We start from the raw sequence: 57,671 nt of genomic DNA, 5'->3' as shown, positions 1-57,671 counted from the left end.
TGACTTGCCTACAGCCTCTTCCAACGAGCGAACAAAACCAAGCCCATCTGTATTGTATCCTTTTAACTTACCATCTTTTGTACGTACAACAGTATTTACCGCACCCATTTTTTCTGCTAGCTCATCTAACTCATCTAAATAAGGAATGATTGCTGTCTTATGGGGGATAGTAACATTCCAACCACTTGCACCTAATGTTTTAAAACCAGCAACCGCCGCTTCTAACTGATTTGGTGTCACATGTACTGGAATATATGTTGCATCGATCGCCATTTCTTCAAACCAAACATTATGCATGGCTGGTGATTTTGAATGCTCGATCGGATCACCAATTACTGCAAACCACTTCTTCATGTCCTAGTTCCTCTTCTCTTCTTTACTAATGACTAAATGAGTGATGGACGAATTGAAACTTGTACACCTTTTGGGGCATAAGCAGCAATAACTACGTTAGCATGCTGTACCGTAATCCAACCAAGCCCAGAAAAGACGACATCTGTTTTTGCTTCTTTTATTGAAAACTCATGACGGATTAATTCAGGTAGCTTGTCAATAAAGTTTGCAGTCGGTGGTGCAAGTAATTCGCCCTTATGTTCAGCGTATAAAGCATCTGCCTTTTCTAATTTCGTACGGTGGATTGGCAGATCATTTGCCACATGAATTGTAAATGCCGAACGTTCACCTTGAATAAAATCAAAACGCGCTAGTGCACCAATGAATAACGATTGACCTGCATTTTGCTGATACACTTTCGGCTTAATTTCTTTTTTGGGCATAATATATTTTAATTCACTCGCATCAATGTAATGCGCCATTTGGTGGTGATTAATAATCCCAGGGGTATCATATAATGCACTACCATCATCGAGTGGAATTTCAATCATATCCAATGTAGTTCCTGGGAAATGAGAAGTTGTAATGACTTCGCCTTCACCTGTAGCTTGCTTAATAACGCGGTTAATAAACGTGGATTTCCCAACATTTGTACAACCTACTACGTAAACGTTTTGGCCTTTGCGATACTCGTCAATCGCTTCCATCGCCTCAGTCATCCCTTGTCCTTTATGCGCACTAACTAAAAGCACATCAATTGGTTGTAGGCCAAGTGCCTTTGCTTCACGTTTGAGCCAGTTGATAACCTTTTTAGGCTTCACTGATTTTGGAAGCAAGTCAGCTTTATTCGCTACTAATAGCACTGGATTTTTGCCAACAAAGCGATGAAGCCCTGGCAACCAGCTACCATTGAAGTCAAAAATATCAACGATTTTCACGATTAAGCCTTGCTGTGTTCCAAGACCATTTAAAATACGTAGAAAGTCGTCATCTGTTAATGACACAGGTTGAATTTCATTGTAATTTTTCAAACGGAAGCAACGTTGGCAAATAACCACGTCTTTTTCTAATGATGATGGGGGTGCGTACCCTACTGCTGTTTTATCTTCTGTTTGAATTGTCGTACCGCAGCCAATACAATTTGGCATTTCGTTCATTCTTTTTCCTCCCAAGTAATTATTCCTTTTCGTTTTAAATCATTGAACACACGACGCTCAACGAAACGATTAAATTTTGTTACGAGCCCATCAGATTGTGCAACTGGTTTTACTAAAATAGTATGCAGTCCTAAACGATTGGCACCCATTACATCTGTTAGTAGCTGGTCTCCTACCATTACTACTTCATTTGGACGTAATCCTAATTGAATTACGGCACTATAAAAGGCATTTCGAAGTGGCTTTTTTGCTTTATGAATATATGGAATATTAAGCGGATCAGCAAAATGCTTTACACGCGCCTCTTTATTATTCGACGCGATAATAACGCGAATACCCGATTCCTTCATAATACGTAGCCAAATAATAAGCTCTTCCGTTGCATCTGCACGGTCCCATTCCACAAGCGTATTATCTAAATCTGTAATAATCCCTTTAATGCCTAATTCTTGAAGCTTTTCTGGTGTAATTTCAAAAATGCTTGTCACAAATTCATCTGGTAATAAAAAATTATACAAAATAGCGACCCCTAATCTAAACGTATTATTCGACCATTATAGCATATTTGCAAAGGCTTCACCCATGCGAATTGGACTTCCTTGCACAACATTGTCCGTAAATGTAATCGTATCTTTTTCAAATAGCATGACCACTGTCGAACCAAATGAAAAATAACCGACTTCCTCACCTTTTTCCCAATGTGCTGTTGTATTTGTCAGCACAATGGAGTTGACAAAGGTAGCACCAACTTTAATAAATGCTACATGCTGGTCATTTGCTACTTTTAACTCCGTTACAAGACGATAGTTATGAGAAATTGGTTTTTTGCCATATGTGAGGCCAAGCTGATTGACAGGGAAAGATGTTTGTCCAAGTGTATATTGTCTTAATACTGTGCCATCAATTGGGCTATGGATTCGATGATAATCAGCAGGACTTAAATAAAATACTATATAATGTCCATCGGCATATTGTGCAGCGCGATCTTTATTACCTAGTAAATCCTGAAGGGAATAAGGCTTGCCTTTCACAAGAAAAGTCATATCCCATTCAATGCGCCCAAATGATTCCACTTTTGCATCTACTGGACTTGTATAAACGAAAGGATTTTGATCGATTGGTCGTGCATCCGTTAAAAGTTCCCTTGTAAAAAAATCATGTAAACTTGAAAATTGTTGTTGTTTTTTTGAAACCTCTTTAAGGTTTATATCGTATATTTTCATATAGCTTGGAATTATTCGCTTACTCCACTTCGCTTTAGCAATAGTTTGTAAAAGCTGGGAAGATTGTTTGCCATTCGTTAATTCTATTAAGCGTTGGTAAAGTTTTTCTTTCATAAAGCAAAACCCCTATCGATTAAATTAGACTGTCAATTTTTTCGCATCCGAAGTATAATGGTACAATATCTTAAGTGCAAAGGAGTGATCCGCCTTGTTTTTTTATCACAAGTTGGTGGATACGACGGTTAAGAAAATGAAATCGCACGCAGCAAACTTCATAACAATTAGTAATATGTCCTTTGGTGGCGCGGCCATAATGGCCACTTTACATGAATATTATAGCTATAGTGTCTTGTTTATCTTTATTGCTGCTCTTCTCGATCGCTATGATGGGAAAGTGGCACGTGCACTCGGACAGGTATCCGAGTTAGGTAAGCAATTAGATTCTATGAGTGATATTATATCATTTGGTGTAGCCCCTGCATTATTAATGTATGAAGTTGTCCTAGTTGATTTTGGTTTCGCGGGCATGATGATGACCGTTCTTTATATCGTCTGCGGTGCGATGCGATTAGCTCGCTTCAATATTAGTGAAGCAAACGGTTATTTCACAGGACTACCGATTACAGCTGCTGGTACGCTATTAACATTAACGTATTTTGCGTCTAATACGTTCCACCCAGCTTTTTATCTTTTCCTACTTCCCATTTTAGCTTTACTAATGATTAGTACATTCACGTTAAAAAAAGTGTAACAGCGCATTTGCTGTTGCACTTTTTTTCATTGAACGCCTTTTCTTAACATATACTGTCGAAAAATGGGGAAAGGATGAAATCATTCAATGAGCGGAATTTTTACTTCTATGTTGCAGTTATGGTTTGAAATTCCTGCGTTATTCGGTTATTTAAAAGGGCAAACATTCCATAAACCCTTTTCTAAAGAAGAGGAAGCTGCTTGTATTGAACGATTTTTAGGTGGTGACGAGCAAGCGCGTCTTGATTTAATCGAGCGCAATATGCGACTTGTTGCACATGTCGTAAAAAAATTCCATCCAAAGCACGAGCAACTCGATGACTATATTTCCATCGGTACAATCGGTCTAATGAAAGCCGTTGAAAGCTATACCCCTGATAAAAAGACGCGCCTTGCTACGTACGCAGCGCGCTGTATTGAAAATGAAATTTTAATGCACTTACGGACACAGAAAAAGGTACAAAAGGATGTATCACTATTTGAACCAATCGGTACAGACAAAGATGGAAATGCGCTGCAAATTCGGGATCTGCTACAATGTGATGAAGAAAGTGCAACAGAAAAGTTAGAGCATAAAGAACATGTTGCTCAGTTGTATCATTATTTGCATATGCTTGATGAACGAGAGCTTGAAATTGTCACACTCCGCTATGGATTAAATCAGCACGACGCACTTACCCAAAAAGAAATTGCTGCCCGCTTGAGCATTTCTCGTAGTTATGTATCTCGCATAGAAAAGCGAGCACTCATTAAACTCTATCAATTTTATAAAAGAGATCAAAAGTCTATTGAGTAATTTATTGTAATGTGTTATTCATAAAAATTCAATCAAGAATATTCCTCACTTGTTTGCGAAAATTACATCGAAGAGCTTATTTTGATTAGCAGTTACTTGTTCCATATAAAAAGCTCCTTTAGGCTTTAACAGCCGCAAAGGAGCTTTCTATACAGTATTAATGAGTCGTTTCAGTAAGGTCCGCCGAAATAAGCGTGCCGATTAACATCGTAATAATGACGACACCTGCTGTCAAAAATAGCATAATGAATACCTCCCCTCTAACTATGAAGAGAATTAATTAATGCCATTGTAGCATTGAAGATTAATTACGACTGTGATTTTTCTCACTCTTAAACGGTTCATTTTGTCTAATTCGTGTAGATTTATAGAGACGAAATTGCCTTTAATACAATTTGTGTAGAGTGCTTAGCAGCCACTGGTAGGAACTCATCAAAGCTGATGTTCGATTCTTTTCCAGCAATATCCGATAATGCACGAATGACAACGAATGGTGTGCCGAATTGGTAGCACACTTGCGCAACCGCTGCCGCTTCCATTTCAACAGCTTTCATTTGTGGAAAATGCTGGCGAACTGCTTCTACACGTACAGGATCATTCATAAAAGCATCACCTGAGCAAATTAGGCCAATACCGTATTGGTGTTCACCTACTGCTTTTACAGCCTCTTCAGCTACTTTCATTAGCTTTGCATCAGATTGGAAAGCAGCAGGCATTCCTGCCATTTGACCAATTTCATAACCGAAGATTGTCACATCGACATCATGATGGCGTACTTCATCAGAAATAACAACTGCTCCTACTTCAAGTGCCTCATCGTAGCCCCCAGCAGAACCTGTATTAATTACTACATCTGGCTTGAATTCATGCAATAAAATTGTTGTAGACATTGCTGCATTGACTTTACCAATACCGCTTTTTAATAAAACTACTTCTTTTCCTTCATATGTCCCTGTTGTATACTCACTGCCAGCAATTGTTGTACTTTTAGCATCCTCTAAAGATGCCCGTAGCAGCTCTACTTCCTCTTCCATTGCACCGATAACTGCGATTTTCATAGAATCCATTACTTCCCTTCTTCTTTCATCTCTAATCATGTCTCTGCCTAGTCTACATCTGCATTTTGATGAGCTTTATCCAATCAAAATCGAAAATATTCATCAGACACTTCTATGACCGATTGTTCCACTTTCATTAAAGCTAGGAACGAATCTGTTATTTCTTTGACCATCTTTAAAAATAATCAAAACAACAACTTTCGTCAATAGGCACCTTCTAATGTATTCAACTGTTCTAGCTTCACTGGTAGCCAGCCTTCGTTATCGATCCATTCCATACTGATCCGATACTTTTCACTCTTATCTTTCGTAGAAACTGTTGCAATTGCTTTATTTGCACCGCCATTATTTTGTAAGCGCCAAACAATCATATTATCATTTGTAATACCTGTAACAGCTGTAATGGTAGCGATTTTTTCTGCCCAATCGACAGATTGATCATCATACGACGATACATGCGCTCCTGTTTGCGTTGTAGGCGTTGGTTTCCAGTTTTTATCTGTTACAACACGGTCAACAATCGGATCGTCTGACGTCGTCTCTTCAGCCGTATTTTGTTCTGGCTGTTGTTCTTCCTCTTTAGGCTGTTCTTCGTCTTTAGACTGTTCATCTTTCCCGGCGACGTCTTCCTCTTTCAGAGGTTCCTTCTCACCCTCATCGTTCTTTTGCTCCTGAACTGGGTCTTCTTTAACAGTTTCTTGTTCGTCATCCTGCCATTTAAACACATACGTTGCCGTTATTACAATCAGTATAATGACAATACCAATTAAAACATTCAACATTTTATCTAGCTTTTTATTGCGAGATGGCTGCAAATGACGACTGCTTCGTGTTTTTCGTTCACTCATGAAGTCTCCCCCTCTCTAGCCAATATTTTATCAATTTCCACAGCGCTTGCAAAATAAAAACAGCTAGCTTCTCTTAGTAAGAAAAGCTAACTGCTTGTACATCAGTGATTATTTAATTGAAAGAATTTTCACTTTCATTTCGCCGCCAGGTGTTTGTACAACTACTTCTTCACCTTCTGCTTTTCCAAGTAAGCCTTTTGCAATTGGTGATTCGTTCGAGATTCTGAATTCCATTGGATCTGCCTCTGCTGAACCTACGATTGTATAAGATTCTTTATCAGAAGATGGTTTACCGTTAATAATTTCAACGAATGTAACCGTTTTCCCAAGTGAAACTACACTGTTGTCTGTTTCATCTTCAGAAATAATAACTGCGTTACGAATCATTGATTTTAATGTAGAAATGCGGCCCTCTAAAAAGGCTTGTTCTTCTTTTGCTGAATCGTACTCAGCGTTTTCAGAAAGGTCCCCGAAGTCGCGTGCGATTTTAATACGCTCTACGATTTCTTTACGTGTTTCTGTTTCTAATTTCACTAATTCTTCTTCTAATTTTCGTTTACCCTCTGCTGTCATTGGGTACTGTTTTTCATTTGACAAAGTACTTCACTCCTTATTTCATCAATATAAAAACATAAAACTCGACCAAATGCTTTAGAAAGTGCATTTAATCGAATTTTATTATTTATAATCTCATTTCAAAATACGCTTTGACCTAATAGTATGCATGCGTTACAAAAATATGCTTTGAAATTCATGTAAATATTGTCAATACCACTCTATCTTATTACAATACGTTGTCAGTTTCAAGAATAGTTTTAATTTTCGTTACCATCAAATCAATTGCTACTCCATTTTCCCCACCTTCGGGAATAATAATATCAGCATAACGTTTAGTTGGTTCAATAAACATATTATGCATTGGACGCACCGCAGATAAATACTGCTCTATAACGGAATCCGTTGTACGTCCACGCTCTTTAATGTCTCGCAGAATACGACGAATGATACGTAAATCTGAATCCGTATCTACAAACAATTTTATGTCCATTAAACTACGTAAGTCCGCATCCTCTAATACTAAAATTCCTTCTAGTATAATAACATCTACTGGCTCAACATGGATAACTTCATTGGCACGTGTATGGTGTACATAATCATATACAGGCTTCTCGATGGACTGACGCTTTAATAATTTTTTAATATGCTCAATTAATAAATCATTATCGAACGCTAGGGGATGATCATAATTCGTTCCTAAACGTTCTTCAAATGTTAAATGACTCTGATCTTTGTAGTAATAATCTTGCTCAATTACAACAACAGAATGCTCACGGAAAACATCATAAATAGCACGTGTCACACTCGTTTTACCTGAGCATGAACCACCAGCGATTCCGATGACAACTGGACGCTTTATTGCCATTAATTATTCTCCTTTCGCATCATGTTATGCGGTTGAAGCAGGGTATCACATTTAAATTTAACAATTTGTAGTGGATGACGTGCCGCATCTAGGCTATTGCCGTCCTCATCCCAAATTTCTCCCATCGTAATGCGGAAGTTTTCGATTTCTGGACCAAAAAATTCAACTTCATCACCGGGTTTAAAATAGTTACGTTGTTGCATTGTAACGATTTTCGTCTCTGGGTCGTGATTTAAAATAAGTCCTGCAAATTCGTATGTTGTTTTACGGCCATGAACGCCAAACATTTGCTCCTCGTGTCCTGGTGCATCATGGAAAAATGCCTCAGCTGTATCACGGTTTGCACATTTATCTAACTCTTCTAGCCATTCACGTTTAATTTTAAAATTCTCTGGATCAGCACAGTAAGCATCAATCACTTTACGATACACAGAAACAACTGTAGCCACATAGTGAATTGACTTCATACGACCTTCAACTTTTAATGAATCAATACCAAGCTCAATCATATGCGGAATTGCTTCGATTAACTTTAAATCTTTCGGACTCATCGCAAATGGTGCATGGTTATCATCGAAAAGTGCCTTTTCCTCACCGTCTTCTAGCTCGTATAGGTCGTAGTCCCAACGACAAGATTGGCAGCAACCACCTCGATTGGAGTCTCTCGCTGTCATATGATTTGATAGTACACAACGACCCGAATATGCGATACACATCGCCCCATGAACGAATGCTTCAATTTCGATATCGACTTTTTCTTTCATTAGCTTCATTTCTTCGCCGCCAACTTCACGCGCTAAAACTACTCGATGTAGGCCTTCTTCTTTCCAGTACTGCACAGCTTTCCAATTGGATAGTGATTGTTGTGTAGAAAGATGAATTTCAAGCTTCGGCGCAGCAGTACGACATGTTTCGATAATTAGTGGGTCCGCTACAATAATGCCGGTAACTCCTGCAGATTCAATATCCTTCAAGTACTGCTCTAAACCATCCATATTTTCATTATGAGCGAAAATATTCGTTGTTACGTAAATTTTTGCTCCGTATTTATTAGCGAAATCTACACCTTCACGCATATCATCGATAGAGAAATTATCTGCGTTTGAACGAAGACCGAATTCACGACCGCCAATAAATACTGCGTCTGCACCATAATGGACAGCTACTTTTAGTTTTTCTAAGCTACCTGCAGGGGCAAGTAGTTCAGGTTTTTTTGTAATGACGCGCTTGCCGTCAACAACTTCGCGAATTTTGTCATTTTGTTCTAATGCCAATGCCATATTCTTGCCACCTCCTAGTACACTGTTTCTTTGAAGATAAAGCCAGTATCGAGTGGTCGAATAGCAGGCTGGATATCTTCGATTTTAGCCAGTAAATCATCTTTAATATCGTCATATGCGTCTTCAGATTCGTCAAAATATGTGTCAATTGCTTGACGATATGCTTCCGTTACTGTGACAACATATTCAGGCGAGTGTAAAACACCTTCGATTTTTAATGCGTCGATGCCTGCTTCAAATAACTCGCCAAGCTCATCGATAATGCACATATCATTTGGACTGAAAATATGCGTACCGTTGTTATCCTCATAAATTGGATATTTATTGTTACGTTCATCATCGTGGATGAACATATTACGGTTTTCCTGACGATTTTCAATTGCCATTACTTTATCCTGGTATAGGAAATAATGACCTAGTAAAGGACGTTTTGATTGGAACATACAAGTCATACCATGCACCTGTACTTCAACTTCTACTTCTGCATTTTCTTTAATTTCTAGTACTTCATCTAGCGAAAGCTCACGTGCAAGAACAGCTCTTGTTGCGCCACGTTTACCCCAATAATTTGCAGTAAACCAGTTTGTCGCTGTTGTCTCAGGATTCCAGTGTAACGGAATGGTAACACCTTGCTCACGACGCACAATAATAACAGCAGGGTCGCCGTAAATTAAGCGATCTACACCTATACGTTGCATTTCTTTTAAGTATTCACCTAGTGCATCTAGTTTTTCGTTATGAAATAGCGCATTCACTGCAACATAAACCTTTTTGCCTGCTTCGTGAATTAGCTTCGTTGCTTCTTCTACTTCGCTCACAGAGAATTCTCCTGCAAGGCGAAGACCAAATTGTTGTTCTCCAATGACAAAAGCATCCGCTCCAGCTGTTAAAAGTGCTTTTACATGGTCCACTGATTGCGGTGTGACAAGCAATTCAGGTTTTTTCATAGTCGTCACCTCTTCAAACATAATAATAAGCCGTCCCCGACTGGTAAAAATGCACTTGTATATTCAGGATGGTGCATAATCCAATCGGTAAAATTTTTTAAATTTCGAATCATTGTCCGCTTGCGACGTGGCACGTCCTTTAAGTCCAAATCCGACAATCCGTGCATATACATATTATCGATATACAAGACTCCTCCTGATTTTACAAGTGGGGCATATTTTTCGAAAAATCGTTGATATTGTCCCTTCGCTGCATCAATAAAAATCGCATCGAAAGTTGTATGAATTGCCTCATCGTCTACCTCTAAGGCATCTCCCTCAATTACCGTAATACGGTTTGAAACAGACGAACGTGTAATATAAGCTCTCGCTCGAGCTACACGCTCTTCATCGCGTTCAATCGTCACAATATGCACATTTGGCAAAGCGTCTGCCATACGAATTGCTGAGTAACCAATTGCCGTGCCAATTTCTAATATTTTTGACGGATTTTGAATACGAAGTAACTGATTTAGCGCATCTATCCCAGCTAGTTGCATAATCGGTACATGATTTTCTTCCGCATATGCTTCCATTTCTAAAAGCAACTCATTACGTGGTTGAATAAATGATTGTATATATGCATCCGATAATTCCATTGTAAAATTCACCCTCATTTAAAAGGAAACGAGCACATTCCCGTGTCCAAACTTCATCATCACTTTGCTACAAAAAGAAAAAGACCAAACGTGATGTCTTGGTACTTTGCCATACAAAAATGAGCAATTGTTTGTCTATATGCACGAAACAATTGCCACCACGTATTAATTGATTAAAAATCACAATTTATAATAGCACGAAAATAGAAGGAAAGCTATTTTTCTTTCCTTCTATTCAATTTATTGCGCTATATTCGTTTTTATTTACTAGAAACTACTCTGCTTGGCGTAAATATTTTTCTACCTTTTGCAAATGCTCATCATATGTTTTTGAGAAGTGGTTGACACCTTCTTTATCTGCTAGGAAATAGAAATAATCTGTTTTGCTCGGATTTAACGCTGCTTCAATCGAAGTTTTTCCAGCACCAGCAATTGGACCTGGCGGCAACCCTTTATTTTTGTAAGTATTATAAGCGTTTTCTACTTCTAAATCTTCATATAAAACGCGGTCTTTATGTGAGCCAAGTGCATATAAAACAGTTGGGTCAGTTTGTAGAGGCATGCCTTCCTCAATACGATTATAGAAGACACTTGCAATCGTTTCACGATCTGTTTGCGCTGTTGCTTCTTCCTCTAATAATGAAGCAAAAGTAAGTAGTTGATGTACTGACATTTGTTTTTCTACTAGAACTTCACTGTAATTTTTCACAACATTATTCATAGCAGCGATCATTTCTTCAGCGATTGCTTCTAACGAAGGTTTCTCTTCAAAATATGAATATGTTGCAGGGTATAAATAACCTTCTAAATCATAGCGAATATTGTCTGCTAATACCGCATCAGTAATAAGCTCTGGATAGTTGGTCATCATTTTTTGAACAAATGCTTCGCTTGTCACTAAATCCATAAACTCTTTTTGTGTATAAGGCGTTTTCTTTTCAACGATTTTTCCAATCTGATCAAGTGTTAAACCTTCGGGAATCGTCATCGTAAAGACAGGCTCACGATACACCTTCCCTGTTTTTAAGCTCTCAATTAGCTCGTCCAATGTCATGGATTGTGTTAAATCATAATTTCCTGCTTGGAATTGGGATTCATTTTTAAATTTTGCATAGTATTTAAAAACTTTTGCATCTTTAATAATGCCCTTTTTCTCTAGTAAAGCCGAAATCGAGCTTAAACTTGAGCCAATTGGTACTTCAACAGCAATTGTTTTTGTTGCCTCTGGATCAACCGGTTTTAAAGCACTTTTTACGTAGTTGTAACCCATTAAACCGATAATCCCAAATACTAATACAAATGTAATGGCTATAATAGCTACTATTTTTCTCACAACTTTTACCTCAGTCTTTTTTTCCTGCATTTTTGAAAACATTTCTTGTTTTTTAGAACCGTTATCCACGGGTTTCCCCCCTATCACTATTCAATATCATACTAGAAATCAACTTTTACGACAAACAGAAATGGACAATTCAGGTGAAATTGCACACATAAAAAAATCTGCTAACATATTCTTTAGCAGATTTGATACTTTATAATTGCAAGACTCCTTGCTTTTTTTCTACTACCAAGCCTTGTGCTAACTGGGAAATGACCACATCATCAGCTGGTGGATTAAAGCGGCTACATTGGACGTCTCGGAATAGACGTTGCAATTTATTAGATTTCGACAAACTGCGTCCACCAACGATTTGCATCGCCTTTGTCACAATGTCAATGGCATGATGACAAATAACATACTTAGCTATACTGACATCATTCGCTAGTTGCTCCTTCAATGCAGGCTGCTGTTCTACTTGTGCGGCAATGCTATATAGTGTACGGCGTGCTGTTTGATACAACACCTCTATTTCCCCAATCTTTTGTTGCACATGACTAGCATGGGCAATCGTATTTTCCAAACTATAGGAATACGTATTTTTTGCAAATTCGATTACATAATCTCGAGCTGCTCCTGCGATCCCTAAGTATACAGCAGGAATTTCTAACGAATAAACCCGCCCATCTGCTAAAAACCGATTTACTTCATTCGGACGATGACGATATAATAATGCTTCATCCTGTACAAAGGTGTCATGAAAGATAATATCATGACTGCCTGTCGCGCGCATGCCCATGGCATCCCATGTATTTACAACTTCTACTTGTTCATTTTTCTCAATGAGAAATTCAGCAGTTATATTTTCATCTTCTACATAGGCGATAATTGTAAATTGCTTTAAAATTGGAGCTAATGAAGCAAACGCCTTTTCACCAGAAATAATATACCCACCTGAAACCTTTTTAGCTGTCGTTCCTGGCAAACTTCCACGTGAAATATTGCCCTTTCCTCGTTCACTATTAATAATATTTAATAAAGATCCTTCCTCTACTGCCTTACGACTCAGTTCTGCAAATACATGCTCTGGCCACACTTTCGCCTCTCGGACATTTAAAAAGGTTAACAAATGCCAACCAACAGCTAAAGCAGTTGACCCATCTCCTTTAGCAAGCTGTTCTTGCACTAATAGCATTTCATAGAGAGAGATTTCATCACCACCGTATTTCTCAGGTACAGTCAATCGGAAATAACCGGCATCCTCTAAAATTTTAAAATGTTCGAACGGAAACGAACCACTTTCATCATAAACGGCAGCCGTTTCTTCAATTTGTTCAGCAAGTTTGCGCGCATATTGTACAAGCTGTTGCTCCCGCTCATTGCGAATAAATACATCACTCATCAATGAATCACCTTACTTTTGACATATCGATTTTGTGGTTTTTTCAACCCTAAATGCTCACGTAATGTTGACCCCGTATAATCTTCACGATATATTCCACGTTCCTGCAAAATTGGTACCACTTTTTCCACAAAGCTTTCTAAATCACGCGGTAATAACGGGAATTGGAGCATAAATCCATCCGCTGCCTTTTCTGTTAACCAACGTTCCATCTCATCAGCAATTTGCACGGCAGTTCCAACAAAAGCATCACGTCTTGCTGGACCAAAAAGACGGGCATATAAATCGCCAACTTTTAAATTTTCTTTTTTGATAATTTCTAAATGCTCATAAAAATGACTTTGAATACTGTTAACAGTGGGAAAATCAACTTCAATCGCAGGTGTATCAAGTGAATACTTCGAAAAATCAACATTGCCCATGTAACCTGAAACAAACTTCAAGCTTTCATACGGATCTACCAAGGATTGTAACTCATTATATTTACGAATGGCCTCTTCTTCTGTATCGCCAACAATTGGAGATATGCCTTGTAAAACAAGCAGTTCGTCTTCAGTGCGACCAAATGGTATAAGCTGTGCCTTTAAATCACGATAATGCGCCTTTGATTTTTCTATATCATCCCAGTGCACAAAAACAACTTCAGCTGTCCGTGCAGCTAATTTTTGCCCTGGCTTAGATGCTCCTGCCTCAACAATGACAGGCTGTCCTTGTATTGAACGCGCTATGTTTAATGGACCCTTAACAGATAAATATTTACCTTTGAATGCTGTTTCATGTACTTTTTGTTGATCAAAAAAAATATTATTTTTGCGATCATAGACAAATGCGTCATCCTCCCACGAATCCCATAACGACTGTACGACGTCAATAAATTCTTCCGCACGCTCGTAGCGATGATCGTGCTCCCAATGTTTATCACGACTAAAGTTTAGAGCTGTTTCACCTGTTGCATCTGCCGTTGTTACTAAGTTCCATGCGACACGTCCATTACTTATATGATCGATGGACATTAATTGTCTTGCTAACACATACGGCTCACTATAAGTAGTCGAGGCTGTTGCACCAAGGCCTATTTTTGACGTTGCCGCTGCCAGCGCTGTAATTTGGATTAATGGGTCAAAACGATTTAAAATGTGTGGGTGGGATTCATGATTAATTGCCAAGCTATCAGCAACGAAGGCAATGTCAAACTTACCTTTTTCGGCAAGCTGTGCTGCTTTCTGTAAAGCCTTTATATCGATGCTTGCATCGACCTGCGCTAAAGGATGCTTCCATGCCGCAACATGCATTCCTGCCCCAATTAAATATAAAGCAAGCTTCAATTGTTTTTTCTCTGTCATTTTTCATCATCTCTCCTTTTAATATGAATAAAATGCTTTCCATGTTGCCAATTCATCCAATGACATCTTGACAGGAATATAGTTACCATTGGAAACCTCAGAGACAAAATCTGCCGTTTCTTTACGCTGATATATTTCAACAATATCTTTCAATATGTCCTTGTCCTTGTCTTCCGGCTTTGCCACAATGACATTGATAAAAGGCTTCGCTGTTTCATTTTCATGAATAATAGCGTCTTTTAAAAGTAAGCCTGCTTCGACAGCTACCCCGTTATTAATAACCGCAAAATCAGTGTCTTCCATTACACGAGGAGTCGTCGCTCCATCTACGGGCACAATCGTTAAATTTTTAGGGTTCTCTTTTATTCGGTCTTCTCCACCACTGCCATCAAAATTATCCGTGACCGTTAACAGGTCGTATTCTTGCAGAAGTAACAATGCTCGCCCCCAGTTGGAAGGATCATTTGGCACAGCAATTTTAGCACCATCTTTTATATCTTCTATCCGATTGTATTTATTCGAATAAAGACCGATAGGCGCCATAATCGTTGTACCAATCGCCTGTAAATCTGTACCGTTATTCGTATTAAACAAATTTAAGTAAGCTACATGCTGAAAGGCATTGATATCAACTTCTCCCTCAGCCAATGCTTGATTGGGATCGTATTGTGCCGAAAATGTCACAAGTTCTAATTGTATATCTTCCTTTGCAGCTTGCTCTTTAATATATTCCCACGTCTTTATTTCCGAACTACGAATGCCAACCTTCACAACATCTTTTCCTTCTGATTTTGAACATGCTACAAGTAAAAATAATAATGAAATGAGTCCTATTAGATAATGTATTTTCTTCATGGTCAGCTCTCCTTTATGCTACTCTTCGTAGCTTTCTTTCTATGGTATTGCCGATACTTTGGATAATTTGAACAAGTATTACTAAAATAACAACTGTTACTAAAATGGTAACATTATCAAAGCGTTGATAGCCGTAAGTAATGGCTACATCCCCAAGACCGCCTCCACCTACTGCACCAGCCATTGCCGTTGCACCGATCAGACCAATTGTCGCTGTCGTAACACTTAATATTAATGATGGGAAAGCTTCAGGAAGTAAAAACTTATGAATAATTTGAAATGGAGAAGCCCCCATTGCTTTGGCAGCTTCAATAATGCCTTCATCTACTTCAAGAAGAGAATTTTCAATTAATCTTGAAATATATGGTCCAATATGCAAGACCAGTGGAACGATAGCAGCTGTTGTGCCAATGGCTGTTCCAACAAGTAAACGTGTAAATGGAATGATAGCAACTAATAAAATGATGAACGGAATGGATCGAAATGTATTTACAATCGGATTTACAATTGAGAAGATGATTTTACTTTCAAGAATGTGCCCTTTTCGTGTAACAACTAAAACAACACCTAAAATAAACCCTAAAATAGCGCCAAAAAATAATGAAATACTAACCATGTACAGCGTATCCAGTACTGCGTCGATAATAATTTGCGTGCTCACCTTCATGTGCAACGACCTCCTCTATATGAATATTTTTGCTTTGAATATATAAAAATGCCTTCTGAATTTCAGTTGCGGTACCAACTAGCTCTACAATTAAATGACCGAACGGGATACCTTGAAGCTCCGTAATATTGCCGAATAGAACATTAACATCGACAGCGAATTTTTTAGCTACTTGAGATACAACGGGCTGGCCTACATCCACTCCGATAAACTTGATATTACAAATACGCTTCGTTCCGTCGATTACCTTCAGTTGGTCATAAATAGATTGAGGAATTTCGTTTCGCACTACCGATTGCACAAAGTTTTTCGTCGTTTCTTCCTTGGGTGCGGAAAAAATGTGTAGTACATTGTCTTCTTCTATAATTTTTCCGTTTTCTATTACTGCTACTCGATTACAAATATCACGAATGACTTCCATTTCATGTGTAATCATTAAAATCGTAATGCCATACTCAATATTGACACGCTTTAGTAACGCTAATATTGATTTTGTCGTTTGCGGATCAAGTGCAGAAGTCGCCTCATCACATAATAGAATCGTTGGCTTTGTTATTAGTGCTCTCGCAATACCTACTCGTTGCTTTTGTCCACCTGATAATTCATCAATATAACGGTGCGCCTTATCTTCTAAGCCGACAAAAGTTAAGACCTCTTGAACTTGCGTTGATATTTTCGATTTTTTAGCCCCACTTAACACTAACGGCATCGCCACATTATCGAAAACCGTTTTTGAATGGAGAAGATTGAAGTGTTGAAAAATCATACCGATATTTTTCTTTTCCTCCCGTAACTGTCTTTTACTTAATTTTGTTAAATTTTTCCCATTCACAAGTACTTGGCCAGATGTCGGCTCCTCAAGTAAATTTACTGTCCGAAGTAAAGTACTTTTCCCAGCTCCACTAAACCCAATCACGCCAAAAATATCACCTTTTTGAATAGTTAAATTAATGTGATTTAACGCCCTTACAGTAGATTGCCCAACACGGAATTCCTTCGTCGTATCAATAAATTCAATCATCCACTTACCCCCTATTATTCGACCTTTTAAAATTCACTATAAAAAACTAAAATACCGGAACGACAGCTCCCTTATATTGATCTTCAAAAAACTTACGAGCCTTTTCACTTGTCAGCCATTTCACAACTTTTTGAATAGCAGCATCTTCCTGTTTTTCTTTCGTCGTTGCGATAATATTGACATAAGGAGAATCTGATCCTTCCATAATGAGTGCATCCTCAAGTGGGTTATAGCCACCTTCTAAAGCGTAGTTCGTATTGATAGCAGATGCATCTACATCATCTAATGAGCGAACTAACAGCAATGAATCGACACCGATAAATTGAATGTTCTATTCATTTTTTGTAATATCCTCAACTGTATAATCATTTTTCGTTGCATCGTCTAATTCGATAAGATCATTATTTTTAAACAGTAATAATGCACGCGAAAAATTGACAACATCATTGGGAACAGCTACTTTTGCATTTTGTGGTAAGTCTTTTATATCGTTAATTGTTTTTGAATAAACACCAAATGGCTCTATATGAATTCCTTTGACACTTACTAAATCTAAATTACTTTCTTTGTTCGTCTGTTCTAAAAAAGGGATATGCTGAAAATAATTGAAATCGAGTTCACCGTCTGCTGTTTGTTGATTGGTTTGTACAGCATCTTTTAATATTGAAATATTTAGTTTCACACCATCTTTTGCAAGATCATCTGCTAAATACTCTAAAACTTCCGCATGTGGCACACTCGCTGCTCCTACTCTTAATGTCACTGTTTCGTCTTTTTTTGTCTGCCCTGAATCTGTACAGCCCGCTAATACAATAAATAATGTGCTGATAAGCAATAACCATATTTTTTTCATATCATATCCTCCTTAATTTATTAATTTACTTGGTTTTATAAGCAATAAAAATAGAGAATTTCATGTGCAATTGAATTGTTCTCTTTAAAAATAAAGTATTTGAAATTTTCTATTTTTATTACAACAAATCTTATCTGGTTACTAGTAATTGGTCAATGCCTTTTTTTCTTATTTTTTCCACATATCTTTAAAGACACATTTTTTCGCAAAGCGTTTTCCCCTTTTTACGTACTTAAATAGCTGTTTTTTCTCTAACATACAAAATAGTCATCATCAGATAGAATACTTTTAAGGTTCATATAGAAATTTTCTATTAGACCTATCGTTGTATACTAATCCAGCTTTCTAAATAGTAAAAATCCACTTCGAATTCCGCGGGCGCTTTAAAAGCCGAAACACTAATCGCTGATAAAAGTCCAGAATCGCCGATAGGGCACGACGTAAGCTACAGGAGACTTCGTGTATTTTTATTGTTTGAGTGCCTGGCACTTTGTATAGACAGTAAAAAAAGCATACTCGAAGTCGTACTTCGAGTATGCTTTGTCTTTTAACTATTGTTCGTTCTTTTTATAAATCATTTAAAACATCTTCCACAAATTCCCATTCTTCATCCGTCTCAATCGGTAGTAAATCCTCAATGGTTCCATCTGCTCCAGGTACGTATTGTGCGGCGAAAATATCTCGCTCCTCCATCGGCTCGTCTGAGACAGCTACATAAAGCACGTAAGATTTACCAAATTGCTCTGATGCAAATGTATGAATCACCTCGCACACTTGATCCGTACCATCCTCATTCGTTACCGTAATAAGCTGTGGCTCTTCTTGGAATTCATCAAGAAGCGTTAATACAACTTCATTAATCATTTCCCATTCAGCTTCTGTTTCAACAGGTTGTAAATTGGTCATTTCTCCGCTGTTATCATCATAATCGAATGTCATAGCTGAAATATCACCCGGAATTTCCTGTCCGTTTTCATCGATTAGGGAAAACAGTACATACGATTTTTCCTCTGCATCGAATGTAAAAACAACACGACATGTTTGCTCTTTGCCATTGTCACCTATTATTATGAATTCTTGTGTTTCCTCGTTCATTTTTATTCCCCCTTACAATAATTACCTAGTCTAAATTTCTAGGTGCTTTATTTCCACTTCTTCGGAATACGAAGTTAATGGCGTAAAAAAAGAACAAGGACCGCTTGTGCCATCCTTGTTCCTTACACTCTAAAATGAAAACAATTATTCTTCGTCTTCGTCCTCTAAAGCGTTTAAAACGTCTTCTACCATGTCCCACTCTGCTTCTGTTTCGATCGGTGTTAATTCGCCATCTTCACCGTTTTCAGATGGTACAAATGAAGATACGAAGATTTCTACAGAACCATCTTCATCTTCTTCAGCGCCTACCATTGAGTAAAATACGTAAGATTTGCCGAACTCAGGAGACTCGTGTACGTGAATCACTTCGCAAAGCTGCTCGTTTCCGTTTTCATCAATCACTGTAATGTGTTGTACATGTAATTCTTCTTCATGGTTATGCTCGTGTGCCATGTTTGCCACCTCATTAATTAGTTTTTGCTATCTAAATAGCCTTGTAAAATCATCACAGCCGCCATTTTATCAATGACTTGCTTGCGTTTTTTGCGACTTACGTCCGCTTCGATTAGCATGCGCTCCGCAGCCATCGTCGTTAAACGCTCATCCCAAAGTTTAACCGGAAGTGAAAATGTATCTTCTAATAACTTTTTATAGTTTTCAGAAGCTTCACCACGAGGTCCAACCGTATTATTCATGTTTTTCGGGAATCCTACAACAAATTCAGTAATAGTATATTCCTTCACTAGCTCAGCGATACGGTCGATGCCGAATTCGCCATTTGCTTCATCAATTTTTACGGTTTCAATACCTTGAGCCGTCCAGCCAAGTGCGTCGCTAATTGCAACACCTACTGTTTTCGACCCAACGTCCAATCCCATAATTCTCATTTCTAGCCCTCGTTATTCTTTTTGATATAAAATTTAACAAGCTCTTCTAGAATTTCGTCACGCTCTAGCTTGCGAATTAAATTACGAGCATCCTGATGGCGAGGAATATACGCCGGATCACCAGAAAGTAAGTAACCGACAATCTGATTGATAGGATTATATCCCTTTTCCTCTAATGAAGAATGTACTTTCAACATTACCTGCTTGACTTCCTGTTCCATTGATTCTTCTGGAAAATTAAATTTCATCGTTTGATCAAATGAACTCATGACCAGCACCTCGCTTTCAGAAATAAGGAGATGTGCAAAGAAGCTCATCTCCGATTTCTCTTTATTATAACCGATTTGACGTATTAATTAAATGGATTTAACGTAATCATACACAGAAAGTAGCGCTTCATCAAGTTTTGATGCATCTTTTGCACCCGCCATCGCCATATCTGGACGACCGCCACCTTTACCGCCACAAGCTTCCGCAACCATTTTCACAATATTTCCTGCATGGTAATTGCCACCAACTAAATCTTTCGTGACACCTGCACATAACATAACTTTATCGCCATCAACAGCACCTAATACGACAACGGCTTTCGTCATTTTACCTTTTAAGTCATCCATCATTTGACGCAATTGGTTATTGTCTTTTGCTTCCACCTTAGTTGAAAGTACAGTTACATCACCAAAAGTTTGTGCTGCATCTACGATAGCGCCTGCTTGAGCATTCGCAATTTTTTGTGACAATCCTTCATTTTCACGTTGTAATTCTTTGTAATCTGCTTGTAATGCATGGACTTTTGTCACAATATCTTTCGGATTTGCTTTTAAAAGTGCTGCTGCATCATTTAATAGCGCCTCTTCTTCTTTGACTGCCTCATATGCCACTTTACCAGTTACAGCCTCTATACGACGAGTTCCTGCACCAATACCACCCTCTGAAACAATTTTAAAGAAGCCTATTTCAGAAGAACGTTTTACATGGATACCACCGCAAAGTTCAATAGAATAATCACCAATAGATACTACGCGAACGATATCTCCGTATTTCTCACCGAATAATGCCATTGCACCCATTGCTCTAGCCTCATCAATTGCTTTTTCTTCAATCACGACTTCAATATCTTCCCACACTTTTTCATTAACGATACGTTCAATTTGTTGTAATTCTTCTTTTGTTACTTGACCGAAGTGAGAGAAGTCAAAACGCAAACGATCTGGCCCAACATATGATCCTGCTTGGTTTACATGATCACCTAATATATCTTTTAATGCACGTTGCATAATGTGCGTTGCTGTATGGTTTTTAATGATTAGATTACGTTCCTCACGATTAACAACCGCTTTTACCGCATCTTCAACATGCATTTCGCCTGATTCCACAAGAACCGTGTGTAACGGTTGTCCATTTGGTGCTTTTTGAACATCCTTAACGATTGCTGTAAAGCCATCATTTGCAATTACACCGCTATCTGCAATTTGTCCACCCATTTCAGCATAGAATGGTGTTTTTGCTAATACAACTAACGCTTCTTGACCTTCTGAAGCTACTTTAGTTACTTGTCCATTAACAATCATCGCGGCAATTTCAGTTTCAACTGATAATGTATCATACCCAACAAATTCACTTGCTACTGTTAAGTTTGCTAGTACTTCATTTTGTACTTGCATTGAATCAACGTCCTGGCGAGCAGCACGCGCACGCTCACGTTGCTCGTTCATTGCAACTTCAAATCCTTCGTGATCTACCTTCATGCCTACTTCTTCCGCATATTCTTCTGTTAATTCAATTGGGAAGCCATACGTGTCATAAAGACGGAATGCATCTGCTCCAGGGATATAATCATGGCCTGCTGCTTTTTGAGCTTCCACAACCTCGTTAAAGATTGCAAGACCGCCATCTAATGTTTCATGGAAACGAATTTCTTCGTTTTTAATAACACGTTGGATAAATTCGCATTTCTCCGTAACTTCTGGGTAGAAATCAACCATAATTTCGCCAACTGTCGGTACTAATTCAAACATGAATGGTTTTTCAATACCAATTTGTTTAGCGTAACGCACTGCACGGCGCAGTAAACGACGCAATACGTACCCACGACCTTCATTTGAAGGAAGTGCACCGTCACCGATAGCAAATGCTACAGTACGGATATGGTCTGCAATCACCTTGAAAGGCGTATTAATGTCTTCTTCTGAGCCAAAGATTTCGCTTAACGCAACTTCACCTGGACGTTTGTATTTTCGATTTGCAAACTGTTCAATTTTTTCAATGATTGGCATGAATAAATCAGTATCAAAGTTCGTCGGAACATTTTGTACAACCGAAACAATACGTTCAAGACCCATTCCAGTATCAATATTTTGCTTTGGTAATGGTGTATAAGTACCGTCTGGATTGTGGTTAAATTGAGAGAACACTAAGTTCCAAACTTCTAAATAACGCTCGTTTTCACCGCCAGGATACATTTCTGGATCATTTTGATCTGAACCATATTCTTCTCCTCGGTCGTAGAAAATTTCTGAGTTTGGACCAGATGGACCTTCACCGATATCCCAGAAGTTTCCTTCTAATCGAATTAAGCGCTCTTCAGGAATACCAATTTCGTTATGCCAAACATCATATGCTTCTTGGTCTTCTGGATGTATTGTAATCGATAAAAGTTCAGGGTCAAAGCCCATCCACTTTTTGTCTGTTAAAAATTCCCATGCATAATGAATTGCTTCTTTTTTGAAGTAATCGCCAATAGAAAAGTTCCCTAGCATTTCAAAAAATGTATGGTGACGTGCAGTCTTCCCTACATTTTCAATATCGTTCGTACGAATTGATTTTTGTGCATTTGTAATACGTGGATTGTCAGGAATAATACGACCGTCAAAATAAGGTTTTAATGTTGCAACACCTGAGTTAATCCAAAGTAATGAAGGGTCATTAATTGGCACAAGTGGTGCTGATGGTTCATGATGATGTCCTTTTTCTTTAAAGAATTCTAAATACAAACGGCGAATTTCTGCTGCTTTCATACGAAAAGTTCCTCCTCTAATTGTGTAAAAATTACGATATGAATCCGCTTGTACGCATAAAAAAGCCCTCATCCCAAAAAGGGACGAGGACTTTGTGTATTGTCTCGCGGTACCACCCTAGTTGTAAGCATATTATACATACTTACCTCTTTAGCACTTGTAACGTAAGTGAACGGCAGGGATTAGCTGCACTCTGGAGTAGCTTTCGGCACTTGTTGACGTGAGGATTTTTTCAGCCTAGAAATCCCTTTCTTCACACGTACAAATACGTACTTGTTCCATCATCGTTTTTTCTATTTTCTAACGCACATTATAAAAAAATTATGTTCTTCTGTCAATCATTGCATTTCTATTCTATACAAAATTATCGAATTCTTCAAACATAAGTCGTTTCTTTAATGCTATTTTTTTAAGAAATTTTCTACTCTTTGCATAAATGGCTCGCGATTATAAGTTTGGTAGAGCAAGCCCGATAAGCGAACCGGATCTCCAAAGAAGTATCGCTCATAAAGTGTTTGCCTTGTGCCAAAAGTACTCATCGTTAAATCCCACGCTAGGCGGAATTTTTTTACACGGTCCTCTCCACCATCTCTAAATGACTGTAAATAATGCTCTAAGTCCCCATTATCTGCGGCAAATGCTTTTTCACTTGGAATAGACATTAAACCACTTGCACCAAGCAATTGGATTATTTCCGTAAAGGTTGGATAAACTTTTGGGAAAACTTGAATGGCAACTTGCAATGTTGGTAAATCTGGTCTTATAAAGCCAAAAACGTCCCTTGTTGCCTCTATTTCTGACTTAAGTAATAAAGCCTTCATTGTTTCTAGCGTTACAATAATTTCAACTACTTTTTGTTGCACATGCTGATAACTACCGATATTAATCGTATCAACAATTGATTGTACAACGCCCAAAACAAATTCAGTTTTAGCAATTTGTCGGGACAATACTTGATGTAAAGAATATGCTTGGAAACCACTAACATTCATGAAACTATTCGCAACTTCTGTATTTTCATAATAAAATACCCGATCCCACGGTACTACGACATCGTCAAATACAACAATCGCATCCATTTCCTCAAATCGAGTGCTTAATGGATAATCAAACGTAGATTCCCCGCCTACAAAAGATTGTCTACATAAAAATTTCAATCCTTTTGTATTACTAGGTATAGAGAAACCAAATCCTTTTTCATCATCAAAACCATTTGTTGATAATACAAGGAGCTCATCGGTAATGCCCCCCTGTGTTGCAAGTAATCTTGCACCTTTAATGACCAAACCTTCGTTCGTCTTCCCTACAATTTTAGCAGCAATGATGACCTCATCATTTTCATAATGATAACTATGACGGTTTACTTGAGGCTCAATAAATGTATGTGTCATCGTTAAATCATTTTCACGTGCATATTCATAAAAATTCAGCAGATGATCCGGAAAACAATTCGGCTTATCTTTTAAGTATTCGGCTGCTGAAGCCAATGCCATTACAGTAGTGTTCATATAATCAGGACTTCTTCCCATAAATCCATGATTAGATAAAGCCCACTCTCGAGCAGCTTGACGTCTTTTCACCAAATCTTCGTCCTTTGTCACTTGTAGATAAGACATCCCGACCCGCTGGTTACTTGTAGGTGACACATAAGTCATACTATCATGTAAATTTTCATCATGCTGCAAATCAAAAAGTTTAGCTTGACTTTGTATAACGCCTTTAAAGGCCGGATGTTCTGAAACATTTCCCGTAACAACTTCCCCATCTATCGATATATATGTTTGCAATGCATCAATGCGTTTAATATATTGCTGGCCTGTAATTGCTGGCATACATTCACCCCTAAAATGGACCTATGTTTTTAATTCTCATGTATTATATGACCTAGTAGGCTGAATCGTTCCTCGCCTCTTATCTGTATGATAAACGCCGAACTGTGCTATTTTTGTTTGCATACAATTAATTTAATCGAGTAAACCACTACAAAATAAACCCGCAGCTTCCATGAAGATGCGGGTTTGTTTTGTATAGTCCAAGAAGGCAATTAAGAGCCCTCCTCTGTTATTGTGCATACGGTGAGACCATTTTTTTGAACTGTGTGAAGGACGTTTGTTGATCGCTGTATAAGCGTTTAATTTGGTAAACATCATCATACGGATTGTTGTAGCCAGGCTTTGTTGAAAAGGCCATTGCAAATCCTGCTTCTTTTACTGCATAAATTGTATTGGTAGTATATTGACCAAATGGATAAGCAAATGCTTTTGCCCCAGGAATTATTGTTAAACTGCGCTTTAAATCTTGTACAACTTCATGATATGGAATCAGCAACATTTTCCCTTTATTTCCGATTATATCATGTAAATTGTATGTATGAGACTCATACGTAAAGACATCTTGCATGAGCTCCATATCTTGTCTTGAAAGTGCTTGTAAATCATTATAATTAAATAGTTGCTCTGCAGGAGAATATTCATTTCGATACGTAATTAAAAATTGCGTTGCTTGAAAACCATGTTTTTTTAATATTGGATAAGCATATTCTCTTGTGGATAATAAGCCATCATCAAATGTTAGGACGATCGAATAAGCAGGCAATGTAATTTCATTACGCATAAAACGTAATAAATCATCAGCACTAACCGTTTCAAATTTTTTATCTTTTAAATACTTCATTTCATTAGCGAATTGAGTATCTGTCATTGTAGTACTTACATTTTTAAAGCGCCCAAGCTCATTCACCTTCAATAAATGGTGGTACATCATAACAGGAACACCACGATCTATAGCTACCTTAGAACTGTGAATATAGCCTTCACGACCACCAATTGTCGTGACATACCAATTAGCTTCTTTTCGTAAAATAGGATAACGTCGATTAGTATCAAGCTTTGCAAATGGCAATAGTTTGTTCGTTGTTCGATCATAAATCTCACTATTCCCTGATATCGGAATAAAATATTGATTGATTACTGCATTATCCTTACCACTATTTTTATAAGTTGGTGTATTCACAAACTTCACTTTCGATTTTTCAGCATAGACAAACGTCTTGCCCCACCGAACTTGAACATAGGTTTCATCACCTACACCTGCCACTTCCAATTGCTGACCTTTTAAAAGGGTCGCTATAGACATGGGCTGTTCTCTACGAAGGTCATAAAGCACAGTATTTTCTAATGCTTCAATATAGCCATTTTGCTTACTTGGCGGTGTTGGGGTTGGAGGTGGTGTTGGCTTTCCAATCGGCTTCGTTGATGTATCCGTTGTCTCTTGTCCTTTTTCTTCTTTAACAAAATTACTATGTACATAACCAAGTCGTCCGTTCACAGCAATTCCGTACCAACTGCCCATTCTACTATAAATGGGGAAACGAACACCTTCAGACAATGTTGCAAATTGCACTAACTTATTGCTTGTATTATCATATATAGGCGTTACCTTCGTTGCTACAATATAATCTTTTATCTTGGCAACTGAAGGAACAGTATTTTTATATGTTGTGGATGGAACAACGGTTGTGTAACGTTTATCGACATAACCGTAGCTACCACCCCAACGAATTTGCCACCAATTTGTCCCATAATCTTTTGTCACTTCAAAGGTTTGCCCTCCGGATAATGTTCCTACTTGTTCAAGTGAGCCTGAACGATTATCAAAGACAGTTGCTTCCTCATTCACTAGAATAACGACATTACTGGCATGTACCTTCTGTGCGAACGGTAATAACAGCAGAAATAGAAGCAATAACACGATGCGTTTCACTTTCTTCACCTCATAAAACTTATTTTCAATTTTTACTCATCCATAAAATCATATGGAGATATGCCATCCATTCCAATCATTGGATGTATATATGGTACCGTTTCTACTGTTAGCTGTAGAACAGTCATAGGATCCTCTGGTCGGTCTTCTCCTGCAATTGTCTCCTCTATTGTCTCCTTCACTTCAATAACCGCATTGGAAGATGCATCCATTGGGTTAAGTCGTGCTCGTAGAGACGTGAACCGTTGTAAATCGTCTGTACGCTGTAAGCCATTAGCTAGCACATCTGGCTCACCACATAAAATTAAGAAATTTTTCGCTCGCGTAATTCCAGTATATAGCAAATTACGACGGAGCATTTTAGAATAGCCACGAACAACTGGCATAATCACCGTTTGAAACTCTGAGCCTTGCGATTTATGGATAGAACAACAATACGCAAGGGTTAACTGATTAAGATCGCTCCGTTGGTAAGTTACTTCAATACCATCAAATGACACGACAAGCAAATCCTGCTTTTCAATCGTTTCCTTTGCTTTAATAATACTAATGACTTCCCCCATATCTCCGTTAAAGACATTGCTTTCTGGCTGGTTTACAAGCTGTAACACCTTGTCCTTAATACGATACGTTACATCACCAAAGATAAGCTCTTTTCTTGAGCCTGTATCATTCGGGTTAACAAGGTCTTGAATCATTTTATTTAAATTATCGATTCCAGCAGGCCCTTTATACATCGGCGCTAACACTTGAATATTACGTATTTCTTGACCTTTCGATACAGCACTTTTTACAACTTGCGTTACGACGTTTGCCACTTGATCTGGTGATGCTTTAATAAATGAACGATCAGACGTTTTCATCGTCAAATCATTAGGAATTGTACCTCGCTTAATTTGATGAGCAAGTTCAATAATCGTTGAACCTTCTGCCTGACGATAAACATCAGTCAACTCAACAGTCGGAATTTGTTGCGAGGCAAGTAAATCTTTGAGTACTTGTCCAGGACCTACTGGTGGTAACTGATCTTGGTCACCTACAAAAACAACTTGAACATCCTCATGTAATGATTTTAATAATTGGTGGGCAAGCCATGTATCAACCATTGACATTTCATCAACAATTATAAGTTTTCCAGTAACTTCTCGCTCGGTTTCTTCTTCCTTCTCCTGACCTGTGAAACCTAGCAAACGGTGAATTGTCATAGCAGGTAGCTCTGTAGACTCTGATAATCGTTTAGCAGCACGTCCTGTTGGTGCACATAAAATGATAGGAAATGGCTCTTCTTTTTGCGCATATTCCTTAGGATTTAATGAAAGACCATGAAGCTTTGCATAAACTTCTACAATCCCTCTGACAACAGTCGTTTTCCCTGTGCCAGGACCACCCGTCAAAATCATCACAGCTGAATTAAGAGCCTGTTCAATCGCAAATGCTTGTGTTTCTGCATATGTGACGTTTAAAAAAGCTTCCGTATCCCCGACGGCCTTACGAATTTCATCTTTACTAAAATGCTTAGCCTGACTATTTCGTTCGGTTAACGCGATAATTTTTGACGCAATTCCAATCTCAGAAAAATATAGGGATGGCAAATAAAGCCTTGTTTCTTCTCCATATATTTTATTTTCCTCACGCATATCGATACAAGCCTTAGAGATTGCTTCATACGGAATTTCTTGGCGTTGACTTTGCTCGAGCATATCTTTCACTTGTGGTAGGACGTGCTCCGCATCTAAAAATACATGGCCGTCTGATAATGCAGCTGTATTTAGAGTATGTAAAATCGCAGCCTTAATACGGTCAGGATGATTACCGGTAATGCCTAATTTTGCACCAAGCTCATCTGCCCGAAAAAAGCCGACACCATCCACATCTTCAATGAGTCGATAAGGATTTTCAGTCAAAAAATCAATTGTTTCTGTACGATACGTTTGATAAATTTTCATTCCGAGCTGCGGGCCAAATCCCCATTCATTCAATTGAATCATGACACGCTCTAATCCAAGATTTTGCTCAATTGTGCGATGGATGACTTCCTTTTTTTCAGCCGATAATCGAGGTACAACATCGAGCACATTTGGATCTTCTAATATAAGACGGATTGTATTTGCACCAAGCTTTTCAACAATTGTTTCAGCAGTTTTCTTCCCTATACCAACAAATAAGTCACTTGATAAGTAATGAACAATTCCTTGCTCAGTTGCGGGCACTTCCTTTGTAAACGTCTCAACTTGAAATTGTACACCATATTTTGGATGTTGTCTCATACTTCCTGTAAAACGATATTGTTCATCCATTTGCAATTGCGGGAAATAACCAACTACAATAATTTCCTTATCGTCATATTGCAAATTTGTTTCTTGAATTTTCACACGAACAATAGAATACATATTTTGAGTATTATGGAAAATAGATACAATAGGACGTCCGAGAATAAATAGCTTATTCAACTCAAATAAATCTAGATTTTCTGTCATTATCGATTCGTCCCCTTCTCGTTTATTTCAATTTTATTATTTTACCACAGCACGTTAAGAAATATCGTTTTAACTAGAAAAACCTAAAAATTTTTAACATTATTTTGACAAATGACGAATTACGGCTCATTTATCTCTAACCATGCTATGATAGATACAATGAACTTGTTGTTTGGAAGGATTGTGAAGCTATTGGAATTTAGACCTTGCATCGATTTACATGATGGCAAAGTAAAACAAATTGTTGGAAGTACACTTGGACATACAGATCAAGAAGTTATCGAAAATTTCATTTCAGATTATGACTCTAGCTATTATGCTAACATGTTTGCAGAGGATCAATTAGTAGGTGGTCATGTCATCATGCTTGGCAGGGGAAATGAACAAGCCGCAATAGCAGCATTAGCAGCATATCCAGGAGGCCTACAAGTCGGAGGCGGCATTACTGCAGAAAACGCAAAAAAGTACATAGATGCAGGTGCCTCGCATGTTATCGTGACATCCTATATCTTTCATGATGGGAAACTCGACATTAATCGCTTAGAGCAACTAGTTCATACTATTGGGAAAAAACATCTCGTAATTGACCTAAGCTGTAGAATGCGCGATAACAAATGGTTTGTAGTAACTGATAAATGGACCAAATTTAGTGATTTTGAAGTGAATGCAAAGACCATTGCCTATATTGAGGAATTTTGTGATGAATTACTGATTCACGCCGTCGATGTTGAAGGGAAAAAAGGCGGTATGCAGGAAAGCTTGGTACGGGATTTAGCTGCTTGGACATCCATTCCAACAACCTATGCTGGCGGAGTTCGTTCTTTAGAAGACTTAGAAAAATTCAAAGCAATTTCAGACGGTAAGCTTCATGTCACAATTGGTAGTTCACTTTCTATTTTTGGTGGAGATTTACCTTATGCTGAAGTTGTGAATTATTGTAAAAAAGGCGGGGTACTGTGAAACTAATATATAATGATTTTGTTTTTCCATTTGAAGAGACAAATTTAGAACGCATTATTGATAGAAAATATTTTAAGGTGAATACGTTAGATGATTTGTTATCATTACAGATTCAACTTGATAACGAACAAATGTTACTTGAGTTTTCTAAATCATTAAAAGCAACTTGCGGCTTCCTGCGTGATCAAGAAACCGAGCCATATATCGGTACTTATATTGACTTACAACTATTCGTTGACGAGTTCAATAAGCGTTACAATTTAGATGCTAAAATTATCGTTTAAAATTATAAAAACGCAGACAAAATACTTCGAGGGGCCATACCTTTCGAAGTATTTTTCTTTTTTAGAAGCGGATAGTCTCCTTCAAAACAAAGACACAAAAATTAATTGTAGCCGTGGCTGTGGAATGGGAGCACTTGGAACGAGAATCAACGGTGTCCTACCCTGTGTTGCATACATTCTTTTGTAGAGCACAAATTTCTATTTTCCCCTTCTTTTTGTTAAGCTTGAAAGAAGGAATACTAATTTTGTTGCCCTATCATCCGATAAGGAGCTCAACTTGCATCCTATCACGGATAGAACGATTTTTTCAGAAGAAAGGATTTATTTTATGATGAAAAACGAACTCGAAGCCACAACTTTAAAAACTTTCCAAACAGAGCTTACCCGCTTTTTCCTAGCATATAAATTTGCTTTAAATGAAGTTGAAACGAAAATCAATATTTTACAAGAAGAATTCAAACTTATTCATGAATATAATCCAATTGAACATGTCTCGACCCGAGTGAAATCACCAAAAAGCATATTATTAAAGATGACGAAAAAAGAGCTAACACCCGCCATTGATAGTATTCGCGACAATATTCGTGATATAGCGGGCGTCCGAATTACGTGCTCTTTTGTAGAAGATATTTACAAAGTAAGTGCGATGCTTCAAGCACAAAATGATATTGAAGTCGTCGATGTAAAAGATTATATTGCTTATCCAAAAGACAATGGCTACCAAAGCCTACACCTTATTATTAAAATTCCAATCTTTATGTCCGATCGAATGGAAAAAGTATATACTGAAATTCAAATCCGTACGATTGCAATGGATTTTTGGGCAAGTCTCGAACATAAAATTTATTATAAATATAATAAAGAAGTACCTGCACACATTCGTAATGAACTTAAAGATGCGGCATTACAAGCTGCAGAATTAGATCGTAAAATGGAGCGGCTCAATAAAGAAATCAATATTTTAAAAGAAAACGACACAGAACACTCCCTTTTAGAGTCAACTCCGATTGCACATTTAGCGCAATACTTATCGCAGCTCACATTTGACAGTAAAGATAGTAAATAATTGAGCGAAAGATCAAGCTGGGACAACTTAATAGAAGGGAGAGCATTAGTTGTTGGTAGCGAAGGCGGCGACTAATGCGGGAACGCACGCAGCGTAAGACGTGGGCATTCCAAGCGTTAGCGAGGGTTGAGGCTTACGTTGTCCGAGGAAAGTGTCCGTAGTAGCGGACAACAACGGTTACAGCAAAAAAGTGTTAGATTGATTACAGTCAATCTAACACTTTTTCACTTTTGTCCCAACCTCTTTAGTTAAATCGTTGGGCAATCATATCGTAAATATAGCGCGCTTGGTCATATTCTGGTTGAATCGTAAATGCCTGCTTCAAATGATACATAGCATCCTCTGTTTGTTCAGTAGATACCGCATACAGAACACCTAAATTATAATGAGCATCTGCATTATTCCAATCCAGTTCGATTATATAATCTAATTCCTTCTTACCTTCTTCGAACATTTCTAATGCACATAACACGATAGCATACGCAAGTCGAATTTGTGTATCTTCAGGCGCAATCTCTGCCGCACGTTGTAAATATGGCAATGCCAGCTTTGGATTTTCCATTCGTTCAAAGCATTTCCCCATCATATAATAAACATCTGCACCTGCAATTTTATGCTGTACCGCTTGCTCATAAAGTTTTAATGCTTCTGCATAGCGTTCCGCATTATAATATAAATTGGCTAAGCCGTAATATGCAGTAGCTGCCGTTTCATCTACAGTAATTGCCTTTTGAAAAAAGCGTTCTGCTCGTTCTGTATCTTCTAGTACAGCCAATAAATTCCCAAAATTCACATAGCCAATTGCATTACCAGGCTCTGTTTCAATTGCTTGGGTAAATAGTTGTGCAGCATCCTCATAACGTTTCTCTTGGAATGCTACGATGCCCTGCTCGTTAAAATCCAAATCATTTCACCTCTATGTAGCGAAAAGACTGCAAATCCTATCGCTTATTCGTTTACACCGAGTGACTACATTAACTCAATGTATTTCCTTATTTCCTAAGAAAATCAACTGAAATAAGTTTGTTTTGCAGCCCTTTTGCAAGTTATCCAACATATGTTAGTTTTTCATTACTTTTAAAGACTTCATCAATTGTACCGCCACCTAAGCAAACTTCACCGTCATATAAAACAACAGCCTGTCCTGGTGTAATGGCACGTACTGGTTCAGCAAACTCAATGTGCACGCGACCATCTTCTAAAATTTCTACCTCAACAGGTGTGTCTGTTTGACGGTAGCGGAATTTCGCAGTACAAGAAAATTTCCCGGGCAATTTTTTTGTCGAAGTATAGCCCATTTTCACAGCTGTCAGTGAAGTTGAGTATAAAGCATCGTGGTCAAACCCTTGGCCGACTAGTAACACATTACGCGCTAAATCTTTTCCAAGTACGAACCAAGGCTCACCGTCTCCACCTATACCAAGACCATGACGTTGACCTAATGTATAATACATTAAACCATCATGTTGCCCCATGACTACGCCATCCATCGTTTCCATTTTGCCTGGTTGAGCCGGTAAGTATTGACTTAAAAACTCTTTAAAGTTACGCTCTCCAATAAAGCAAATCCCAGTCGAATCCTTTTTCTTGGCTGTAGCAAGACCTGCTTCTTCTGCTATTTTACGCACTTCTTTTTTCTCAATATCTCCTATTGGGAACATTACATGCGCTAGTTGCTCTTGCGATAATTGATTAAGGAAATAAGTTTGGTCCTTATTATCATCAACACCACGAAGCATACGTACTTCGCCATCACCACTGCGATCAATGCGTGCATAATGTCCTGTTGCCAAGTAATCTGCCCCAAGGTCCATTGCATGTTCTAGGAAAGCTTTAAACTTAATTTCCTTATTGCACATTACATCAGGGTTAGGTGTGCGTCCTGCTTTATATTCTTCTAAAAAGTATGTGAAAACTTTATCCCAATATTGCTTTTCAAAATTCACAGCATAATAGGGAATGCCAATTTGATTACATACTTTAATTACATCTTCATAGTCTTCTGTTGCTGTACAAACGCCATTTTCGTCTGTATCATCCCAGTTTTTCATAAAAATACCAATTACTTCATACCCTTGTTGCTTTAGCATATATGCAGCAACCGAAGAGTCTACCCCACCTGACATGCCGACGACGACACGAATTTCCGATGGGTCACGTGTTTCGATCATTGTGGTCACCTTTTCTTTTATTCAATTCATATAAACCGAGCTCTAAGGCTTTGCAAATATACATAGCATTTAATTAATTCGGTTTAAATTGATAGTAATTAACAAATTATTTTGCCAGCTTTTTCACAATCGCTGCTGTTTTTTCTGCCGCTTGGCGGACAGCTTCTTCTGTTAGACCTTGGCCAAAGCTAAAGCGAATAGAGTTTCGTAACTCCTCTGCCCCTTTGCCGTACATAGCAACTAACACATGTGAAGGATCAATTGTACCAGCTGTACATGCAGAACCACTGGATGCGCAAATGCCAGCCATATCAAGATTCACTAAAAATGACTCTACCTCCATATTAGCAAAGCTGACATTTAATACGTGCGGTAGGACATTTTGTGTTTCGCCATTGACATGAAATACTAGTTTTTCATGTGTAAAAACCTCAAGCATAATTTGTTTAAAGCGATTGTACAGTGTTCGCTTACTTTCGCGCAACTGACTTGCATTTTCAGCAGCAGTAGCAAAGCCAATAACAGCTGGTATATTTTCAGTACCAGCACGACGTTTTTTCTCCTGGTCACCGCCTAACGCATAGCTAGCAAGTGGTGTACCAGTTTTCTGATAAAGGAAGCCAATCCCTTTTGGCCCATTAATCTTATGCGCAGACACACTTAATAAATCAACCTGCAAAGCTGCTACATCAATTGTCTCTAAACCATAAGCCTGAACAGCATCTGTATGGAACGACGCTTTATGCTCACGTAACAACTCACCTATTTCAGCAATTGGCTGAATTGAACCAACTTCATTATTGCCATACATAATTGTTACGAGAATCGTATCGTCACGTAACGCCTCTTGTACCGCTTCGACAGTTATGCGTCCATGCGCATCAACTGGTAAATACGTCACTTCAAAGCCCTCTCGTTCTAACTTCTCACAAGTATGTAACACCGCATGATGTTCGATTTGAGTTGTAATAATGTGCTTCCCTTCAGCAGCTCGCGCCGCAACAGTTCCAATAATTGCCGTATTATCCGCTTCCGTACCGCCACTTGTTAAAATAATTTCCCCTGGCTTCGCACCTATCGATTGTGCTAGGACATCACGTGCATTATCTAAATGTTTGCGAGCCTCTCGTCCAGCTCCGTGAATACTTGATGCATTTCCAAATACATCACGCATCGCTAAAGTCATCGCCTCTATTACCTTGTCATTCATTGGGGATGTTGCCGCATGATCAAGATAGATATATGAATTCATGTTGAAAACTCCTTTATACGAAAACACTAAACCACTATTCATTCCAAACTGGTAAAAACCTAACAGTGCTTACACCTTTGGAGGTGGTTTAGCCTAGAAATATTAAATATAAAACATATAGCCGTCTGTTACATTTTCCTCTGTATACTGTGCTAAATCTTCAATAGACGTTGTATCTAATACATTTTTCACAGCATCACGGATTCGTAACCATAGTTCACGTTGAGGTGCTTCCTCATTTTCGATACCCTCTACAGGCTGAATTGGTCCTTCTAATACACTAATTACATTCGCTGCTGAAATCTCACTTGGTGGGTTTGCAAGCATGTAACCACCATAAGCTCCGCGAACACTTTTTACCAAACCTGAATTGCGCAATGGCGATACGAGTTGCTCTAAGTACGCTTCAGAAAGCTCCTTTTCAGCAGCAATTTTGCGTAATGGAATTGGCCCTTCACCATAATGCTTTGCCAATTCAATCATAATCGTGAGACCGTAACGGCCCTTTGTAGAAATTTTCATTTTATCACCCTCAATTAGTCTAGTCAAAATACTACCAACAGTATATCATAATCTCCTCTTGAAGAACTCGGAAATACTCTTGGAAGGTTATGATATACTATGAATTAGAACAAACGTACGAAAGGGGATATTCTTTTGCATAATGAACCACTTGCATATCGGATGCGCCCATTAACGCTGGATGAAATCATTGGTCAACAAGATTTCGTCGGTCCTGATACTGCTCTATACAAAATGATTCAAAATGGGCATGTTCCTTCCATGTTATTATACGGAGAGCCAGGCATAGGTAAAACATCAATAGCAAATGCCATCGCAGGAAGCTCTAAACTACCCTTTTTCGCACTTAATGCGACTCGTGCTGGGAAAAAAGACGTTGAAGATATAGTACAAGAAGCAAGAATCTCTGGGAAAGTTATACTGTTTCTAGATGAGATACATCGTTTCAATAAATTACAGCAGGATACATTACTACCACATGTGGAAAATGGCTCTATTATTTTAATAGGTGCGACAACTGAAAATCCATATCATGATGTAAACCCTGCTATTCGCTCACGTTGTGGAGAAATTCATCAGTTAAAAAAATTAACAACAGCCAATTTAGTAGAACTTATTCAAAAGGCACTTACCGATGACAAACGTGGACTAGGAAAATATCATTTTGCACTGACAGATCCACAAGTTGAACAAATCGCAACAGCAGCAAATGGGGATGCACGCAAGGCACTAACATTGCTCGAGTCGATTTATTATGCAAGTGATGAAGTGAACGGACAAACAATAGCTTCTGATCATATTCTAGAACATCTTATTGGCAGAATTGGCGTATACGGAGATAAAAATGGCTCACACTTTTATAACTTGCTGTCAGCATTACAAAAATCAGTACGTGGAAGCGATACGAATGCGGCGTTGTATTATTTAGCACATTTACTTGAAACAGGTGATTTGGTTGCAGTTAGTCGCCGTTTACTTGTTATGGCCTATGAAGATATTGGTCTTGCCAACCCACAAGTAGGGACACACATGCTTGCAGCTGTTCAGGCAGCAGAACGTTTAGGATTACCTGAAGCACGGATTCCGCTAGCAAGTGCTGTCATTGAAATGTGCCTTGCTTCAAAATCAAATTCTGCCATATCTGCTATTGATGCTGCTATTGCAAGTATCCATGCAGGTAAAACGGGAGATATTCCGCACCATTTACGCGATGCACATTATGATGGTGCCAAAGATTTAGGCCATGTTGGTTATCAATATCCGCATAACAGCCCTATCGGTACTTTTGGTGGCTGGGTAGATCAACAATATTTACCGGACGAGCTTGTTGGTACAGAATTTTATAAACCAGTTATTGCAGGTGAAGAGAAACGTATGGCAAGTATTTACGATAAGCTTAAATCTTTCCGTCACAGGTAAAGTGCCAGGCACTCAAACAATTTACCATGCTAGACATGTGTAAGCCGCAACAAACCGCGCGACAGCGAGGGTTGCGGCTTACAACTTGTGCTGCGCGGAAAGCGTAGTGGAGTGCCAGGCACATAAACAATTTCATCTAAATTACCTCACAAAAATGAAAAACCATTGTCGTTATGCTGTTCGACAATGGTAATAATTCATTTCTTATTAATTAATGGATTCCTTCTCAACAAACAATTTAAATTGCTGTAAACATTGCTTGACGTCGCCTTTTTGGGCAAGTACTTCTTCTCTTAAAGCAGCTACCTTATCACTATCTTCTACTACATCACCATATAGGGCGATAATAGCAGTTAATAGCTCCTCATTCTCTTCCTGCTCAATACTTGGTAAAGAACGGGCGGCAATTGTTAATAAACGTGTTACTTTCTCAGGTGTTTTTTGTAGCTCATTTGAAGAATAATAGATGGAAGCTGCTAAAAAATAACAAAGCTTGGCACTACAATCTATAAACAAGTGCCAATATGTATTGGCTTTCGGTAGTTCACCTGCTCTAGCAACTAAATATTCCTTATAAAATGTTGTAGCTTGTGTATATAAAGGCGTTAAAGCTCTCATGGCTTTTGTGTAATTATTAGACGTATCTAAATAATCAAATACAATACTATTCATTTTCTCTTGAAGTTTTACGATATCTAAATGTTCACGAATTACTTGTATTTCCATTTTCCCACTCTCCCATGTTCTCATTTGTTTTAGCAAACGCCATTTCCACTTCCCCTAAGTAGATTTGAACATTCCAAACAAGCTGACCTATCATCTATATATATTGGAATTATTCAAATTATAGCAATAAACCAAAAGAAGAAGTGAGCACATGAAAAAAATAAGGCAATTTCGTGAATTATTAGCATTTTGTGTACGTAAAATTAATTATTTTGGTAAAATTAAACTCTTTGTATATAGTAATCAAACAAAAATTGTTCCTTTTCTTGATTGATTATTTCGACGATGCTACCGTTAGCATATTTTTTAATTCTTTGTTTTGGACTATAAAAATACGCATTATTCGTAATTAGCCATTGGCTTAACGTCAGCTCTGTCGCTGGTTGCTGTTCAGTTAAAATTCGTTTATGCCGAAGTATATCCGCCATTTTGTAAAAACCATCTGATAATTCATAAGCAGATACATCAAAATTAAAAACAGGTGTCACAACCTGTCCAACATCAAAAATATGTATCGTCTTTTTCTCCTCATCAATCGCTAATTCCACTGTGCTAATTTCATCGAATAGATTCAATCCTCTATATTCCATTTGATAAATTTGCTCCATTATTAATGAATGCCCCCTCTTTTATAACAGCCCTATTGTAACATAGAAAAAGTGAACGACTGTTGCATAAGTAACATAAGGGAGCATTTTTAGTCATTTCTCCTACTGATTTTCTTGTCATAAAAGAAAAGAATCTACAAGTCATCTATGAAAAAGTAAGCATGTGCAGGCACAAACTCACAACTTCACCAAGGAAAACTTTGCAGATTCTTCTTTTAAATAACATAAAAACATTTTCAATTTTAATGTGCTAGTTACTGCTAAATACAAGACAAATAGCTTAGCCTTGTACTCGAGTAATTTTCACATCTTCTACAATTTTATTGACAACCCAACTTGCTGCTATTAAACCTGCAACAGAAGGGACAAACGCGTTAGAAGATGGTGGCATTTTCGCCTTGCGGATAGCAGCATCAGGTTTCCCCACATGCTCTACGACATCTGGACGTACGACAATCGGGCTTTCATCAGAGAATACAACTGTTACCCCTTTATGAATACCATCTTTTCGTAATTTTGTACGAATTACTTTTGCTAATGGATCTGTATGCGTTTTCGAAATATCCGCGATTTTGAAGCGGGTTGGGTCCATTTTATTGGCAGCGCCCATACTTGAAATAATTGGGATGTTACGTTTTAAACATTCTTTCATAATGTGAATTTTATAAATCACAGTATCGCTCGCGTCAATAACATAGTCGATTCCTTGTGCAAAAAATTCCTCATATGTTTCTTCCGTATAAAACATATGCATATCAATTACTTCACATTCTGGATTAATATCAGCAATACGCTCTTTCATAACACCCGATTTGGATTTTCCTACAGTAGAAAGATACGCTACTAATTGACGGTTAACGTTCGTAATATCTACATTATCCTTATCAACTAAAATAATGCGACCAATACCACTACGAGCACATGCCTCTGCAGCAAATGAGCCGACGCCGCCTACACCTAGAATGGCTACTGTTGTATTTTTTAATTTTTCGAGTCCCTCAGTACCTATCGCGAGCTCGTTACGAGAAAATTGATGTAACATCCTTACACTCTCCATCTATCTAATTTTTATTAGTAAACCTAGTTATATACTAAGATAAAATCAAACCTATATTACATTCTATCATGATATTGTTCAAGTGGAAATTCTCAAAAAGAACTCGCACAGTCGTTGTACTAAAAAATTTCGCATAGATGGTTGTTTTTTGCCTATTTAGTCATTTTCCCATTTCTCAAAATTTGCTTGAAACGCTTCAATAAATGACACATCTAGTTGAACGTGCGCTTGTTTAAAGGCTCCGACAACCGCCCCACCAATCGGCTCTAAATCAGGTAAAATAAATTGTATCGGCAACTGATCTGCTAATGCTAATTGTTCAAGATGCGAAACAATAGTAGGATTATTCGAAAATACACCGCCTGCTAATACTACGGGTACATTTTCTCTCCCCCATGACATGCTGGCATAACATGTTTTTATCGCCGTATAGTATTTGACACAAGCGTCTTGCACAATGTGTTTGGCTATACAATCTCCTTTTTCTGCAACTTGAAAAACATATTTGCCAATTGGTGCAATCACTGTTCTCGGGTGCTCCACTCCATAAATATGTTCAATTAATTGCGGAACACAATCAACTGAGAAATGTTGTAGTATTATATCGGTTAAAACTGTTGGCTGTGCACGCTGATCATAGCTTTGAAAAACAGCCTTTAGCACATGAATGCCTAAATCATAACCACTACCTTCATCATCAAATAAGTACCCCCAGCCACCAACACGATTAACCATATGCTGATGGTTGAACCCCATCGTAATCGCACCCGTACCAGCAATTTGGACAATTCCTTCTTGTCCCATCGTACCAGCATATAGCGCAATTAAAGCATCATTCTCTATTACAACGGTCGTCGTCTTATCAACATATTGACGAATAATACTTTCTACTATGCCTTCAGCTTGCCGTTCCTTCACCCCTGCCATACCAGCAAAGCAACTATGTATTGCTGTCAATATTTGTGGCGTTTGCTCCTGTATTTTCTGTAACAATCCGTGAATTGTTGCCTCAAAATCATGTGCATCCATTGCAGTAGGGTTACTACGTGATGTCATTACCTTGCCATAAATAGTGCCATATTCATCACAAATAACAGCACAAGTTTTTGTTCCCCCTCCATCTATCGCTAGCACATACATCCTTTTTTTGCTCCTTTCTATATGAAAAAGGATTAAGCACATACAATTGTCGGCTTAATCCTCCTTTTAAGTTCAATTATTTTGTAAATCCGAATGACGCCCATGGTTGAATTTGCGCTATTAAAAAGCGTTCTTCCTCCACTACCTTGGCAACTACATTTGTAGAGCCAGCATTCGGCATTTCCTTTAACACTACTTGTAGCTCACCTTTATAGCGCACATCCAAATTATTATCTATCGTGACATCCCCTAGTTGCAATGCATGCGTATCGTGAACTGGGAAATCACCATTTTTATATTTCACTCTCGATTGTGTACTACGAATAACGTAATCCGATACATCACCTCGATTAAAATGAGGCTCTTTGAATAACACTGCTTCTTCTAACACCGTTGTTTCAGAGGATGGTACAACTTTCAGCTCCAACTTATGCCGATTTAATTGTCCTAATGCTTTTAGTTCTTCCTCTGAGGCATACATATTGCCAATAATACAATCATCGATTAAGCCTGTATGCCATAAATCTTTCGCTTGCACAGTAATCGGTAAATCGCGATGCTCTTCTAGTGTTGGTAGCCCATGCTCGGTTTTTTCCCAAGGACCGTACAGCGCATGCTGCGATGAAATCATCGCAGCTGTCCGTATATGGTTGGCTTTAAAATTTTTCGATGTTGCAAGAAAATGCTGTCGTGAAAGACCCGTAAATCGTCTTGGATAAAAATTATGACAGCCTATAATATTGTCACAGTTCGGTTGGTAGGATAATATATTATCCACATATTTCGTTCCATTACTAATATTTAGCTCAATTTTTAACTGACTATCATCAAAAGACATTAACGCTTCCTCTTGACCTGAGAATCCCATATCTAAACGCAATGCCGCCAGATGGTAGTGTTCTTTAAAATAAGCAATATTTTTATACGTTAAGCCTAAATCTTCAAAAACAGCCGGTGCAATATCAGCAGAAATATCAAAGCCTAGCTGTTTTGCAAAATAATTTATTTGCTGCAATTTAAGCTTTTCATGTTCATTGTTTAAAGATAGAAGACATGTAAAAATACGATCAAAACCATTATCGTGTGCTAGCTGAACATACTGTTGCATTTCTTCTAGCGTACTGTGCTGTGGATAGAGTGAAATTCCTAATCTTCTCAAATGACAATACCTCCAATGCTAAGCTATTACACTTCTACTTTAGGATTCTCAGCTGTAATTTCAGCTTGTTGTTCTTGTGCTTGCTCTGCCTTTTTTTGGTCTTGTTTAGCAATTCGGTTTGCCATCGCTAAGAATGGAAGGTAGATACAAACTGATATAACAATTAACGCAAGACTTAAAACAGCTCCAGTCCAAGATTGTGTCACTAAAAATCCGTTAATTACTGGCGGTGTAGTCCATGGGGCTGCAACAGTTGCCGCAGGAACCCAACCCCATTTTGTGACAAAGAATGCTATCGTTACGTTTACCATTGGCGTTAAAATAAATGGTATAAATAAAATGGGATTTAAAACGATTGGTAGACCAAATAGTAATGGCTCATTAATATTAAAAAGCCCAGGTGCCGCGGATAATTTTCCAACGGTATTATATTGCTTATTTTTCCGTGCAATAATGAAAATCGCGATAATAAGTGCAATTGTCGTACCTGATCCACCCATATTGACGAATGCATCAAAGAATGGCTTATTCACGATATAAGGTGCAACTTTGCCAGCAGAAATTGCTGCAACGTTTGCATCAATCGCGGGTAAATTAATCGTTTGCATAAATGGATCGATAATGTTAGCACCATGAACACCTAGCGTCCATAAGAATGCTGGAATAAAGGCTAAAATTATGGCAGCAACCCACGTATTAGTTAAGCCCATAAACGGCTCCTGAATCGTTGAATAGAATGAACCAACAATATCTGGAATATCAAAACCTGCAGAAATAATTGTACGAACTAATGCAAAAACACCAATTGTAATAATAGCTGGCAGCAATGCTGCAAATGATTTCGAAACTGCTGGTGGTACCCCATCAGGCATTTTAATTAGTAGCTTACTATTACCTGATAACCTACAAAATATTTCAGTAGACAACAAGGACACGATAATGGCGATAAATATCCCGCCCGTTCCAGTAGTTAAACCTGATAAACCGCCTTCACCAAACGTACCGAATGTCAAATAACTTGAAAGACTAATAACCCCAGCTGAAAGACCGTCTTTGTTATAACTTTTTGCTAAGCTGTAAGCAATTGTAAATGCAAGTAACAGCGATAAAATATTAAATGTAGCATTCCAAATATTACCGCCAAATTGCGTCCATGTTTCATGTTTCCAAATGGAGTCCAGTGCATTTTGATAAAAATCAATTGGTAAGTTATTAATTAATACAGCCAACGAGCCTACAATTGTCAATGGCATAATCGTAATAAACCCGTCACGAATGGCAACTAAATGACGCTGACTCCCAACTCTAGCAGCTACCGGCACAAATTTTTCTTCTAAAAATCGGAACATTCCACACACTCCCTTTGCTTTTTATTGTGACATCAAATACTTGATGCTACTCCCCTTTGATGTGTTCATAAAGTTCGATCATTTCTTGCGCTAAATCTCGAAATGTTATGGCATTCATTAAGTGATCTTGCGCATGAATTAAAAGCATCGATACTTCTACTTTTTCTCCCCTTGCTTCCTGCGTTAACAATGCTGTTTGCGAATGATGAGCCTCCACAAGCGCTTCATTTGCCAGCTTTATTTTTTCCTTTGCTTCATTGATTTGCCCCTTTTTCGCTAACTGAAGTGCTTCCATGCATTCACTTTTTGTATTCCCACTATGGACAATTAACCCCATAATGGACTGCATCATTGCTGTTTCTTCCATTGGCTTACCCCCTCACCCAATCAGCTTTAATGCCTGTTTTAAGACATTTTCACCGTTCATCATGCCGTAATCAGCCATATTAATTACATCAATTGGAAAATTCAATTCCTTGAATTTGGTTTCAAATGTTGATTTTAAGTAACGAACTTGCGGTCCAAGTAACAGTACATCCGCCTTCTTATTTGCTAAAATTTTATCTACTTCACTTTCTGCTATAGCAAAAATATCAGCCTCAATATTTTGTTCCTGAGCAGCCTTCTGCATCTTCGAAACTAGTAAACTCGTACTCATCCCTGCCACACAAACTAACATAATATTTTTCATCGTCAGCACTCCCTCATTGTCTTTTTTTAATTTAGTACCTTTTAACGATTTGACGACTATAATGAAATCGCTTTCTTATATTGAGAATAGCACCAATTGGTATATACCACAATATACTTTTTTAGTCATTTTATACCTTTTCGAAGTTAATTAATAATTGGGCTATTGCTTCGATACTTGCTAATAAATAGCTTTCCTTAACTGGTATAGTCCAGAAAAAACTTCAAAAAAATTTTCATTTTTATCTTCTGCTACAGCAAGTTAAAAATATTCATAAAATGCAGGTTGCTTTGCTGGAATCGCCTGTTGCCAATAACGTACTTCTTCGTCACCTAGCACTTTATTCGCAAAAGTCACTGCGTCTTTCACACTAAGATACCCGACCATCATCGCAGAAAATAAGTTGATTGGTAATGATAGCATATGCTTTTCAGACATGGAATTTTCCTCAATTATCGAGATATCACCATCTTTATTTATCATGTAAATATGTTCATTCCACGGACAAAAGTGATCCTCTAGACGAACGTACAAAGTTTGCTGTAAATCTCCCCATGGATAGCGTTGCATAAAGGCAAAGGCATCCACGATTCTGACCATGACATCTTGTATAATCTTTTTTGGAAATTGCGGGTTTTCAAAATTAAAACCAAAATGGCTATCATTTGTCGTAATTCCTTCGATCGTGTGTACACTTGCTGCATGTGATGTTATAAAGCGCCATAGTGCTTGTTCCGCTAAATGATCCTTTACAATAAAGTCATGGATTGTAAAGGTGCCATTTTGAATGGTATAGCGGATATATCCTACTATTTTTTGTTCCAGAAAACACGCAGCAAAATGACTTTCAGGTGACCTTCTTTCAATGCGTTTCCACCAAGCTGCGTCACGTATCATCCCCCCATTTGTAACGCTTGCTTGTGCATTATGAAATTGTTGAATTGTTTCGAACAGCGTACTATCCGGCCATTCAAAGCTCATACGCTTTACCACATCTAACTGTTTGCCGAACTGAGGAAACTGTGAGTTAGGAATTGCATAATGCAATTTGTCAAAAAATAATTCCCAGCCAAAATATCGGTAAAAAGAAACGGAAAAGGGTGCAAGTACCGAGATGGTTTGCCCATGTTGTCGCATTTCCTTTAGAGATGCCGTCATTAGCTTTTTTATAATTCCTTGCTGACGGTGCTCAGGATATGTTGCCACAAATCCAATACCACCCATTTCATAGTTTTCACCATGTATCGTCATATTAAGCGGTAGTATTAATAGCTGCCCAACAACCTTATCGCCATCATAAGCTCCTAAAGTTGCACTATGCTCAATCCAATAATGAAAATCATCGCGCCGCGCACCACTATATTTATTTGGAAAGCAATAATCTCGTAATCGATGAATTTGTTGATAATCATTTGCCGAAACGTATTTTATGTCCATGACGCCCTCCTTATTTTCGGAATATTAAAAATAAGTACTTAAATAGCTAGATATTTTTTTACATATGCTTCAACCTCAGATGCGGTAGATAGCATTAAAAGTTGCTCAATATGTTGGCCTAACTGCTTCTTCGAAAGCTTTACAATATGTGCCCTCGTTTTGAGAATGGAAGAAGCATTCATGGAAAACTCATCTAAGCCTAAAGCGAGTAAAATAGGTATTGCTATTTCATCTGCTGCCATTTCACCGCACATACCTACCCATTTCCCTTGTTTATGTGCTGCATCAATAACATTTTTTATAAGTCTCAGTACTGCTGGGTGATAAGGTTGATATAGATAAGAGACATTTTCATTCATACGATCTGTTGCCAAAGTATATTGAATTAAATCATTTGTACCTATCGAGAAAAAATCGACTTCTTTTGCAAATAAATCAGCAATCATTGCGGCTGCCGGAATTTCTACCATTATTCCGAGTTCAATTGTTTCAGCTATTGCAACCCCTTCTGCTTGCAAATATGCTCTTTCCTCAAACAACAATTGCTTTGCCATTCTCCATTCATCTAACGTTGCAATCATTGGAAACATTATTTTCAAGTTGCCATAAGCACTTGCTCTTAGTAATGCACGTAGCTGTGTACGGAACATTGCTTGTTGGTCTAGGCAAATACGAATCGCTCTATAGCCTAAAAATGGATTCATTTCAGCTGGTAGCTTTAAATAAGGGAGATGCTTATCACCACCAATATCCAATGTCCGAACAATCGTTGGCTTTCCCTGCATTTTTTCAAGGACTGTGCGATACGCAAGAAACTGTTCATCTTCACTTGGGAGCTCCTGCCGTCCCATATACAAAAACTCAGTTCGAAATAAGCCGATGCCATCTCCAGCTGCATCCATTACCTTTTCCACATCTTCTGGCTTGCCGATATTGCCGGCAAGCTCAACACTATGGCCGTCCGCACTTACGCTCGACATTGCGCGATATTGAAGGAGCTCATACTGCTGCTGCTTAAGCCTTTGTTGCTGTTGCTCATAAAATGCTGACACTTCTGGTGTAGCATCGATAATAATATTGCCATTTGAGCCATCCATAATAATTGGTGTGCCTTGTTTAATTGCCTTTGTAGCCGTCTTTGTTCCAACGATTGCTGGTATATCTAGTGAGCGTGCGAGAATAGCAGAATGAGATGTTTTCCCACCAATATCTGTTATAAATCCTTTGACATATTTAGTATCTAGCTGTGCCGTCATTGATGGTGTTAAATCTTCAGCTACGATGATGACATCCGTTGATAAACGGCTCATATCTAGTAGCTCAACATTTAATAAATGGGCTAATAAACGCTTTGATACATCACGAATATCCGCTGCTCGCTCTTGCATATAAACATTGTCCATTCCTTCAAACAGTCCGATAAACATATTGGAAACTTCATGTAAGGCATACTCAGCATTACAGCCTGTTTTAATTTTCTCTTCAATGGCTGCTAACATTTCAGGGTCTTCTAGCAATAATAAATGCGCAGCAAATATAGCCGCCTTGTCCTCGCCAAATTTATTCTGAGCGAGTGTTAAAATTTCTTGTAACTCCCTCTTCGATTGCGCGAGTGCCGCTTTAAAACGACTCAGTTCTGCCTGGATATCTGTAATCGTTAATTTCTCAAATGATAAATCTGGTTCCACTAAACAAAAAGCATTCGCAAAGGCAATGCCCTCAGAAACGGCAATACCCTGTATTTCTAACATTCTTCACCAATTCCTTTAGTAACAATCACTTCTGTAACTGTTTGCATTAGCTGTTTTGCATCTGCTCCTTGTGCAGAAATCGTAATAGTACTTCCCGTCACGATTCCTTGCGCCATGACCCCCATGATGGACTTTAAATTGACAGACTTATCATTGTAGATTAACTGAACTTCACTCTCAAATGGTGTGACAGCACTTACTAATAGCGCTGTTGGTCGAGCATGTAAACCTTCTTGTGTTGTGATTTTAAATGTTTTTTTCATCGATACCCCTCCAAATTTCATTCAAAATTAATGCGAGATTGATAGTTTGCAATCATCACTTCGTTATGACGCTTATTTGATTCAACATTGTTACTTTCAAAAACAGGCAATACTTCCTGACAATCAGCCAATGACTCAATAACATGACTGAATAGCGCTTGAAGAATTGCAGAACCAATCACCGTCGACGCAGGTGCGTATTGCATCTGTTGATAGTGCAATAGACCATCCCCTACAGGAATATGTGTGTTGATAACTACATCGACAACATCCTCTAAACGTTTTCCACTAATATGACGTGTTGGTTGTTCACCATACTCAAGTGATTGCATAGACATAACAAGAATCCCCGACTGTTTTGCTAGTAATGCCGCATCTATCGGGGCATTATTTCGACCAGATGTGGAAATGACGATGCAAACATCATTTTCCTGAAATTGAAATTCATCTTTATGTCGTACGATAATCGTTGGGTCCTTTTCATTTTTCGAAGATGTTAAAGCCCCTGCATGTAAAGTTAATGGCTCAATAGTAATTGGACGTACAGGCACAAGTCCTCCCGCTCGATAAAATGCATCTTGTGCTAAAAGATGTGAATGTCCACAACCAAACAATTGGACAATTCCACCACTTTGAAGACGTGAAACAATCATTTGTGCAGCTTCTGCTAATAGCGTATTTTCCTGCTCTAGCACAAGATCTAATAGCCTTTGTAGTTCATGAAAATAAGCACGCATCATATCACCTTTTAATTTCACTTATAAATTTGTATCGATCAGCACGATAAGTACTTCGCACAAGTTCGAATGGCACACCATCTGCTAAATAACTTGTTCGTTTAATAATTAAAACCGGTGCAGTACTATTAATTTGTAAATATTTACTATCTTCTTTTGCTACAATTGCCGCTTCCATTTGCTGTATGGCATTGCCAATTTTCTGATGGAACTTCGCTTCAATAAGCGCGTACAACGAACCCATAATTTTCTTTTCATCTAATTCAGGATATACTTTCACTGGAATATATGTTCTTTCAATTGCCATCGGTTTAGAATCGGCACTCCGTATCCTCGTTACGAAAAATACTTCCTCGCCCCGTTCTAACATTAAGTCTCCTGCAATATCTAACGGTGGAACAATTTTTTCGAAACGTAATACTTTACTAGTTGGTTCCATACCTCTTGCACGCATATCCTCCGTAAAACTTGTTAATCCCATTAGTGGCTGTTCCAACTTTGGATTCGCAACATAAGTACCTCTGCCTTTTTCACGATAAAGCAATCCACAATTTACTAAATTGGTAATCGATTGACGGACAGTCATTCTACTCACATCAAACTGAACCGATAGCTCTCGCTCTGATGGAATATTTTCGCCAATTTTGTATTCCTCTAAATAAATCCGTTGCTTTAATACTTCTTCTATTTGTATATAGATTGGTATATGAGAATTTTTATCTAACACGCCATGCACCATCCTATCGCATTTTTACTATCATTTCTCAAATACAACTTTTCCCCGACAAATAGTTTTTTCAATATTTAAATGTTGATCTAACAAAATTACATCTGCATCAAAGCCTTCTGCAATACGGCCTTTTGTGCGTAATTGTAATTGTTCCGCAGCATTTGTTGAGGACATTGCAACAAGCTCTGACAACGAACAATTTGTGACCGCTTTCATATTTTTCACTGCTTGTTCCATCGTCAATACACTTCCAGCTAATGCTCCATTAGGTAAATGTGCTCCGCTTTCTGTGACATGGACTGTTTGACCACCTAAATCATAATCGCCATATTGTAATCCCTTTGCACGCATAGCATCTGTAATTAAAATAATACCTGCTGCCCCTTTTACTCGGTAGGCAAGTTTTACGGACATAGGATGGCAATGCACAAAGTCTGCAATGATTTCGACTTTTACAGCATCTTCAACAAGTACTCCGCCTACAACGCCTGGGTCTCGATGATGGAATGGTCGCATTTGATTGTATAAATGCGTTGCCTGTCTTACACCTCCTGCTACTGCTCTATCTACCTCTTCAAGCGTTGCATCTGAGTGTCCGATTGATACAATAACTCCTTGCTTGTAAAGCTCTTCAATAAACGGAAAGCCACCTTCCAGCTCAGGTGCAATAGTTATTTGTTTAATGCGGTTGTTACTTAATGCTTGCCATTTCGCAAATTGTTCGATAGATGGCAAAATCATATAGTCGATTGGTTGCGCTCCGGCACGCTTCTTCGAAACATATGGTCCTTCTACGTGCACACCTAATAAACTGGCCTCATTGTCACCATTTTCAAATTGAGAGATTGTCTTCAATGTATTTTCAATAGCTTCTGGCGCTTGTGTCATCGTCGTTGCAAGAAAGCCTGTGACACCTTCTTTAACTAATGACGCTGCCATATCATGAAGGGCTTGCTGTGTAGCATCCATAGCATCATTGCCTGCTGATCCATGAATATGCATATCAATATAGCCAGGAAACAGTAACAAGTCTTTCCCCTTGCCTTCAATATATTGCTCTGCCTTATCGGATAATTCTTTACCTACTTTAATGATCTTGCCATTCTCAATCAATACGTCACCTTTAAAAGGTATGTCGTTATGGTTGACGATAGTTACATTGGAAATTAATAATGTACTGCTCAATTTAACACCTCCGCTGTCTATGTTTTTACGAAGCTTACTTTTTAATGTAAGGACAAGCTATGTTATTTGGTATAGTTGTCTATACCAATTATAGTATGGAAATTCAAAAATAAAAAGCAAATTTTACAATTTTTCTTATTTTTCTTTTAATTTAGTAAATAGCTCCCCCTATGCTTCTTGGGCTTAAAAAAGCTGGGACAAATGAAAAAAGTGTTAGATTGACTTTAATCAATCTAACACTTCTATGCTGAAAACGTTAAGGTTCGCTACGGCAGGCGCTATTCGACACACCGTACCCCTTAGCCTCTAGTATGCTATGTATGGACGAATCCCGATTGTGCCGTAATGCCAATGAAACATTCGTTTTGAACCCGCAATTTGCAGGTGGGTGCCCGCTTTATAGCTTTAAACGTCCCTCTCCAAAATGGGGCTTGTTTGCCACTACAAAAATAGATGGCTCCCGACGATATAGTGTTCGGTCAAAACTGTTAAATAGAGTTAGCAGTTAGACAAACACATCAGGATTCGTATTACAGTTATAATAACACCATATTTCAGATAATTCAAACGATTTCTAGCAAAAAAATAAATTCTTTCAAAAAACGCAAAAAATACCTAGATTCCCAACATTTTTTGTTAGAGAATCCAGGTATTTTGCATTACTTTTATCTTTTAAATGTTTTAATCGCTAAACTTAATTCGCTTAATTGATCTGGAGATACTTCACTCGGAGCGTCTGTCAATAAACAACTTGCACTTGCTGTTTTCGGGAATGCAATTGTATCACGTAAATTAGTACGACCCGCAAGTAACATTACGAAGCGGTCAAGACCAAATGCAAGACCAGCATGTGGAGGTACACCGTATTCAAACGCTTCTAATAAGAAGCCGAATTGTGCTTGTGCTTCCTCATCTGAGAAACCAAGTAGTTTAAACATTTTTTCTTGTAAATCACGCTCATAAATACGTAATGAACCACCACCAAGCTCATAACCGTTTAATACGATATCGTAAGCTTGTGCACGAACAGCAGCAGGGTTTGTATCCATTAATTCGATATCTTCGTCAAATGGACGAGTGAATGGATGGTGCGCTGCTTTGAATCGACCATCTTCTTCAGAGTACTCGAATAAAGGCCAGTCCGTAATCCATAAGAAAGCAAATTGTGATTCATCAATTAAGCCTAAATCTTGACCTAATTTTGTTCGAAGAGCACCTAGAGATGCTGCAACTACATCAGCTTTGTCAGCCACGAATACTAAAATATCACCGATTTCAGCACCCATACGCTCGATTAATGCCGCAGCTAATGCTTCATCAAAGAATTTTGCGATTGGTCCATTTAACCCTTCTTCCGTTACTTTCAACCAAGCAAGACCTTTTGCACCGTAAATACCAACGAATTTTGTAAGCTCATCCATATCTTTACGAGAGTATTTATCAGCTGCACCTTTAATGTTGATACTTTTCACTTGCTTGCCTTGTGCTACTGTATCAGCAAATACTTTGAAATCACAGCCATCAAAAACTTCGTTTAACGCTACTAATTCTAAACCGAAGCGAACATCTGGTTTATCTGAGCCGTAACGATCCATTGCTTCTTGGTATTTCATGCGTTGGAATGGCGCAGGAATATCGATGCCTTTTACATCTTTCATAACAGCTTGAATTAAACGTTCGTTCATTTCTAAAACTTCTTCTTGTGTTAAGAAGCTTGTTTCGATATCAACTTGTGTGAATTCAGGTTGACGATCAGCACGTAAGTCTTCGTCACGGAAACAACGAGCAATTTGGAAATACTTTTCAAATCCAGCTACCATTAATAATTGTTTAAATAGTTGCGGAGATTGCGGTAATGCATAAAACTCGCCTTCGTGTACACGAGATGGTACTAAGTAGTCACGAGCACCTTCTGGCGTTGATTTTGTTAAAATAGGCGTTTCTACTTCTAGGAAGCCTTCATTTTGTAAGAAGTTACGAATTGTACGAGTTACGTCTGAACGCATTTTGAACGTATCGAACATGGCAGGACGTCGTAAATCTAGGTAACGATATTTTAATCGTAAATCTTCTGATACATCCGTACGATCTTCAATTTGGAAAGGAGGTGTCTTCGCTGTATTAATAACGATTAAGCTTGTCGCTTCCACTTCAATTTTGCCGTTTGGCACATTTGGATTGATTTGATCTTCCGAACGAAGAATTACTTTTCCTTCAATTTCGATTACGTATTCGCTACGTACTTTATCAGCTAAAGCATGTGCTTCTGCTACATCAGGACTAAATACAACTTGTGTAATACCAGTACGGTCACGTAGGTCGATAAAGATTAATCCACCTAAATCGCGACGACGTTGCACCCAACCTTTTAATACAACGTGTTCGCCTTGTAACGTTTCAGAAAGCTCGTTACTAGCATGTGTTCTTTTTGCCATTTTGCATTTCCTCCAAAATCATTTATTTAATAGATAGTTCACTAATTCTGAGAAGGCTACTTTTTGCTGCTCCCCAGATGCCATATGCTTTACTGTTGCTGCTTGCTCTTCTATTTCTGTTTCACCTAAAACGATAGTATATTTAGCTCCTAAACGGTCTGCAGATTTCATTTGTGCTTTCATTTTTCGATCTAAATAATCCATATCAGTAGAAATACCTTTTGCACGGAATGAGCTTGTTAGCTCGACTGCTTTTAGCTTCGCTTCATGGCCCATCGCAATCATGTAAACCTCTAATGCTGATTCTGTATCTAACTCTACCGCTTCAGCTTCAAGTGCTAATAATAAACGTTCGATACTTAACGCAAAGCCGATGCCCGGTACATTCGGACCACCGATTTCCTCTACAAGGCCATTATAACGACCACCACCGCAAAGGGTTGTGATTGCGCCAAAGCCATCAGCTGTTGACATAATTTCAAATGTCGTATGGTTGTAGTAGTCAAGGCCACGTACTAAATTCGGGTCTACTTCATATGAAATACCTAGCGTATCTAGATACGTTTTAACCTGAGCAAAATATGCCGCTGAATCCTCTGTTAAAAAATCAGTTAATGCAGGAGCAGTTGCCATTAATGGATGCTCACGGTCTACCTTACAATCTAAAATACGTAATGGGTTTTTTTGCAAACGATTTTGACAATCAGAGCAAAACTCATGGATATGTGGCTCAAAATGATTAATTAATGCTGTGCGGTGTGCATCACGCGTTACTTTATCACCGAGTGAGTTAATGACTAATTTCAAATCCTTTAAGCCTGTTGATTCATAAATGTCCATTGCTAATGCTATCACTTCTGCATCGATTGCAGGGTCAGCTGAGCCAATAGCTTCAACACCAAATTGTACAAATTGACGGTAACGACCAGCCTGTTGACGTTCATAACGGAACATTGGTCCTAAATAAGATAGCTTCACAGGTTGATCAGCTGCACCAAACATTTTATGTTCAACATATGCACGAACAACCCCAGCAGTATTTTCTGGACGTAATGTTAATGAACGACCACCTCGGTCTTCAAATGTATACATTTCCTTTTGCACTACATCCGTTGTTTCTCCAACACCGCGCGCAAATAAATCTGTTTGTTCAAAAATAGGTGTACGAATTTCGTTATATCGATACACACGACAAATATCACGAATAATTGCTTCGACCTTTTGCCATTTTTCTGATTGACCTGGCAATATATCTTGGGTCCCTCTTGGCACTTTAAAACTCATGTAAATACCTCCTTTTCAATTGCTTATGAGCCAGCCTTCGTATGTAAAGCACGAAACAGCAGTACAGAGCGACTTTTTTTAGAGAAATCCAACAAAAAAAGCCCTCGTCACCTTGCAAAATTGCAAGGGACGAGAGCTGTATATGCTTCCGCGGTTCCACCCTAGTTGACGCACAAACTACATTGCGTCCTCCTCATAATCGGGTAACGGCCGATTCCGTTTTTTCCTACTAAGTATTCCTTTTCAGAAAAAAGCCTCTCAAGTGTTATTCGCCTTATACTTTTTTGTAGGAAAGATTGCAGCCTAAGTCTTTCCCTCTCTTTTCCAATAGAGGTATACGCTACTTGCTTGGTCATAAGCGGTTAATCATTTTTTGATTACCCTTTATGTTAGTCACAACGCAAGGTAATGTCAACTGTTTTCTTATTTTTCACAAAGTAGTTATTAAAATAATGATTTCTGTTACCTTTTTCCCTCGAATTTTATCATGAAAACATGGTAAAATAGCACAAGAAAAGGAGGGGTCCAATGACGACAAAACTTATACATAAAACCATTATCTTTATCCTATTATTAACATTCTTGTTTCCAAGTATCAGCAATAAAGAACTAGTATTTGCCGATTCGAGTGATTTAAAAGTTACTGGAACTATACTTCATTTACGCGAAGGACCTGGGCTCTCTTACCCGATTATTACAACATTAGATGAAGGTGATTTGTTAACATCCATCGGTCGCGAGGGTGATTGGATTCAAGTAAAAACAGCCGATTATGAAGGTTGGGTAGCATCTTGGCTAACAGCTTCTATAAATGAGCAACAAACAATTGATAAAACGGTCATATCCCAAGTTGATCGCCTCAATATCCGTACTGAACCGGATATTTCATCACCCGTCCTTGGGCAACTGTCAACAGGCAATCAAGCAGCACTAATAACAGAAAATGGTGAATGGGCAAAAATTAATTGGAATGGTCTAGTCGGTTGGGTATCTGCAGACTATGTGACGATTAATGAAACAACAAAAAAAACAACAACTGACCAAGTAGTAGAAGTATCTACACCAACTGAACCTAAAGGTACTACATTTACTATTTTAGTCGATACGTTAAATGTCCGCAAAAAGGCAGATTTAACATCCCAAAAAATAGGGACTGTTTCTAATGGACAATCTTTTAAAGTACTAGCACAAGAACATAATTGGGTTCAAATTCAGTACAGTAACAAAAAAACTGGTTGGGTATACAGCTTCTACGGGACATTTTCTGATACGGTAAAAACGACTGCGAAAACTTCAACGTCATCATCACCATCATCATCCTCGCTTGAATCTGTCACAATTATTTATAATGGGACAAACTTACGTACTGACGCGACCACAACTGCGGAGGTTGTTAAACGTGTAGATGCTGGCGAAACCTATCCAATTGTAGGGGCTAAAGATGATTTTTACGAAATACAATTAGAAGATAAAACCGCATTCGTCGCAAACTGGGTAGTCTCCACTTCACAAAGCACAGCGATAACAACTAGCTATACAAAAACTGAGCCTCGAAAAAAAGGGACTCTAAACGGACTTACAATTGTTGTGGATGCTGGTCATGGTGGAAATGACCACGGTACAACTGGTCAGCGAGGAACTGACGAGAAAGATATAACGTTGAAAACTGCGTCTCTTCTCGCATCCAAGTTAAGTGCAGCAGGTGCAAATGTTGTGATGACACGTGAATCAGATGAATATGTTGCACTTCGTAAACGTGTATCCGTTGCCCACCAGCATGATGCAGATGCTTTTATAAGTATTCACTATGACGCTACTGATAATAGTTCGGTTTCAGGTTTTACCTCCTACTATTTGAACAACAATCAAAAAGGGCTTGCTGAAGCAATACACAACGGCCTTGCTAGTAAAATTAACATTAAAGATCGTGGTACACAGGAAGGAAATTACTTAGTCCTTCGTGAAAACCGACAAAAAGCAGTGCTTCTCGAGCTAGGTTTCTTAAGTAATTCCAATGAAGAACGGATCATTACAACGGCAAAATTCAGAGAACAGGCTACACTCGGCATTTATCAAGGCATTTTAGATTACTTTGATGCCAACGAATAAAAAAGAACCTTCATTTTCTTATAATTATAGAAAATGAAGGTTTTTATTTGTTTGTGTTTATTTTGTCGCCAATGTAACCCATATAATTTCCTCCGTACGAATAAAGAAGGGTGTATGATAAACCTCGATAACGATATGGTCAGGCAATACAGAGGTTAAAATACCTTGCTGGATACTTTTCTCTGTTTGCACTACAATTATTTGGCTAATCATCAATTTAAGTGTTTGATATAAATAAGGATTCGATATCCTTCCTATTTGCGTCATCGACGATACACTTCCTTCCTACAAATTTGCCATTCTTTTTAGTATATGTAGGAATGATAGGAAATGTACCTCTATTTTGACTCAAGTAGGATCGTGACTGGACCGTCATTCGTCAATGCAACGTCCATCATAGCACCGAAAATACCGGTCTCTACTTGTAAGCCGTATCCACGTAAAGCTTCATTAAAAGCCTCCCACAACGGTGCAGCTATTTCCGGTCTTGCTGCACTTGTAAAGCTCGGACGATTGCCCTTTTTTGTATCTCCATACAATGTAAATTGAGATACAGATAGGATTGCGCCACCATGCTCTAAAATGGAATGATTCATTTTTCCTTCACTATCTTCCCATAAGCGTAGATTAGCGATTTTTTTTGCTAGGTATGCGACGTCATCTGCTGTATCCTCATGTGTAATACCAACGAGAAGCACATAGCCTTTCTCAATAGCACCTGTAACTTCCCCCTGTACCGTTACAGATGCAGCCTTACTACGCTGTAAAACTACTTTCATAATGTTTAACCCCTCAATCTATCAAAATCCGTTCCATCTGTCGTTTTAACTGAAGTGCCTTACCGTTTGAATACTAGCACTTCTAATTAATCACACGCTGCACAGAGTAAATATCCGGTGTTTGTTTAATGCGTTCAACAACCTTATGCAGATGTGAAATATTTGAAATAGAAATTGTTAGGTGGATAGTCGCAATTTTATCACGATCTGCGCGACCACTCACAGCTAAAATATTCGTTTTTGTTTCGCTAACGATTTGCATGACTTCATTTAATATTCCAGGTCTATCAAAGGCAGAAACCTCGATGTCGACAGGATACTCTTTTTTCTCTGGTGTAAGCCCATGTTCCCATTCAACTTCGATTATACGCTCCTGCTCATCCTCTATTTGGATATTTGGACAATCCGCACGGTGTACTGATACGCCTCGACCTTTTGTAATAAAGCCGACGATGTCATCACCAGGAACAGGTGTACAGCAACGTGATAGTCGAATAAGCATATTATCAATGCCTTTCACAATAACGCCTGACTCTGTACGTTTTTGTGGAATTGGATTTTTCATTTTTTGTTCGATTTTTTCAAGTGCTTCTTCTTGCTCACGTTCTTTACGACGTTTTTCGGCTAAACGATTTACAACTTGTTGTGCCGTAATACCATTCATGCCAACCGCCGCATATAAATCTTCTTCATTCGTGTAATTAAACTTATCGCAAACACGTTTCAAGTTTTCTGATGACATTGTTTCTTTCATGTCAAAATCTTGTGAGCGTATTTCTTTTTCAATCATCTCTTTACCTTTGATGATATTTTCCTCACGCAGATGACGCTTGAAAAATTGCTTAATCTTATTTTTTGCTTGTGATGATTGCGCAATTTTAAGCCAGTCGCGACTAGGACCAAATGATTGCTTCGATGTTAAAATTTCAATAATGTCACCTGTTTTTAATGGTGTATCGAGCGGTACCATCTTACCATTAATTTTGGCTCCGATTGTACGATTGCCGACTTCTGAATGCACACGGTATGCGAAATCGATAGGTACAGAACCAGCAGGCAATTCAATAACATCCCCTTCAGGTGTAAATACGTACACCATATCAGAGAATAAGTCGAATTTTAATGATTCCATAAACTCTTCTGCGTTTGAAGATTCATTTTGGAATTCTAATATTTCTCTAAACCACGTTAATTTTTGATCGACATTTTGTTTTTCAATATCAATCTTTTTACCTTCTTTATATGCCCAGTGAGCAGCGATCCCGTACTCTGCAATTTTGTGCATTTCTTTTGTACGAATTTGAACTTCTAATGGGTCGCCATAGGGCCCAATAACGGTCGTATGCAATGATTGATATAAGTTTTGCTTTGGCATTGCAATATAATCTTTAAAACGCCCAGGCATCG

55 protein-coding genes, 1 other RNA gene, 1 pseudogene and 2 other annotated features (2 of these 59 only partly in view) are annotated in these 57,671 nt (G+C 38.2%); of the genes and pseudogenes, 7 read left to right on the top strand and 50 right to left on the bottom strand.

Features of this window, described 5'->3' with window-relative positions:
* The 4 genes in view from aroE to ACIQXJ_RS03470 are tightly spaced (at most 36 nt apart) and all read right to left on the bottom strand, a layout consistent with a single transcriptional unit that may run on beyond the window.
* A protein-coding gene (gene aroE / locus ACIQXJ_RS03485) for a shikimate dehydrogenase (protein WP_403049672.1) crosses the window boundary here: on the bottom strand, positions 1 to 354 show its 5' portion. 477 nt of this gene lie to the left of the window's left edge; the window shows 354 of its 831 coding nt (coding positions 1-354); it begins with the start codon at positions 352 to 354; the stop codon falls past the left edge of the window.
* A gap of 32 nt (positions 355 to 386) precedes the next feature.
* Complete coding sequence (yqeH, locus tag ACIQXJ_RS03480) at positions 387 to 1,490, bottom strand: ribosome biogenesis GTPase YqeH (protein WP_403049669.1); 1,104 nt, start codon at positions 1,488 to 1,490, stop codon at positions 387 to 389.
* Positions 1,487 to 2,008, bottom strand: coding sequence for a YqeG family HAD IIIA-type phosphatase (locus ACIQXJ_RS03475; RefSeq protein WP_172772137.1), 522 nt, complete (start codon positions 2,006 to 2,008; stop codon positions 1,487 to 1,489). The genes yqeH and ACIQXJ_RS03475 overlap by 4 nt, the downstream gene beginning before the upstream one ends.
* Positions 2,009 to 2,044: 36 nt before the next feature.
* The gene (locus ACIQXJ_RS03470; protein ID WP_403049666.1) at positions 2,045 to 2,827 is read right to left on the bottom strand and encodes a phosphatidylserine decarboxylase; all 783 of its coding nucleotides are present in this window, start codon (positions 2,825 to 2,827) and stop codon (positions 2,045 to 2,047) included.
* Between the two features lie 136 nt (positions 2,828 to 2,963).
* Here ACIQXJ_RS03470 and pssA point away from each other — a divergent pair, with 136 nt between their 5' ends.
* Entirely contained in the window at positions 2,964 to 3,464 is a 501-nt protein-coding gene (gene pssA, locus ACIQXJ_RS03465; protein WP_173477657.1) for a CDP-diacylglycerol--serine O-phosphatidyltransferase, read from the top strand.
* An 87-nt stretch (positions 3,465 to 3,551) separates the two neighbouring features.
* Positions 3,552 to 4,259 (top strand): RNA polymerase sporulation sigma factor SigK, encoded by a 708-nt coding sequence (sigK, locus tag ACIQXJ_RS03460; protein ID WP_340823529.1) that lies wholly within the window; start codon positions 3,552 to 3,554, stop codon positions 4,257 to 4,259.
* A 365-nt stretch (positions 4,260 to 4,624) separates the two neighbouring features.
* Here the strand turns inward: sigK and mtnN are convergent, their stop codons facing one another.
* The 22 genes and pseudogenes from mtnN to recD2 form a co-directional block, all read right to left on the bottom strand.
* Positions 4,625 to 5,317: a 5'-methylthioadenosine/S-adenosylhomocysteine nucleosidase gene (gene mtnN / locus ACIQXJ_RS03455; protein WP_401009199.1), complete on the bottom strand. Its 693-nt coding sequence runs from the start codon at positions 5,315 to 5,317 to the stop codon at positions 4,625 to 4,627.
* Between the two features lie 203 nt (positions 5,318 to 5,520).
* Positions 5,521 to 6,165 carry a YrrS family protein gene (locus ACIQXJ_RS03450; RefSeq protein ID WP_403049663.1) on the bottom strand — a complete coding sequence of 215 codons (645 nt, stop codon included), beginning with the start codon at positions 6,163 to 6,165 and terminating at the stop codon, positions 5,521 to 5,523.
* Positions 6,166 to 6,273: 108 nt separating this feature from the next.
* Positions 6,274 to 6,762 carry a transcription elongation factor GreA gene (gene greA / locus ACIQXJ_RS03445; protein ID WP_401009201.1) on the bottom strand — a complete coding sequence of 163 codons (489 nt, stop codon included), beginning with the start codon at positions 6,760 to 6,762 and terminating at the stop codon, positions 6,274 to 6,276.
* A gap of 187 nt (positions 6,763 to 6,949) precedes the next feature.
* Positions 6,950 to 7,588 carry a uridine kinase gene (gene udk / locus ACIQXJ_RS03440; RefSeq protein ID WP_403049660.1) on the bottom strand — a complete coding sequence of 213 codons (639 nt, stop codon included), beginning with the start codon at positions 7,586 to 7,588 and terminating at the stop codon, positions 6,950 to 6,952.
* Positions 7,588 to 8,868 carry a peptidase U32 family protein gene (locus ACIQXJ_RS03435; protein ID WP_403049657.1) on the bottom strand — a complete coding sequence of 427 codons (1,281 nt, stop codon included), beginning with the start codon at positions 8,866 to 8,868 and terminating at the stop codon, positions 7,588 to 7,590. Before ACIQXJ_RS03435 ends, udk begins: the two co-directional genes overlap by 1 nt.
* A 14-nt stretch (positions 8,869 to 8,882) precedes the next feature.
* On the bottom strand, positions 8,883 to 9,815 hold the full coding sequence (locus ACIQXJ_RS03430; protein WP_403049655.1) for a peptidase U32 family protein: 933 nt from the start codon (positions 9,813 to 9,815) through the stop codon (positions 8,883 to 8,885).
* A 5-nt stretch (positions 9,816 to 9,820) separates the two neighbouring features.
* Entirely contained in the window at positions 9,821 to 10,453 is a 633-nt protein-coding gene (locus ACIQXJ_RS03425) for an O-methyltransferase (protein ID WP_403049652.1), read from the bottom strand.
* 274 nt (positions 10,454 to 10,727) lie between these two features.
* Positions 10,728 to 11,855 carry an endolytic transglycosylase MltG gene (gene mltG / locus ACIQXJ_RS03420; protein WP_403049649.1) on the bottom strand — a complete coding sequence of 376 codons (1,128 nt, stop codon included), beginning with the start codon at positions 11,853 to 11,855 and terminating at the stop codon, positions 10,728 to 10,730.
* A 130-nt stretch (positions 11,856 to 11,985) separates the two neighbouring features.
* The gene (locus ACIQXJ_RS03415; RefSeq protein WP_403049646.1) at positions 11,986 to 13,173 is read right to left on the bottom strand and encodes an acyl-CoA dehydrogenase family protein; all 1,188 of its coding nucleotides are present in this window, start codon (positions 13,171 to 13,173) and stop codon (positions 11,986 to 11,988) included.
* Positions 13,173 to 14,516, bottom strand: a complete 1,344-nt coding sequence (locus tag ACIQXJ_RS03410) for an LLM class flavin-dependent oxidoreductase (RefSeq protein ID WP_403049643.1) — start codon at positions 14,514 to 14,516, stop codon at positions 13,173 to 13,175. Before ACIQXJ_RS03410 ends, ACIQXJ_RS03415 begins: the two co-directional genes overlap by 1 nt.
* An 18-nt stretch (positions 14,517 to 14,534) precedes the next feature.
* Entirely contained in the window at positions 14,535 to 15,371 is an 837-nt protein-coding gene (locus ACIQXJ_RS03405) for a MetQ/NlpA family ABC transporter substrate-binding protein (protein ID WP_403049640.1), read from the bottom strand.
* A gap of 13 nt (positions 15,372 to 15,384) precedes the next feature.
* Positions 15,385 to 16,038: a methionine ABC transporter permease gene (locus tag ACIQXJ_RS03400; protein ID WP_401009210.1), complete on the bottom strand. Its 654-nt coding sequence runs from the start codon at positions 16,036 to 16,038 to the stop codon at positions 15,385 to 15,387.
* Positions 15,980 to 17,059: a methionine ABC transporter ATP-binding protein gene (locus ACIQXJ_RS03395; protein ID WP_403049637.1), complete on the bottom strand. Its 1,080-nt coding sequence runs from the start codon at positions 17,057 to 17,059 to the stop codon at positions 15,980 to 15,982. The genes ACIQXJ_RS03400 and ACIQXJ_RS03395 overlap by 59 nt, the downstream gene beginning before the upstream one ends.
* A 46-nt stretch (positions 17,060 to 17,105) precedes the next feature.
* Positions 17,106 to 17,912 (bottom strand): annotated as a pseudogene (locus tag ACIQXJ_RS03390) (MetQ/NlpA family ABC transporter substrate-binding protein).
* Between the two features lie 567 nt (positions 17,913 to 18,479).
* Positions 18,480 to 19,007, bottom strand: a complete 528-nt coding sequence (locus tag ACIQXJ_RS03385) for a DUF1292 domain-containing protein (protein WP_403049635.1) — start codon at positions 19,005 to 19,007, stop codon at positions 18,480 to 18,482.
* Between the two features lie 144 nt (positions 19,008 to 19,151).
* Positions 19,152 to 19,460, bottom strand: coding sequence for a DUF1292 domain-containing protein (locus tag ACIQXJ_RS03380; protein ID WP_024363115.1), 309 nt, complete (start codon positions 19,458 to 19,460; stop codon positions 19,152 to 19,154).
* 17 nt (positions 19,461 to 19,477) lie between these two features.
* Positions 19,478 to 19,894, bottom strand: a complete 417-nt coding sequence (gene ruvX / locus ACIQXJ_RS03375; RefSeq protein ID WP_340823504.1) for a Holliday junction resolvase RuvX — start codon at positions 19,892 to 19,894, stop codon at positions 19,478 to 19,480.
* 2 nt (positions 19,895 to 19,896) lie between these two features.
* On the bottom strand, positions 19,897 to 20,163 hold the full coding sequence (locus ACIQXJ_RS03370) for an IreB family regulatory phosphoprotein (RefSeq protein ID WP_024363117.1): 267 nt from the start codon (positions 20,161 to 20,163) through the stop codon (positions 19,897 to 19,899).
* Positions 20,164 to 20,250: 87 nt separating this feature from the next.
* Positions 20,251 to 22,911: an alanine--tRNA ligase gene (gene alaS, locus ACIQXJ_RS03365; protein WP_403049631.1), complete on the bottom strand. Its 2,661-nt coding sequence runs from the start codon at positions 22,909 to 22,911 to the stop codon at positions 20,251 to 20,253.
* A gap of 76 nt (positions 22,912 to 22,987) precedes the next feature.
* Positions 22,988 to 23,205 (bottom strand) — a binding site (T-box leader).
* Positions 23,206 to 23,312: 107 nt separating this feature from the next.
* Positions 23,313 to 24,743, bottom strand: a complete 1,431-nt coding sequence (gene hpaB / locus ACIQXJ_RS03360) for a 4-hydroxyphenylacetate 3-monooxygenase, oxygenase component (protein ID WP_403049628.1) — start codon at positions 24,741 to 24,743, stop codon at positions 23,313 to 23,315.
* Positions 24,744 to 24,972: 229 nt separating this feature from the next.
* On the bottom strand, positions 24,973 to 26,673 hold the full coding sequence (locus ACIQXJ_RS03355) for a polysaccharide deacetylase family protein (RefSeq protein WP_403049625.1): 1,701 nt from the start codon (positions 26,671 to 26,673) through the stop codon (positions 24,973 to 24,975).
* 32 nt (positions 26,674 to 26,705) lie between these two features.
* Positions 26,706 to 29,150: an SF1B family DNA helicase RecD2 gene (gene recD2, locus ACIQXJ_RS03350; protein WP_403049622.1), complete on the bottom strand. Its 2,445-nt coding sequence runs from the start codon at positions 29,148 to 29,150 to the stop codon at positions 26,706 to 26,708.
* Between the two features lie 192 nt (positions 29,151 to 29,342).
* Here recD2 and hisA point away from each other — a divergent pair, with 192 nt between their 5' ends.
* The 3 genes from hisA (at position 29,343) to ACIQXJ_RS03335 (ending at position 31,460) form a co-directional block, all read left to right on the top strand.
* The gene (gene hisA, locus ACIQXJ_RS03345; protein WP_403049620.1) at positions 29,343 to 30,110 is read left to right on the top strand and encodes a phosphoribosylformimino-5-aminoimidazole carboxamide ribotide isomerase; all 768 of its coding nucleotides are present in this window, start codon (positions 29,343 to 29,345) and stop codon (positions 30,108 to 30,110) included.
* Positions 30,107 to 30,394, top strand: a complete 288-nt coding sequence (locus ACIQXJ_RS03340; RefSeq protein WP_403049617.1) for a hypothetical protein — start codon at positions 30,107 to 30,109, stop codon at positions 30,392 to 30,394. The genes hisA and ACIQXJ_RS03340 overlap by 4 nt, the downstream gene beginning before the upstream one ends.
* Positions 30,395 to 30,725: 331 nt before the next feature.
* Entirely contained in the window at positions 30,726 to 31,460 is a 735-nt protein-coding gene (locus ACIQXJ_RS03335; RefSeq protein ID WP_403054813.1) for a GTP pyrophosphokinase, read from the top strand.
* Positions 31,461 to 31,704: 244 nt separating this feature from the next.
* Here the strand turns inward: ACIQXJ_RS03335 and ACIQXJ_RS03330 are convergent, their stop codons facing one another.
* The 4 genes from ACIQXJ_RS03330 to cymR form a co-directional block, all read right to left on the bottom strand.
* Positions 31,705 to 32,364, bottom strand: a complete 660-nt coding sequence (locus tag ACIQXJ_RS03330) for a tetratricopeptide repeat protein (RefSeq protein ID WP_403049614.1) — start codon at positions 32,362 to 32,364, stop codon at positions 31,705 to 31,707.
* Positions 32,365 to 32,506: 142 nt separating this feature from the next.
* The gene (gene mnmA / locus ACIQXJ_RS03325; RefSeq protein ID WP_403049611.1) at positions 32,507 to 33,631 is read right to left on the bottom strand and encodes a tRNA 2-thiouridine(34) synthase MnmA; all 1,125 of its coding nucleotides are present in this window, start codon (positions 33,629 to 33,631) and stop codon (positions 32,507 to 32,509) included.
* Positions 33,632 to 33,737: 106 nt separating this feature from the next.
* The gene (locus ACIQXJ_RS03320; RefSeq protein ID WP_403049608.1) at positions 33,738 to 34,883 is read right to left on the bottom strand and encodes a cysteine desulfurase family protein; all 1,146 of its coding nucleotides are present in this window, start codon (positions 34,881 to 34,883) and stop codon (positions 33,738 to 33,740) included.
* A 102-nt stretch (positions 34,884 to 34,985) separates the two neighbouring features.
* The gene (cymR, locus tag ACIQXJ_RS03315; RefSeq protein WP_403049605.1) at positions 34,986 to 35,405 is read right to left on the bottom strand and encodes a cysteine metabolism transcriptional regulator CymR; all 420 of its coding nucleotides are present in this window, start codon (positions 35,403 to 35,405) and stop codon (positions 34,986 to 34,988) included.
* A 135-nt stretch (positions 35,406 to 35,540) separates the two neighbouring features.
* On the opposite strand from cymR, the gene ACIQXJ_RS03310 reads away from it, so the two are divergent.
* Positions 35,541 to 36,824: a replication-associated recombination protein A gene (locus ACIQXJ_RS03310; RefSeq protein WP_403049602.1), complete on the top strand. Its 1,284-nt coding sequence runs from the start codon at positions 35,541 to 35,543 to the stop codon at positions 36,822 to 36,824.
* Between the two features lie 207 nt (positions 36,825 to 37,031).
* Here ACIQXJ_RS03310 and ACIQXJ_RS03305 read toward each other — a convergent pair whose 3' ends face one another.
* From ACIQXJ_RS03305 to hisS, 17 genes are all read right to left on the bottom strand, one after another.
* Positions 37,032 to 37,550, bottom strand: coding sequence for a hypothetical protein (locus ACIQXJ_RS03305; protein ID WP_403049599.1), 519 nt, complete (start codon positions 37,548 to 37,550; stop codon positions 37,032 to 37,034).
* Positions 37,551 to 37,771: 221 nt separating this feature from the next.
* The gene (locus ACIQXJ_RS03300) at positions 37,772 to 38,158 is read right to left on the bottom strand and encodes a hypothetical protein (RefSeq protein ID WP_403049596.1); all 387 of its coding nucleotides are present in this window, start codon (positions 38,156 to 38,158) and stop codon (positions 37,772 to 37,774) included.
* Positions 38,159 to 38,438: 280 nt separating this feature from the next.
* Positions 38,439 to 39,200, bottom strand: a complete 762-nt coding sequence (locus tag ACIQXJ_RS03295; protein ID WP_172772163.1) for a tRNA threonylcarbamoyladenosine dehydratase — start codon at positions 39,198 to 39,200, stop codon at positions 38,439 to 38,441.
* Between the two features lie 171 nt (positions 39,201 to 39,371).
* Positions 39,372 to 40,355 (bottom strand): N-acetylglucosamine kinase, encoded by a 984-nt coding sequence (locus tag ACIQXJ_RS03290; RefSeq protein WP_403049594.1) that lies wholly within the window; start codon positions 40,353 to 40,355, stop codon positions 39,372 to 39,374.
* A gap of 76 nt (positions 40,356 to 40,431) precedes the next feature.
* Positions 40,432 to 41,514, bottom strand: a complete 1,083-nt coding sequence (locus ACIQXJ_RS03285; RefSeq protein WP_403049591.1) for a DUF871 domain-containing protein — start codon at positions 41,512 to 41,514, stop codon at positions 40,432 to 40,434.
* Between the two features lie 26 nt (positions 41,515 to 41,540).
* Positions 41,541 to 42,872, bottom strand: coding sequence for a PTS sugar transporter subunit IIC (locus ACIQXJ_RS03280; protein ID WP_403049588.1), 1,332 nt, complete (start codon positions 42,870 to 42,872; stop codon positions 41,541 to 41,543).
* Between the two features lie 37 nt (positions 42,873 to 42,909).
* Positions 42,910 to 43,230 (bottom strand): PTS sugar transporter subunit IIA, encoded by a 321-nt coding sequence (locus ACIQXJ_RS03275; protein ID WP_403049585.1) that lies wholly within the window; start codon positions 43,228 to 43,230, stop codon positions 42,910 to 42,912.
* 12 nt (positions 43,231 to 43,242) lie between these two features.
* Complete coding sequence (locus ACIQXJ_RS03270; protein ID WP_401009234.1) at positions 43,243 to 43,554, bottom strand: PTS sugar transporter subunit IIB; 312 nt, start codon at positions 43,552 to 43,554, stop codon at positions 43,243 to 43,245.
* Between the two features lie 261 nt (positions 43,555 to 43,815).
* On the bottom strand, positions 43,816 to 44,991 hold the full coding sequence (locus ACIQXJ_RS03265; RefSeq protein ID WP_403049582.1) for a GNAT family N-acetyltransferase: 1,176 nt from the start codon (positions 44,989 to 44,991) through the stop codon (positions 43,816 to 43,818).
* A 38-nt stretch (positions 44,992 to 45,029) separates the two neighbouring features.
* A complete protein-coding gene (gene ptsP / locus ACIQXJ_RS03260; protein ID WP_403049579.1) occupies positions 45,030 to 46,742 on the bottom strand; it encodes a phosphoenolpyruvate--protein phosphotransferase in 1,713 nt (570 codons plus the stop codon).
* Positions 46,736 to 47,005 carry an HPr family phosphocarrier protein gene (locus ACIQXJ_RS03255; RefSeq protein ID WP_403049576.1) on the bottom strand — a complete coding sequence of 90 codons (270 nt, stop codon included), beginning with the start codon at positions 47,003 to 47,005 and terminating at the stop codon, positions 46,736 to 46,738. Before ACIQXJ_RS03255 ends, ptsP begins: the two co-directional genes overlap by 7 nt.
* Positions 47,006 to 47,022: 17 nt before the next feature.
* Entirely contained in the window at positions 47,023 to 47,742 is a 720-nt protein-coding gene (locus ACIQXJ_RS03250; protein ID WP_403080837.1) for a sugar isomerase domain-containing protein, read from the bottom strand.
* 4 nt (positions 47,743 to 47,746) lie between these two features.
* Positions 47,747 to 48,469 carry a GntR family transcriptional regulator gene (locus ACIQXJ_RS03245; protein ID WP_403049570.1) on the bottom strand — a complete coding sequence of 241 codons (723 nt, stop codon included), beginning with the start codon at positions 48,467 to 48,469 and terminating at the stop codon, positions 47,747 to 47,749.
* Between the two features lie 30 nt (positions 48,470 to 48,499).
* The gene (nagA, locus tag ACIQXJ_RS03240; protein ID WP_403049567.1) at positions 48,500 to 49,657 is read right to left on the bottom strand and encodes an N-acetylglucosamine-6-phosphate deacetylase; all 1,158 of its coding nucleotides are present in this window, start codon (positions 49,655 to 49,657) and stop codon (positions 48,500 to 48,502) included.
* A gap of 324 nt (positions 49,658 to 49,981) precedes the next feature.
* Positions 49,982 to 50,185, bottom strand: a non-coding RNA gene (gene ssrS, locus ACIQXJ_RS03235) — 6S RNA.
* Positions 50,186 to 50,322: 137 nt separating this feature from the next.
* A complete protein-coding gene (aspS, locus tag ACIQXJ_RS03230; protein WP_403049564.1) occupies positions 50,323 to 52,092 on the bottom strand; it encodes an aspartate--tRNA ligase in 1,770 nt (589 codons plus the stop codon).
* Between the two features lie 18 nt (positions 52,093 to 52,110).
* Positions 52,111 to 53,376 carry a histidine--tRNA ligase gene (gene hisS, locus ACIQXJ_RS03225; protein ID WP_403049561.1) on the bottom strand — a complete coding sequence of 422 codons (1,266 nt, stop codon included), beginning with the start codon at positions 53,374 to 53,376 and terminating at the stop codon, positions 52,111 to 52,113.
* 122 nt (positions 53,377 to 53,498) lie between these two features.
* Positions 53,499 to 53,741 (bottom strand) — a binding site (T-box leader).
* Positions 53,742 to 53,904: 163 nt separating this feature from the next.
* On the opposite strand from hisS, the gene ACIQXJ_RS03220 reads away from it, so the two are divergent.
* On the top strand, positions 53,905 to 55,485 hold the full coding sequence (locus ACIQXJ_RS03220; RefSeq protein WP_403049558.1) for an N-acetylmuramoyl-L-alanine amidase family protein: 1,581 nt from the start codon (positions 53,905 to 53,907) through the stop codon (positions 55,483 to 55,485).
* A 57-nt stretch (positions 55,486 to 55,542) separates the two neighbouring features.
* On the opposite strand, the gene ACIQXJ_RS03215 is transcribed toward ACIQXJ_RS03220, so the two are convergent.
* The 3 genes from ACIQXJ_RS03215 to ACIQXJ_RS03205 all read right to left on the bottom strand — a co-directional run.
* Positions 55,543 to 55,752 (bottom strand): DUF2642 domain-containing protein, encoded by a 210-nt coding sequence (locus ACIQXJ_RS03215; RefSeq protein WP_403049555.1) that lies wholly within the window; start codon positions 55,750 to 55,752, stop codon positions 55,543 to 55,545.
* 71 nt (positions 55,753 to 55,823) lie between these two features.
* Positions 55,824 to 56,264, bottom strand: a complete 441-nt coding sequence (dtd, locus tag ACIQXJ_RS03210) for a D-aminoacyl-tRNA deacylase (protein ID WP_403049552.1) — start codon at positions 56,262 to 56,264, stop codon at positions 55,824 to 55,826.
* Between the two features lie 82 nt (positions 56,265 to 56,346).
* Positions 56,347 to 57,671, bottom strand: partial view of a RelA/SpoT family protein gene (locus ACIQXJ_RS03205; RefSeq protein ID WP_403049549.1) — the 3' portion only. It continues 871 nt past the right edge of the window; only the last 1,325 of its 2,196 coding nucleotides appear in the window; its start codon lies off the right edge, out of view — the gene reads right to left on this strand; its stop codon occupies positions 56,347 to 56,349.

It is taken from the genome of Lysinibacillus sp. NPDC097868, assembly GCF_044761135.1.
In the GTDB taxonomy this organism is placed as follows: domain Bacteria; phylum Bacillota; class Bacilli; order Bacillales_A; family Planococcaceae; genus Lysinibacillus.
This window is presented reverse-complemented; position numbering and strand designations above follow the sequence as displayed.

What these genes read in the sequence shown, in the direction of transcription:
- ACIQXJ_RS03400 (WP_401009210.1), bottom strand. Translation starts at nt 16,038, where the DNA reads ATGAAGGTGAGCACGCAAATTATTATCGACGCAGTACTGGATACGCTG.
- ptsP (WP_403049579.1), bottom strand. Translation starts at nt 46,742, where the DNA reads ATGTTAGAAATACAGGGTATTGCCGTTTCTGAGGGCATTGCCTTTGCG.
- ACIQXJ_RS03380 (WP_024363115.1), bottom strand. Translation starts at nt 19,460, where the DNA reads ATGGCACACGAGCATAACCATGAAGAAGAATTACATGTACAACACATT.
- ACIQXJ_RS03370 (WP_024363117.1), bottom strand. Translation starts at nt 20,163, where the DNA reads ATGAGTTCATTTGATCAAACGATGAAATTTAATTTTCCAGAAGAATCA.
- ACIQXJ_RS03335 (WP_403054813.1), top strand. Translation starts at nt 30,726, where the DNA reads ATGAAAAACGAACTCGAAGCCACAACTTTAAAAACTTTCCAAACAGAG.
- ruvX (WP_340823504.1), bottom strand. Translation starts at nt 19,894, where the DNA reads ATGAGAATTATGGGATTGGACGTTGGGTCGAAAACAGTAGGTGTTGCA.
- ACIQXJ_RS03435 (WP_403049657.1), bottom strand. Translation starts at nt 8,868, where the DNA reads ATGGCATTGGCATTAGAACAAAATGACAAAATTCGCGAAGTTGTTGAC.
- cymR (WP_403049605.1), bottom strand. Translation starts at nt 35,405, where the DNA reads ATGAAAATTTCTACAAAGGGCCGTTACGGTCTCACGATTATGATTGAA.
- ACIQXJ_RS03410 (WP_403049643.1), bottom strand. Translation starts at nt 14,516, where the DNA reads ATGACAGAGAAAAAACAATTGAAGCTTGCTTTATATTTAATTGGGGCA.
- ACIQXJ_RS03250 (WP_403080837.1), bottom strand. Translation starts at nt 47,742, where the DNA reads ATGCGTGCTTATTTTCATGAACTACAAAGGCTATTAGATCTTGTGCTA.
- sigK (WP_340823529.1), top strand. Translation starts at nt 3,552, where the DNA reads ATGAGCGGAATTTTTACTTCTATGTTGCAGTTATGGTTTGAAATTCCT.
- yqeH (WP_403049669.1), bottom strand. Translation starts at nt 1,490, where the DNA reads ATGAACGAAATGCCAAATTGTATTGGCTGCGGTACGACAATTCAAACA.
- mtnN (WP_401009199.1), bottom strand. Translation starts at nt 5,317, where the DNA reads ATGAAAATCGCAGTTATCGGTGCAATGGAAGAGGAAGTAGAGCTGCTA.
- ACIQXJ_RS03215 (WP_403049555.1), bottom strand. Translation starts at nt 55,752, where the DNA reads ATGACGCAAATAGGAAGGATATCGAATCCTTATTTATATCAAACACTT.
- ACIQXJ_RS03270 (WP_401009234.1), bottom strand. Translation starts at nt 43,554, where the DNA reads ATGAAAAATATTATGTTAGTTTGTGTGGCAGGGATGAGTACGAGTTTA.
- ACIQXJ_RS03305 (WP_403049599.1), bottom strand. Translation starts at nt 37,550, where the DNA reads ATGGAAATACAAGTAATTCGTGAACATTTAGATATCGTAAAACTTCAA.
- ACIQXJ_RS03265 (WP_403049582.1), bottom strand. Translation starts at nt 44,991, where the DNA reads ATGGACATAAAATACGTTTCGGCAAATGATTATCAACAAATTCATCGA.
- ACIQXJ_RS03405 (WP_403049640.1), bottom strand. Translation starts at nt 15,371, where the DNA reads ATGAAGAAAATACATTATCTAATAGGACTCATTTCATTATTATTTTTA.
- ACIQXJ_RS03385 (WP_403049635.1), bottom strand. Translation starts at nt 19,007, where the DNA reads ATGAACGAGGAAACACAAGAATTCATAATAATAGGTGACAATGGCAAA.
- hisS (WP_403049561.1), bottom strand. Translation starts at nt 53,376, where the DNA reads ATGAGTTTTAAAGTGCCAAGAGGGACCCAAGATATATTGCCAGGTCAA.
- pssA (WP_173477657.1), top strand. Translation starts at nt 2,964, where the DNA reads ATGAAATCGCACGCAGCAAACTTCATAACAATTAGTAATATGTCCTTT.
- udk (WP_403049660.1), bottom strand. Translation starts at nt 7,588, where the DNA reads ATGGCAATAAAGCGTCCAGTTGTCATCGGAATCGCTGGTGGTTCATGC.
- ACIQXJ_RS03430 (WP_403049655.1), bottom strand. Translation starts at nt 9,815, where the DNA reads ATGAAAAAACCTGAATTGCTTGTCACACCGCAATCAGTGGACCATGTA.
- aspS (WP_403049564.1), bottom strand. Translation starts at nt 52,092, where the DNA reads ATGGCAAAAAGAACACATGCTAGTAACGAGCTTTCTGAAACGTTACAA.
- ACIQXJ_RS03450 (WP_403049663.1), bottom strand. Translation starts at nt 6,165, where the DNA reads ATGAGTGAACGAAAAACACGAAGCAGTCGTCATTTGCAGCCATCTCGC.
- ACIQXJ_RS03320 (WP_403049608.1), bottom strand. Translation starts at nt 34,883, where the DNA reads ATGAATTCATATATCTATCTTGATCATGCGGCAACATCCCCAATGAAT.
- ACIQXJ_RS03220 (WP_403049558.1), top strand. Translation starts at nt 53,905, where the DNA reads ATGACGACAAAACTTATACATAAAACCATTATCTTTATCCTATTATTA.
- ACIQXJ_RS03275 (WP_403049585.1), bottom strand. Translation starts at nt 43,230, where the DNA reads ATGGAAGAAACAGCAATGATGCAGTCCATTATGGGGTTAATTGTCCAT.
- dtd (WP_403049552.1), bottom strand. Translation starts at nt 56,264, where the DNA reads ATGAAAGTAGTTTTACAGCGTAGTAAGGCTGCATCTGTAACGGTACAG.
- ACIQXJ_RS03295 (WP_172772163.1), bottom strand. Translation starts at nt 39,200, where the DNA reads ATGTTACATCAATTTTCTCGTAACGAGCTCGCGATAGGTACTGAGGGA.
- ACIQXJ_RS03395 (WP_403049637.1), bottom strand. Translation starts at nt 17,059, where the DNA reads ATGATTGAATTTATTGATACGACGAAGGAATTCCGTGTTGGGCAATCT.
- ACIQXJ_RS03415 (WP_403049646.1), bottom strand. Translation starts at nt 13,173, where the DNA reads ATGAGTGATGTATTTATTCGCAATGAGCGGGAGCAACAGCTTGTACAA.
- ACIQXJ_RS03300 (WP_403049596.1), bottom strand. Translation starts at nt 38,158, where the DNA reads ATGGAGCAAATTTATCAAATGGAATATAGAGGATTGAATCTATTCGAT.
- alaS (WP_403049631.1), bottom strand. Translation starts at nt 22,911, where the DNA reads ATGAAAGCAGCAGAAATTCGCCGTTTGTATTTAGAATTCTTTAAAGAA.
- ACIQXJ_RS03290 (WP_403049594.1), bottom strand. Translation starts at nt 40,355, where the DNA reads ATGTATGTGCTAGCGATAGATGGAGGGGGAACAAAAACTTGTGCTGTT.
- ACIQXJ_RS03255 (WP_403049576.1), bottom strand. Translation starts at nt 47,005, where the DNA reads ATGAAAAAAACATTTAAAATCACAACACAAGAAGGTTTACATGCTCGA.
- recD2 (WP_403049622.1), bottom strand. Translation starts at nt 29,150, where the DNA reads ATGACAGAAAATCTAGATTTATTTGAGTTGAATAAGCTATTTATTCTC.
- ACIQXJ_RS03425 (WP_403049652.1), bottom strand. Translation starts at nt 10,453, where the DNA reads ATGGAATTATCGGATGCATATATACAATCATTTATTCAACCACGTAAT.
- mnmA (WP_403049611.1), bottom strand. Translation starts at nt 33,631, where the DNA reads ATGATCGAAACACGTGACCCATCGGAAATTCGTGTCGTCGTCGGCATG.
- hpaB (WP_403049628.1), bottom strand. Translation starts at nt 24,743, where the DNA reads ATGCCAGCAATTACAGGCCAGCAATATATTAAACGCATTGATGCATTG.
- ACIQXJ_RS03470 (WP_403049666.1), bottom strand. Translation starts at nt 2,827, where the DNA reads ATGAAAGAAAAACTTTACCAACGCTTAATAGAATTAACGAATGGCAAA.